Source organism: Actinacidiphila sp. bgisy160 (assembly GCF_965342435.1).
Taxonomy (GTDB): Bacteria; Actinomycetota; Actinomycetes; order Streptomycetales; family Streptomycetaceae; genus Actinacidiphila.
In genome coordinates this window covers 507,880-558,595 of sequence record NZ_CBDRCM010000001.1, presented here as the reverse complement: position 1 = coordinate 558,595, position 50,716 = coordinate 507,880, and the positions used below count along the sequence as shown (strand labels likewise).

The 50,716-nt window shown below is 72.3% G+C and carries 41 protein-coding genes, 5 tRNA genes, 1 pseudogene and 1 riboswitch (1 of these 48 cut by a window edge); of the genes and pseudogenes, 26 read left to right on the top strand and 21 right to left on the bottom strand.

The features are described 5' to 3' along the window. Positions 1-38 precede the first annotated feature (38 nt). Positions 39-1,631 (top strand): hypothetical protein, encoded by a 1,593-nt coding sequence (locus tag ACRWNP_RS02680; RefSeq protein WP_431959214.1) that lies wholly within the window; start codon positions 39-41, stop codon positions 1,629-1,631. Between the two features lie 178 nt (positions 1,632-1,809). Here the strand turns inward: ACRWNP_RS02680 and ACRWNP_RS02675 are convergent, their stop codons facing one another. Together ACRWNP_RS02675 and ACRWNP_RS02670 are read right to left on the bottom strand one after the other, a co-directional pair. Then, positions 1,810-2,028: a DUF2277 domain-containing protein gene (locus ACRWNP_RS02675; protein ID WP_431959213.1), complete on the bottom strand. Its 219-nt coding sequence runs from the start codon at positions 2,026-2,028 to the stop codon at positions 1,810-1,812. A 25-nt stretch (positions 2,029-2,053) separates the two neighbouring features. Further along, complete coding sequence (locus ACRWNP_RS02670) at positions 2,054-2,437, bottom strand: hypothetical protein (RefSeq protein WP_431959212.1); 384 nt, start codon at positions 2,435-2,437, stop codon at positions 2,054-2,056. A gap of 519 nt (positions 2,438-2,956) precedes the next feature. Between ACRWNP_RS02670 and ACRWNP_RS02665 the strand changes: the two genes are divergently transcribed. The 3 genes from ACRWNP_RS02665 to ACRWNP_RS02655 all read left to right on the top strand — a co-directional run bounded on the left by ACRWNP_RS02665 (position 2,957) and on the right by ACRWNP_RS02655 (position 4,082). Beyond that, on the top strand, positions 2,957-3,427 hold the full coding sequence (locus ACRWNP_RS02665; RefSeq protein ID WP_431959210.1) for a hypothetical protein: 471 nt from the start codon (positions 2,957-2,959) through the stop codon (positions 3,425-3,427). A gap of 14 nt (positions 3,428-3,441) precedes the next feature. Continuing rightward, entirely contained in the window at positions 3,442-3,672 is a 231-nt protein-coding gene (locus ACRWNP_RS02660; RefSeq protein WP_431959209.1) for a hypothetical protein, read from the top strand. Positions 3,673-3,857: 185 nt separating this feature from the next. Beyond that, the gene (locus ACRWNP_RS02655) at positions 3,858-4,082 is read left to right on the top strand and encodes a hypothetical protein (protein WP_431959208.1); all 225 of its coding nucleotides are present in this window, start codon (positions 3,858-3,860) and stop codon (positions 4,080-4,082) included. Between the two features lie 17 nt (positions 4,083-4,099). On the opposite strand, the gene ACRWNP_RS02650 is transcribed toward ACRWNP_RS02655, so the two are convergent. Beyond that, positions 4,100-4,969: a PfkB family carbohydrate kinase gene (locus tag ACRWNP_RS02650; protein WP_431959207.1), complete on the bottom strand. Its 870-nt coding sequence runs from the start codon at positions 4,967-4,969 to the stop codon at positions 4,100-4,102. A gap of 161 nt (positions 4,970-5,130) precedes the next feature. Between ACRWNP_RS02650 and ACRWNP_RS02645 the strand changes: the two genes are divergently transcribed. After that, positions 5,131-5,895: a DUF6227 family protein gene (locus tag ACRWNP_RS02645; protein ID WP_431959206.1), complete on the top strand. Its 765-nt coding sequence runs from the start codon at positions 5,131-5,133 to the stop codon at positions 5,893-5,895. A 78-nt stretch (positions 5,896-5,973) separates the two neighbouring features. Then, positions 5,974-6,255 carry a hypothetical protein gene (locus ACRWNP_RS02640; protein WP_431959205.1) on the top strand — a complete coding sequence of 94 codons (282 nt, stop codon included), beginning with the start codon at positions 5,974-5,976 and terminating at the stop codon, positions 6,253-6,255. Between the two features lie 83 nt (positions 6,256-6,338). Here the strand turns inward: ACRWNP_RS02640 and ACRWNP_RS02635 are convergent, their stop codons facing one another. The 4 genes from ACRWNP_RS02635 to ACRWNP_RS02620 form a co-directional block, all read right to left on the bottom strand. Further along, the gene (locus ACRWNP_RS02635; protein WP_431959233.1) at positions 6,339-7,469 is read right to left on the bottom strand and encodes a M23 family metallopeptidase; all 1,131 of its coding nucleotides are present in this window, start codon (positions 7,467-7,469) and stop codon (positions 6,339-6,341) included. A 185-nt stretch (positions 7,470-7,654) separates the two neighbouring features. Next, positions 7,655-7,794: riboswitch (cyclic di-AMP (ydaO/yuaA leader) on the bottom strand. A gap of 217 nt (positions 7,795-8,011) precedes the next feature. Then, entirely contained in the window at positions 8,012-9,418 is a 1,407-nt protein-coding gene (locus ACRWNP_RS02630) for an extracellular solute-binding protein (RefSeq protein WP_431959204.1), read from the bottom strand. Continuing rightward, positions 9,415-11,892 carry a caspase, EACC1-associated type gene (locus ACRWNP_RS02625; protein WP_431959203.1) on the bottom strand — a complete coding sequence of 826 codons (2,478 nt, stop codon included), beginning with the start codon at positions 11,890-11,892 and terminating at the stop codon, positions 9,415-9,417. The genes ACRWNP_RS02630 and ACRWNP_RS02625 overlap by 4 nt, the downstream gene beginning before the upstream one ends. A gap of 37 nt (positions 11,893-11,929) precedes the next feature. Continuing rightward, the gene (locus tag ACRWNP_RS02620; protein ID WP_431959202.1) at positions 11,930-12,298 is read right to left on the bottom strand and encodes an effector-associated constant component EACC1; all 369 of its coding nucleotides are present in this window, start codon (positions 12,296-12,298) and stop codon (positions 11,930-11,932) included. A 187-nt stretch (positions 12,299-12,485) separates the two neighbouring features. On the opposite strand from ACRWNP_RS02620, the gene ACRWNP_RS02615 reads away from it, so the two are divergent. The 3 genes from ACRWNP_RS02615 (at position 12,486) to ACRWNP_RS02605 (ending at position 14,266) form a co-directional block, all read left to right on the top strand. After that, positions 12,486-12,647: a hypothetical protein gene (locus ACRWNP_RS02615; protein WP_431959201.1), complete on the top strand. Its 162-nt coding sequence runs from the start codon at positions 12,486-12,488 to the stop codon at positions 12,645-12,647. Between the two features lie 70 nt (positions 12,648-12,717). Beyond that, positions 12,718-13,167 carry a hypothetical protein gene (locus ACRWNP_RS02610; RefSeq protein ID WP_431959200.1) on the top strand — a complete coding sequence of 150 codons (450 nt, stop codon included), beginning with the start codon at positions 12,718-12,720 and terminating at the stop codon, positions 13,165-13,167. 214 nt (positions 13,168-13,381) lie between these two features. Next, a complete protein-coding gene (locus ACRWNP_RS02605) occupies positions 13,382-14,266 on the top strand; it encodes a helix-turn-helix transcriptional regulator (protein WP_431959199.1) in 885 nt (294 codons plus the stop codon). Between the two features lie 53 nt (positions 14,267-14,319). Here ACRWNP_RS02605 and ACRWNP_RS02600 read toward each other — a convergent pair whose 3' ends face one another. After that, on the bottom strand, positions 14,320-16,698 hold the full coding sequence (locus ACRWNP_RS02600; protein ID WP_431959232.1) for a lamin tail domain-containing protein: 2,379 nt from the start codon (positions 16,696-16,698) through the stop codon (positions 14,320-14,322). A gap of 347 nt (positions 16,699-17,045) precedes the next feature. Between ACRWNP_RS02600 and ACRWNP_RS02595 the strand changes: the two genes are divergently transcribed. Further along, positions 17,046-18,206, top strand: coding sequence for an Ig-like domain-containing protein (locus ACRWNP_RS02595; RefSeq protein WP_431959198.1), 1,161 nt, complete (start codon positions 17,046-17,048; stop codon positions 18,204-18,206). 10 nt (positions 18,207-18,216) lie between these two features. Here ACRWNP_RS02595 and ACRWNP_RS02590 read toward each other — a convergent pair whose 3' ends face one another. Next, complete coding sequence (locus tag ACRWNP_RS02590; RefSeq protein ID WP_431959197.1) at positions 18,217-19,968, bottom strand: hypothetical protein; 1,752 nt, start codon at positions 19,966-19,968, stop codon at positions 18,217-18,219. A gap of 312 nt (positions 19,969-20,280) precedes the next feature. Here ACRWNP_RS02590 and ACRWNP_RS02585 point away from each other — a divergent pair, with 312 nt between their 5' ends. The 3 genes from ACRWNP_RS02585 to ACRWNP_RS02575 all read left to right on the top strand — a co-directional run bounded on the left by ACRWNP_RS02585 (position 20,281) and on the right by ACRWNP_RS02575 (position 23,450). Beyond that, complete coding sequence (locus tag ACRWNP_RS02585; protein ID WP_431959196.1) at positions 20,281-20,961, top strand: class I SAM-dependent DNA methyltransferase; 681 nt, start codon at positions 20,281-20,283, stop codon at positions 20,959-20,961. Between the two features lie 19 nt (positions 20,962-20,980). Next, entirely contained in the window at positions 20,981-22,879 is a 1,899-nt protein-coding gene (locus tag ACRWNP_RS02580) for an ATP-binding SpoIIE family protein phosphatase (protein WP_431959195.1), read from the top strand. A 124-nt stretch (positions 22,880-23,003) separates the two neighbouring features. Continuing rightward, complete coding sequence (locus tag ACRWNP_RS02575; RefSeq protein ID WP_431959194.1) at positions 23,004-23,450, top strand: hypothetical protein; 447 nt, start codon at positions 23,004-23,006, stop codon at positions 23,448-23,450. Positions 23,451-23,615: 165 nt separating this feature from the next. Here ACRWNP_RS02575 and ACRWNP_RS02570 read toward each other — a convergent pair whose 3' ends face one another. From ACRWNP_RS02570 to ACRWNP_RS02560, 3 genes and pseudogenes are all read right to left on the bottom strand, one after another. Continuing rightward, the gene (locus ACRWNP_RS02570; RefSeq protein ID WP_431959193.1) at positions 23,616-23,825 is read right to left on the bottom strand and encodes a GntR family transcriptional regulator; all 210 of its coding nucleotides are present in this window, start codon (positions 23,823-23,825) and stop codon (positions 23,616-23,618) included. A 157-nt stretch (positions 23,826-23,982) separates the two neighbouring features. Then, positions 23,983-24,117, bottom strand: a pseudogene (locus ACRWNP_RS02565) (IS21 family transposase); the annotation flags it as partial. 361 nt (positions 24,118-24,478) lie between these two features. Continuing rightward, positions 24,479-25,141, bottom strand: coding sequence for a TetR/AcrR family transcriptional regulator (locus ACRWNP_RS02560; RefSeq protein ID WP_431959192.1), 663 nt, complete (start codon positions 25,139-25,141; stop codon positions 24,479-24,481). 298 nt (positions 25,142-25,439) lie between these two features. Here ACRWNP_RS02560 and ACRWNP_RS02555 point away from each other — a divergent pair, with 298 nt between their 5' ends. Then, complete coding sequence (locus tag ACRWNP_RS02555) at positions 25,440-26,057, top strand: ester cyclase (protein ID WP_431959190.1); 618 nt, start codon at positions 25,440-25,442, stop codon at positions 26,055-26,057. 153 nt (positions 26,058-26,210) lie between these two features. Beyond that, on the top strand, positions 26,211-26,978 hold the full coding sequence (locus ACRWNP_RS02550) for an SDR family NAD(P)-dependent oxidoreductase (RefSeq protein ID WP_431959189.1): 768 nt from the start codon (positions 26,211-26,213) through the stop codon (positions 26,976-26,978). 941 nt (positions 26,979-27,919) lie between these two features. On the opposite strand, the gene ACRWNP_RS02545 is transcribed toward ACRWNP_RS02550, so the two are convergent. The 4 genes from ACRWNP_RS02545 to ACRWNP_RS02530 all read right to left on the bottom strand — a co-directional run bounded on the left by ACRWNP_RS02545 (position 27,920) and on the right by ACRWNP_RS02530 (position 32,745). Beyond that, positions 27,920-27,992 (bottom strand) — tRNA-Lys (locus ACRWNP_RS02545). A gap of 89 nt (positions 27,993-28,081) precedes the next feature. After that, positions 28,082-29,608: an amino acid permease gene (locus tag ACRWNP_RS02540; RefSeq protein WP_431959188.1), complete on the bottom strand. Its 1,527-nt coding sequence runs from the start codon at positions 29,606-29,608 to the stop codon at positions 28,082-28,084. A gap of 358 nt (positions 29,609-29,966) precedes the next feature. Beyond that, on the bottom strand, positions 29,967-32,048 hold the full coding sequence (locus tag ACRWNP_RS02535; protein WP_431959187.1) for a DEAD/DEAH box helicase: 2,082 nt from the start codon (positions 32,046-32,048) through the stop codon (positions 29,967-29,969). A 208-nt stretch (positions 32,049-32,256) separates the two neighbouring features. After that, on the bottom strand, positions 32,257-32,745 hold the full coding sequence (locus tag ACRWNP_RS02530; protein WP_431959186.1) for a hypothetical protein: 489 nt from the start codon (positions 32,743-32,745) through the stop codon (positions 32,257-32,259). Positions 32,746-33,002: 257 nt separating this feature from the next. Here ACRWNP_RS02530 and ACRWNP_RS02525 point away from each other — a divergent pair, with 257 nt between their 5' ends. From ACRWNP_RS02525 to ACRWNP_RS02485, 9 genes are all read left to right on the top strand, one after another. Then, entirely contained in the window at positions 33,003-33,353 is a 351-nt protein-coding gene (locus ACRWNP_RS02525) for a metallopeptidase family protein (protein ID WP_431959185.1), read from the top strand. A gap of 82 nt (positions 33,354-33,435) precedes the next feature. Continuing rightward, the gene (locus tag ACRWNP_RS02520; RefSeq protein ID WP_431959184.1) at positions 33,436-34,995 is read left to right on the top strand and encodes a metallophosphoesterase; all 1,560 of its coding nucleotides are present in this window, start codon (positions 33,436-33,438) and stop codon (positions 34,993-34,995) included. A gap of 81 nt (positions 34,996-35,076) precedes the next feature. Next, positions 35,077-35,149: transfer RNA gene (locus tag ACRWNP_RS02515), tRNA-Glu, on the top strand. 318 nt (positions 35,150-35,467) lie between these two features. Continuing rightward, positions 35,468-35,542, top strand: a tRNA-Asp gene (locus ACRWNP_RS02510). Positions 35,543-35,546: 4 nt separating this feature from the next. After that, positions 35,547-35,623: transfer RNA gene (locus ACRWNP_RS02505), tRNA-Phe, on the top strand. Positions 35,624-36,223: 600 nt separating this feature from the next. After that, positions 36,224-36,709 (top strand): SigE family RNA polymerase sigma factor, encoded by a 486-nt coding sequence (locus ACRWNP_RS02500; protein WP_431959183.1) that lies wholly within the window; start codon positions 36,224-36,226, stop codon positions 36,707-36,709. Between the two features lie 2 nt (positions 36,710-36,711). Continuing rightward, on the top strand, positions 36,712-37,512 hold the full coding sequence (locus ACRWNP_RS02495) for a hypothetical protein (RefSeq protein ID WP_431959182.1): 801 nt from the start codon (positions 36,712-36,714) through the stop codon (positions 37,510-37,512). Between the two features lie 537 nt (positions 37,513-38,049). Then, positions 38,050-41,994, top strand: coding sequence for an ATP-dependent RNA helicase HrpA (gene hrpA, locus ACRWNP_RS02490; protein ID WP_431959181.1), 3,945 nt, complete (start codon positions 38,050-38,052; stop codon positions 41,992-41,994). 72 nt (positions 41,995-42,066) lie between these two features. Beyond that, a tRNA-Asp gene (locus ACRWNP_RS02485) sits at positions 42,067-42,141 on the top strand. A 640-nt stretch (positions 42,142-42,781) separates the two neighbouring features. Here ACRWNP_RS02485 and bldC read toward each other — a convergent pair. Together bldC and ACRWNP_RS02475 are read right to left on the bottom strand one after the other, a co-directional pair. Continuing rightward, entirely contained in the window at positions 42,782-42,988 is a 207-nt protein-coding gene (gene bldC, locus ACRWNP_RS02480; RefSeq protein WP_003949541.1) for a developmental transcriptional regulator BldC, read from the bottom strand. A gap of 482 nt (positions 42,989-43,470) precedes the next feature. Further along, positions 43,471-44,325 (bottom strand): hypothetical protein, encoded by an 855-nt coding sequence (locus tag ACRWNP_RS02475; protein ID WP_431959179.1) that lies wholly within the window; start codon positions 44,323-44,325, stop codon positions 43,471-43,473. Between the two features lie 173 nt (positions 44,326-44,498). On the opposite strand from ACRWNP_RS02475, the gene ACRWNP_RS02470 reads away from it, so the two are divergent. Both ACRWNP_RS02470 and ACRWNP_RS02465 read left to right on the top strand, forming a co-directional pair. After that, a complete protein-coding gene (locus ACRWNP_RS02470) occupies positions 44,499-45,605 on the top strand; it encodes a Leu/Phe/Val dehydrogenase (protein WP_431959178.1) in 1,107 nt (368 codons plus the stop codon). Positions 45,606-45,933: 328 nt separating this feature from the next. Continuing rightward, the gene (locus ACRWNP_RS02465) at positions 45,934-46,302 is read left to right on the top strand and encodes a DUF3073 domain-containing protein (RefSeq protein ID WP_245938689.1); all 369 of its coding nucleotides are present in this window, start codon (positions 45,934-45,936) and stop codon (positions 46,300-46,302) included. 98 nt (positions 46,303-46,400) lie between these two features. On the opposite strand, the gene purM is transcribed toward ACRWNP_RS02465, so the two are convergent. From purM to ACRWNP_RS02450, 3 genes are all read right to left on the bottom strand, one after another. Beyond that, positions 46,401-47,468, bottom strand: coding sequence for a phosphoribosylformylglycinamidine cyclo-ligase (gene purM, locus ACRWNP_RS02460; protein ID WP_431959177.1), 1,068 nt, complete (start codon positions 47,466-47,468; stop codon positions 46,401-46,403). Positions 47,469-47,496: 28 nt separating this feature from the next. Beyond that, the gene (gene purF / locus ACRWNP_RS02455) at positions 47,497-49,014 is read right to left on the bottom strand and encodes an amidophosphoribosyltransferase (RefSeq protein ID WP_431959176.1); all 1,518 of its coding nucleotides are present in this window, start codon (positions 49,012-49,014) and stop codon (positions 47,497-47,499) included. Between the two features lie 106 nt (positions 49,015-49,120). Then, positions 49,121-50,716, bottom strand: partial view of a PH domain-containing protein gene (locus ACRWNP_RS02450; protein WP_431959175.1) — the 3' portion only. 84 nt of this gene lie beyond the right edge of the window; only the last 1,596 of its 1,680 coding nucleotides appear in the window; the start codon falls outside the window, past its right edge; it ends in the stop codon at positions 49,121-49,123.

The window sequence follows — 50,716 nt, the reverse complement described above, 5'->3', positions numbered from 1 at the left end:
CCCCCCCAGATAGTCCAACGTGACTGGAGTTCAGACGTGTGCTCTTTCCGATCTCGTCCGGCGCACCGCAGGGCGGCACCCCGGACGGCACCCCGCCCCCGGCGGCCCCGCCGGCCGCCCCCGCGGGCGGTACGGAACCGGCACCGCCCACGGCCTCGGGCCCGAGCGGCGATACCGCCTCCACGACGGGGGCCCACCCAGCCGTCCGCGGCCAGGCCGTGCGCGAACGGGCCGTACGCAACCGGGCCGTACGGCTGAGGGCCATCGGCGCCCTCCCCGTCGGCGGGGCACTGCTCGCCGGCGGGCTGCAGTCGACGGCACCGATGGCCATGGCCCACGACGCCGGCGCCGCCAAGGGCGACGGCACCGCGAAGTCCACCGAGGGATACCGCAGCGCGGGCGAAGCCGTGTGCGACGTGCTGGACGGCCTGTACCACGCCCGCAACCCCACCGTGCACGGCACCGGCACCGTCACGGGCACCGGCACCGGCACCGGCACCGGCACCGGCACCGGCAAGGCCAGGAACCGCGCCCCGGACGGGTTCCACGCCAGGGTCGATGCGGAGGCCCCGCTCCCCGTCCGCGGCTCGCTCGACGTCTCGCCGGGCGGCGCCCGGAAGGGCGCCGGCCCGAGCCCCGTACCGTCCCAGCGCGCGGCCCCGCAGCAGTCGTCGGGCGGTTTGCTCGGCGCGGTGGGCGACCTGCTGGGCCTGCGGGGCAAGCAGCCGTCGTCCCAGGCACCGGCACCGCGACGGCCGGGCGCCACCCCGTACGCGCCGCCGGCCCCACGCGCGGGCGGGTCCGCCCGCCGTACGCCGCCCAAGGTCCCCGCGCCGTCTGCCGGCGCACCCCCCACCGGCATCCTGTCCGGCAACAAGATCAGCCCCGACTCGCTGCTCGACCTGGTCCTCCCCCGCCGCCCCTCCGACGGCGGCATGGACGAACCGCTCTCCCTGCTCCCCGCCCGCATCCGCCTGGGCACCCCCGACTCCCCCTGGTGCCTGCCGAAGGTCTCCCTGGAACTGTCCATCGGCGCGGCCCGCTACCGCGACCGCCTGCTCGCCGCCGAGCAGCCGTTTCGGGTGCTCACCCCGCTGCTGATCCTGACCGGGCTGACGTACCACGGCATCGCCGCCGTCCCCACGCACGCCGGCGCCGAACGCGTCCTGGTCTTCACCGTCTGGCGGGCCGACATCGCGAGCCTCCGCCAGACCGCGGGCCTGCTCTCCCCCGCCTGCGCCCGCCGCCACGCCCGCGACTGGACCCCGCCCTTCCACGGCCTGCCCGGGCTCGGCCTGCCGCTGCTGGACATCGGGCTGCCCGGTATCGGCCACGTCTCCCCCGAGCCGCCGCCGTGGGCCCCCTGCCAGGGCGAGCTCGAATCGGACGCCCGGCCCTTGAGCACCACGACCGCCACCGGACGCCCGGTCGTCCTGCTCACCCGCGCCCTCAGCGGCAACCTCCTCGGCCTGCTCCCGGTCACCTTCACCCCGGACATGCCGCCCCCGCTGCCGCCCGGGCTGACGATCCCCATCCCGCTCTTCTTCACGCAGGTCGTGACGTACAACCAGCTGCTTACCGCGCAGCGGCTCACGATCCCCGGCCTGCACCAGCAGACGTCACTCGGCTGACTGGCACACGACGGCGCCGGCCAGCAGCACGGCGGTCAGAGCGGTGACGACGAGGGCCCTACGGACAACGGACATGGCACACCTCAGTGCAGCGACGGACCGGTTCGAGCAGCCCACAACCTACCGTCACCGATCAACCACTCAGTGTCATGCCGTTACGAGGAACCACCCGCAGGGACTACGAGGCCTTCTGGCCCCGCACCTGGATCCCGTCCAGCAGCTCCCGCGTGGCCGCCGCCACCGCATCCACAGCCTCCTCGAACGCCTCCCGGTTGTGCGCCGCCGGCGCCCGGAACCCGGAGATCTTCCGCACGTACTGCAGGGCCGCGGCCCGGATGTCCTCTTCGCCGACCTCAGGCGTCATCGGCGGGCGCAGGGTCTTGATGCTTCGGCACATGGCTCCAGTGTGCCCGCACCCACTGTCACGCCCACCCGGCGCGCGGCCGCCGTCCCCACCACCAGCCGCTCTCACCACCGGGCGCGGCCTCGTCCTCCACGGTCAGCTCGATGTACCGGCCGTCCACCTCCCCCAGCGACTCCCCGAACAGCTCCGCCACCGGCCCCGGCAACCTCCGCACCAGCGAGGCCACCCCGTCCCGGCACACCAGTTCCCCCCGCGCCGTCTCCCGCCCCGCCTCCAGCCCCCGCACCACCCGCTCCCACGCCTCCAAATGCCCCCGCACCTCCCGCAACACGCTCCCCTCCACCTCCCACAACGCCTCGTCCACCGCCCCGTACGGCGCCCTCCGCAACGCCTCCATCGCCTGCTCGAACCCATCCGTGACCGGCGTCTCGCTCTGCCTCATGGCCCCATGCTCCGCCCGCAGGCCGCACCCGTCGCGCACTGCACGCCATACGTGTCAGTGGCTCCTGTTAAAACTGGACCGCGCCGATTCGCCTCAGGGGGGCCTATGTGACGAATCCGAACCACGACCTCGATCCCGTCTCCGGGCTGTACGAAAGGCTCATCACCGGCAGCCTCGAAGAACGCATCAAGGCGCTCAAAGCCGAGGGTTGGAGCGCCGTCAACGAAGCTCCTCGGCCCGGCCGAATACGTCGAACACAAGGGCAGCAAACCGATGGGCGCCGTCTGGCGCCTCCGCCAAGAACTCCCGGCGGATGTCTGGACCTACTCGGCCATCGCCGCAGGCTGACGCCCCAACTCCTGTTACTGAACTGATGCTTTAAGGTTCCTGCGCCACCCCCCCGAGCGACCTTCTGTCACCGGCATGCAACACCACGTATCACCCGAACCCGATCCGCCGTTCCTGGTGCGTCACGACATCACGAGCATCGGAGGGTTCCCAATGGGTCGAGTCAACGCGGTGACGCGCTACGTGTCGCAGGTCGCCCTGGCCACGTCCACGGCAGTCGCAACGGTGATCAGCTTCTCGACTCCCTCATCGGCAAGTGCGGTGGGATTTGCGAAAGTGGTCGGCTTCTGCCTGGACGCGAAGGGCCAGGCGGTTTGCCTCCCCACCACCACGCTTGGCCACTTCGTGCGCGGATCGGGCAGGAATGTGAACCGCCAGGAGGCGTCCGTGCAGGACAGCTTCGGGATGGACAGCGCCGGCGGGAACTGGTGCAACTGGCGTATCGACTGGCGCTACTCGGACACGAATGGCCGTACTTACCTCATCAGCCGGGGCGAAACGCACCGCAAGTGCACGCTGCACAGCTCAATCGGCCGTGTCGACACGACGCACCACACGTTGAAGCACTACGGCAAGGCGTGCGCGGACTTCTTCGTCGCTGGCACCAGGCGCGCATCGCAATGCCACTTCATCACCGAGTGACAGCCGGAGCGACCATGCCCTCACGTATGCACCCCTCGCTGGCTTCCCGCGCGCTGCGCGTACTCCTGGGCGCGGGAGTGAGCTATGCACTCGCGACCGGGCTGGTCCTGCTCGTCTTCGCCTTGCTTCCCCAGGACGCCCTGCGTTCTCTCCAAGAATCGGGATTCTTCTGGACAGTGCTGGCCACCACTGTCGTCATCTTCGTGGCGGGGGCCCTCGCCCTTCGGAGTCGGCGCGAGCGGTGAGGCCACGGCACCACGCCGGCTGTCGGTAGCCCATTCACACCAGCCCCGTGCACAACACCCGTGAATTCGTGACTGCGTACACCCGTGTCGGGGACCGTGGGCGAGCGTTGAAGCACTGCGGAGGGGGCGGGCGTGACCGGCCCCCCAGGTGTCGCGACATCGTCGAGGAACAGGGCGGGATCCCCATGGTCAACAAGTCGCCGAACGTGCGGTCGGGCCGGTTGATGCGGTGGGTGCTGACGGCGGGGCTCAGTTACCTGGGGGCGATGTTCGTCGTGCTCGGATGCCTCTCGCTGCTGCCGAAGCGGACGCAGACGTCCTTGTCGGAGACCGCCGTGGGGTGGGCCGTGCTCGGGGTGAGCATCGTGCTGTTCACGCTGTTCGCCGGGCGGAGCCGCGGGCGGTCGTGAGCCACCCGCCCCGCCCGTCACGCCCGCATCCACGTGCGCGTGCCGAATGAACCGCAGGCGCGGGAGGCTATGTCCGCGGCGAAGGCGAGGGCGGCGTCGAAGACGGCTGGGGTGAGGCGGGTCGTGAGGTGGGCGGCGAGGTGGTGGGCGAGGGCGCCGTGGAGGACGTCGCCGGCGCCGAGGGTGTCGACGACGGGGGTCACGGCCGGGACGGGGATCTGCCCGCCGGGCCGCAGGATGGGGGACGGGCCCTGGGTGACCGCGGTCCAGCGGACGCCGGCGTCGTGGAGGAAGGCGAGGACGTCGGCCGGGGTGGAGGTGCCCGGGGGGTGGAAGTCGGCGGAGCAGACGGCGACGTCGACGTAGGGGAGCAGGGTGGGCGTGGCGGGACGCCAGCTGCCCGCGTCCAGGAGGGTGGGGACCCCGGCGGCGCGGGCGAGGCGGACGGCGGGGACGGCGAGGGCGGGGTGGTGGGCGTCGACGAGGACGATGTCGGCGTCGCCGACGAGGACCGAGAGGTCTCCGGGCGGGGACACGGAGGTCCCTGAGGCCGCGTTGGTCGAGGCGACGGCGCGGTCGCCGGTGGCGGCGGTGACCAGGATGGTGGAGACCGCGGGCGGTTCGGGGGAGTCCGCGGTGAGGTTGATGACGTCGACGCCGAGGGCCGCGAGGTCGGCGTCGATCGCGCCGGCGAGGACGTGGCCGCCGAAGGCGGTGAGCAGCACGGCCTCGCCGCCGAGGTGGGCGAAGGTGGCGGCGGCGCCCGTGGCGGGGCCGCCGGCGGCGATGGTCTGGGCGCGGGCGGTGAGTTTCTCGTTCGGGGCCGGGACGTGGTCGACGAGCGTGATGACATCGAGAGTGCAGAGGCCTACGAAGAGTGCGCGCATGGGCGCATAGTGGCAGCAGGGGGCGTGCGTTTCCCGTCTTACGCGCCTCCTACGGGTGGGGGTGCACCATTTTTCCGGGAGTCCTGACGCGCAGCGCGTCGGTGCCACTACGCTGAGTGCTCGCAATGGTGCGCGGGGAATGCCGTGAGCAGGAGGGCCGCATGGGGAACGCGCGACCAGGTGGGGCGGGTCCGGCGGACGTCGAGGTGGTGCTGGCCAGGGCACAGAACGCCTTCGACGTCGACGACCGCGTGCTGGGGCGGCTGTCGACCGCGCTGATGGGCTGCACGGAGCTTGCGTCCTTCCGCCAGCGCAAGGGTCCGCCGCGCAGGCTGAGCCGCAGAACGTTGCGGCACACGTTCCTGCTGGCCGACGGCAGCACACAGCTGCTGTGGGAGATCGAGCACAACACCGGCCCCGGCGCCGACGAACCGCTGTACGAGGTGTACTCCGACCCGGACGCGCTGGCCGTCGCCCAGCACGCGATCGACGCGCGCTTCGGGGAGCCCTCGCCGGAGGAGCTGGAGGCGGAGGCGGCGGACTGGCTGGCACGGTTGCCGCAGCTGGCGATGGACCTGACGCCCGGACCTCGGCAGTACACGGAGGAGCACTCCGCGGAGCACGCGTGGCGGGTGCTGCGGCGTGCCGAGAACACGGACGTACCGGGCGAGGAGCTGCGCAGCCGGCTGGGCGCGGCGGTGGGCCACGACATCGCGTACGTCACCGGGCGGCACACCCGGATCGGCACCGGCCGGGTCGCCGGCTGGACGCTGTACGAGCATGCCTTCCTGCTGGCGACCGGCGAGGAGATCAGCCTCTGGGAGGTCGAGCACACGATGACCCCCGACGGGCGGCCGGTCTGCGAGGTGTACGCCGACGAGACGGCGGCCTGCGACTCCGCGGACGTACGGCTGGAGGCTCTCTAGCCGCGTTCCGGATTGCGGCCGGGGTGCGGCCGGAGGAAATTGGGGCGTAGGCGTGTCGGTGGGAGGCGGGAGGTTCCCATGCCGGTCCTGACGGAGGTCGAGTTCCCCGGTGTGACGGCCCTGCAGTACGAGGAGGCGAACCACCGCGCGGGCTTCGGGCCCGAACACCCTCCCGCGGGGCTGCTCTCGCACGCCGCCGTGATCACCAACGAGGGCCTGCGGCTGGTGAACGTCTGGCAGTCCGCGCAGGCGCTCGAGGCCTTCATGGAGATCATGATGCCCGCCGCCAAGGAGTCCGGCTTCCCGGAGCCGAGCGGGCCGCCGAGGATCTCGGAGCTCTACAACTTCGTCGTCCCGTAGACACGGACCGGCGGCCCTGGGTGACGGGGGGTGTCGCCAAGGCCGCCGGAGTCCGTGTGGTCGTGCGTGGCCGGTCGCTCGTCTCAGACGGACAGGCCCTTGCTGCGCAGCCAGCCCATCGGGCCGATCGGGTCGCCGCCGCCGGGGCGCACCTCGAGGTGCAGGTGCGGGCCGGTGACGTTGCCCGTGGCGCCGACGCGGCCGATGGTGTCACCGGTGGTGACCTTGCCGGAGGTGACGATCATCGAGGAGAGGTGGCAGTACCAGAGCTCGGTGCCGTCGTCGAGGGTCAGGATGATGCGGTAGCCGTACGAACCGGCCCAGCCCGCCTCGGTGATGGTGCCGCTGTGGATGGCCTTGACCGGGGTGCCGGTCGGGGCGGCGAAGTCCTGGCCGGTGTGGGTGTTGGCCCACAGCGAGCTGGACTCGCCGAAGCCCGCGGTCAGGGTGTACGAGGTGACCGGCTTGACGAAGCTCTTGGCGAGCTCGGCCAGGCGGGCGGCCTCGAGCTTCTTCGCGGCCTCCTCCGCGGCCTTCTTCTTGGCGGCGGCCTCAGCGCGGACCCGCTCCGCCGCCGCGGACTTGGCTGCCTTGGCCGAGGCCTCCTGCTGCGCGGCGGTCCTGGCGGCCCGGTCGGCGGCGTTCCGCTGCTGCTGGGCCTGGTCGAGGATGCGGTTGCGCAGCGCCTCACCCGCGTCGGGGCTCAGGGCCTCGGCGACGGGCTTGGCCTCGGGGGCGCTGTCGTCGTCGACGAGCGCGCCGATGCCGGGCAGTTCGGACGCCTCGGGCAGATGGGGAAGGGAGACGGGGAGGGGGTTCTTGCCCTCGGCGGCGGCGACCCCTCCGACACCCAGCACGGCCACGGCCGCGACTCCGAAGACCGCCGAACCGCGGCCCAGGGAGCGCTGCTTGGCGACGCGGTGCCGGCCGCGCACGGGCCCGGCGGACTCCTCGGTGGGGTTCCACGGCTCGGCCGGCGGGCCCTCGTGGGGCGCGCCCTCGAAGGCCTCGAAGGCCTCGATGTCCTCGGCGTCCTCGCTGTGCCGGGCGTCCGCGAAGGCCTCGATGTCCTCGGGGAGCGGGTGGGTGGCGACGGTGGCGGTGGTGGCGGCGGCCTCGTACGCCTCGTGCCCGGCGGCCTCGTGCTCCGCGACGGTGGCGTCCTGGGAGGTCGTCTCCGCGGCGGCGGCCGCGTCGAGCCAGCCGGCGGCCATGTTCCACTGGCCGGTGTCCCAGCCGTCGATCGCGTTCTTCGTCGGCGGTGCCTGCTCGGCTGCCGGGGGGTTCCAGCCGGCGGCGATGTTCCACTCGGCGGTGTCCCACTCGGGGTATGCGCTGACGGACCCCTGTTGCTGTCCGGGTATCAGGGCAGGCTCGTTCGACGCCACGCGGGCGCACTCCTTTCCTTCCTTCTCGCCTACCGGGTTAGCTGACGGGTTCGGAGCAGGAAGGTCTCCTACGAGGACCGCGGAGGGCCCCCGATTCACCCCAGGAAGTGGTTCCCCGGTTCCCGCGGACGGGATTCGGCAAGCGCACGGCGCCGCCCTGTCGGCGGTGGGACGACCGCGCTGCGTTATCGAACGTTAATAGAGGCGCCCGCCAATTCCAAGCCACTCAAGCGAGTTCATGACGGGAATCTATGGGGATGGACGGGACAGAAGCGGACATTGGGTCGTGACTGCCGTGACCTATGGGAAATGTGAGTGTGCATCAGTCGTTATGCGGAAGGGAGTGTCGCGCTCACGAGGAGTGATGGTCACCCCGGACCCCGGCCGCCGAGCGCGCGCCCCAGACGGCCGTCCAGGCGCTCCGCCGAGGCGTCGGCGCCGCGGTGCGCCGCGAGCATTCCGTGCACTTCACGCTGCAGGACCCGGGTGAAGGTGACGTAATGCGCGGTCGCCGGACGGGCCCTGGCGGCCTGCAGCGCGCACCACAGCAGGGTCGTGTAAGCGGGGGTCGCGGCGGACGGCGAGGGCGGGGGCTCCGAGCCGCGTCCCGTGGGGCGGTCGTAGAACCAGGCGCGGGGGTCGTGAGGATCGTCACAGTTGACATTCCCGGCTCCGTATGCCGACCGCCGTGCCGGGGCGAAGCCGGCCCGGAGCAGGGCATGTTGGGCGTCGCGTCCGGTCAGGAAGCGGATCAGGTCCGCGGCGTCGTCCGGGCGGTCGCTGTTCGCCGCCACGCCGAGGCTCTGACCGCCGAGCGCCGCGATGCCGGGGAGCCGGGCCACGCCGAAGCGGACGCCTGGGGCGAGGGCGGCGTCCAGCCGGTTGTAGGCGTAAGGCCAGTTGCGCATCAGCACGCTCTGCCCCTCGGTGAACTGGGCGAGGGTGACCGACTCGTCGGCCTCCAGGGACACCGGGTTGAGGTTGTTGGCGGCGCCCAGCCGGCCGAGCTCGTCCAGGCCCTCGCGCAGCCCGTCCTCGGTGCCGATGTAGCGGCCGTCGCCGTCGACGAGTTCGACGCCCGCGGTCCAGAAGGTCTCCAGGGTGTTGACGGTCAGGCCCTCGTACGCGCGCAGCTGGGTGGTGTAGGCGGCGTGGCCGAGCGGGCGGACGTCGGCGAGCAGGTCGCCGATCTTGGCGTATCCGCGCAGGTCGGCGGGGCGGCGCCCGGCCTTGGCGAGGTCGTCGGTGCGGTAGTAGAGCAGGCCGACGTCGGTGTTGAAGGGCACCGCGTACGTGCGGCCCTTCCAGCGCCCGGCGTCCGCGGCCTGGCGCAGGAAGTCCCCGTCGACGAGGGCGGGGGCGAGCGGGCGCAGCAGCCCGCTGTCGGCGAACTCGGGGATCCAGCTGATGTCGAGGTTGACCACGTCGTACGCGGCGGTGCCCGACTGGAAGGCGCCGATCAGCTCGCTGCGCTGCTCGTCGGAGGCGGAGGGGAGCTCGACGAGCCGGGCGGGCCGGGACGGGTTGCGCCGGTTCCACTCCTCGATCAGGGCGCGGCGGACGCCGGGTCGGCCGCCGGCGGTGAGGTCGGCGTCGCTGGCGACGATCAGCGGCCGGGAGCGGTCGGGCTCCGGCGCCGGGGCGGCGGCGGGGCCGCTGCAGGCCGCCCCGGCCAGCAGGAGCAGGGCGCCCAGCGCGCGGCGCGCGCGCCGGCGGCGGACGGGGCGCGGAGGGCGGAGGGTGCCGTCCACGCCTCGGGGCCCGGTGGCTGTCATGACCCTCCCGAGGTGAGGCGGGTGATGGTCTCCGCGACCCGGTTGGGCAGGTCCTGCGTGGCCGTGAGGCAGGCGCCGCCGCCCTCCGTCACGGCCTTGTTGAAGCGCAGCGAGCAGCCGTAGCCCTCCAGGGACACCACCAGCACGGGGACGTCCACGTCCGGCGGGTCGACGCGGGCGCTGTCCTCGTCGTCGGTGATGAGGACGATCAGGGCGCCGGGGGAATCGGCGAGGGCCCGGGACCACTGCCGCAGGGCGGCGGCCACGGGGGCGTCCCGCTCGACCGGTGCCAGCGCGCGGATCGCGGCGTCCCGCGCGGCCGCGTCGTTCGGCCCGGGACGCAGGAGGGTGCGGCCGGGCACGGCGGCGATGCCGTACCGGTAGCCGGAGGCTCGGGCCAGCACGGAACGCACGACGGGGACGTTGGCCCCGGAGTAGGAGGAGCTGGAGACGTCGACGGCGAACAGGACGTCGCGCCGGGTGCCGGCGGCCTCACCGTGGTCCCGCAGCGCGGCCTCGATGTCCTGCCGGGTGGGCGGTTCGCCGCCAGCCGGGGGGTCGGCGACGAAGACGGCGCTGTCCAGCGGGGTGTCCCCGGCCGCGGTCGTCCCGCTGACGTCCGTACGGAAACCCTGCGCGGCCAGCGCCCACTGCCCCGGGCGGGAGCGGAGCCATTCCCCGAGGCGGTGCACAGCCTCGGCGCGTTCGACGCGGTCGGCCCGGCCGGTCTCCCAGGTCACCGGTACGAGGGTGAGGTCGAGGGGCGGCACGTCGGCGGGGTAGTAGGCGGTGTAGGGGTCGGACTGGTTGCCCAGGCAGGGGGGACGGGACTCCAGGGCCGGGGTGACGAGGCCGGCGAGAGTGGACTCGGTGGTGAGCAGGGCCTGTTGGGTGCCGCGTCGTTCGACCAGCCAGGTCCGGGCGGAACAGGCCAGGGCCCGGTCGTCCGGTGGGGGCACGGCGTCGGTGGTGACCCGGGTGCCCGGCGCCAGGTGCAGCAGCTGGTCCAGGGCGGCGTCCGAGGAGTGCGGTTCGGCGCTGCGGACGACCACGCCCTGGGCGCGGGCGGCGTCGACCAGTTGCTGCGCGGTGCTGCCGGTGCGTGCCACGCCGTCCAGCGAGGTCGTGGTGGCGAGGACCGCGGGCGAGTGCGCGAGGGTGACCGGCCGGCCGAGGACGACGACGCTCTCCGGCCGCCGGGTCTCGGCCAGGACCTGGGTGCGGGCGGTGCCGGCCGCCGGTATCCACACGTCCGGGTGCGGCCCGACGTCCCGCAGTGGCATCGCGCAGTCCCCGCCGTCCTGGCAGGCGCGTTCCGGTTCGGCCCAGGCGGCGGAGGCGCGGAAGGCGGCGATGGTGCGGTCGGTGGGGGCCGCGTAGACGGTGGTGTTGATCTGGCCGCAGCCCTCGGGCCGGCCGCCGAGGGAGGCGCTGGTGGCGGCGGCTTCGCTGTCCTGGAAGGTGTCGAGCACGGAGGTGAGCGCGGCGCGCGTCTCCGGTGAGGTGAGCACCCGCAGTTCGAGCGGGGCGGGGCACAGCGGTGCCGGGCGGTGCGCCCATGTCCAGCCGGTGACGCCGCCCGCGACCAGGGCCAGGGCGGTGCCGGCGCCGACCACGCGGTGCCAGAGCGGCTGGTGGGGGCCCGCCGTCCACGTCCAGGCGAAGCCGGCGTACTGGGCGAGCCGGCGCAGCGGTGCCAGCCAGCGGGTCCCGCGGGCGGGGCGCGGGGTGAGCCGGGCCTGGGACAGGACGGTGTCGCCGGCGCTGTTGCTGGAGCGTTCGGTCGGGAACCAGGGGTCGTAGTCCGCGCGCTCGTCGAGCGTGGCGGCGTACTCGCCGGCCAGTTCGTGCAGCCGGACCCCGAGGCGCTGCACGGTGACCGGCTCGTACGGGTCGGTGCCCTCGGCCAGCACCCGGACCAGGGCGCCGGTGAAGGGCGTCGGGTCGATGCCGTCGCCCTTGTGGATGCGCGAGCCGACGGCCGAGGAGGTGATCAGGGAGAACGGCCGCTCGGGCAGCGGCACCAGGCCGGCGTTGCCGGAGTAGCAGCAGTCCAGGACGAGGACGACGCGCTCGGCGCGCGAGGAGGCGAGCAGCCTCAGCAGGTCCCGGTACGGGATGCCGTCGAGGCGGGCGCCGTCCTTGGTGGACTCCCGGGTCATCAGGTACAGCTCGGGCTCCCCAGTGGCCAGGTCGACGTAGCCGTGCCCGGTGAAGTGGACCAGCAGCAGGTCCTGGGCCTGGGCGGCGGCGGTGCCGATCAGCCGCAGCGCGCGGTCGCGGGTGCGCGCCTCGGCGAGGGTCTCCACGGTGCGCGGGATGAACCGGCCGAGTCCGCCGGAGACGAGCACGGCGCGCAACCGCGCGACATTGGCCCTGGCCGAGGGGATGTTGGAGAAGTCACGGGAGTGCTCGTACTGGGACACCCCGATCAGGACCGCCCGCGACCGGGACGCGAACGGTTCGTACGGCATGCCCGCCGGACCTCCCCAGGGCCGTCTTCCTCCGGATCTAGTTCTCCAGCGTCTGGCGGATGCGGGCCGCCATCGCCTCCAGCTCGCCGCGGGTCAGGGCGTCCCGGCCGGTGAGGACGCACTCCACGTCCCCGGCGCGGACGGTGACGCTGAGCGAGTCGCCGGGCTGGTTGCGCAGGTGGTTGCGCAGGGCGCGGAGCAGCGTGAGCGCGGTGGCCTGCAGGGTCTCCTGAAGGATCATGAGGAGCAGGTCGTAGGCGACGCCCATGCTCTCGTCGGCGGGCCGCTCCCGGCGGACGACCAGCGGCGCCAGCTCCTCGTCGGCCCGTAGCCAGACCTCCAGTCTGCGCAGGTCCTCCGCCGCGTCCGTGCCGCCTTCCAGCTCGATGGTCACGTACGTTTCCATGACGCCTCCCCTCGTTCCCAGCCTACGCTGACGTGTCGTCATTCACAGGCCCTGTGCGGAGAGTTGTGTGTACCGAGCAGGAAATCGCGGCGGCCCGGAGCGAGGCGCCCCACCCCGCCGGCGACCCTGTGCGGCAGGATGCCCGAGTACCCCGGAACGAGGGATTCGCCCGACCCCGGAGGCCGCGATGAAGCTGGGCAGGGCACTGGCGAACGGCTGCGCACAGGAGACGGACGAGGAGCTCACAGGCCGGGAGCCGCTCGTGGACGAGGAGAAGGCCCTCACCGGCCGGACCCCGGGCACCGTGCCGGCCCCCGCGGCGGAGCCCGCCGAGGCCGCGGCACGGTGAGGTTCGGCCGCCGGTTGCCCGAGGAACGGCCGGCGGTGCCCCCCCCACGGGGTACAAGCCGGCCTTCCCGATGCCGGCGTACGACGGCGCCCGCGTGGGCCTCCGGGGCGTCTGCCGGGGCGGGCGGATCGTGTACGGCGCCCTCGACGCCGTCTGCGGCCACCGCCAGCGGCACCGCAGCCCGGCGCCGGGCTGCGACTGCGGCTTCCACTGCCTGCACACGGCTGCCGAGGCACAGGCCCTGACCTGCGCGACGGACCGCCGCGACGCGCTGGTGCTCCAGGTGAGCGTGCTGGGCGCGTACACCCGCTACGAGCGCGGGACGCGCTACGCCCGGCAGCGGGTGCGCACCGTGCGCATGGGGCGCCTGCCGCTGCGGGCGGGCCGCCCGGGTCTTTCGTGCGCGACGGCACCGGACTGCCGGGCCGGCGCGCCTCGACGGCGTCCTGCCGCCGCTGCGCGGCGGGACTGTGCGTGCCGCGGCCGGCGGAGTTCGCGCGGCCGGCCGGGCCCTGGGTGAACATGACCGGGGAGCCTCCGGGACCCGGCACCGCCGAGGAGCCGCACCATGAGCGACTGCCGGCGGAGGCGGAACGGCTCAGGGAGATGCCGGACCGCTTCCAGGAGCGGCTGGAACGGCTGGACCGCCTGGAGGAGAGCCCTCCGCCCGGGTGGCCGCCGGCGGGTCCGGCCGTGCCGGGCCGCCTCATGATCGGCCGCCCATACTGGAACACATGGAGCACAACGCCGAGCTCAGGGACTTCCTGCGGGCCCGCAGGAACCGGCTGAGACCGCAGGACGCCGGCATCACCGTCAGCGGTGCGCCGCGCCGTGTGCCGGGGTTGCGGCGGGAGGAACTGGCGCGGCTGGCCGGGGTGAGCACCGATTACTACACCCGTTTGGAGCAGGGCAGGCACCAGAATGTCTCGGAGGCGGTGCTGGACGCCGTCGCCCGCGCCCTGCGGCTGGACGCGGCCGAACGCGCGTTCCTCTTCGAGCTGGCGCGGCAGCGCACCCCGCCCCGCCGCAGGCCGCAGCGGCCGCAACGGGTGCGCCCCGAGGTGCACCGCGTACTGGACCTGCTGGGCGACCGCACCCCCGTGTTCGTCATCGGCCGCCGCACGGACGTGCTGGCCGCGAACCGGCTGGCCCGCACACTGATCACCGACTTCGAGGCGCTGCCGCACCGCGACCGCAACCTCGCCCGCTTCATGTTCCTCGACGACGCGGCGCGCGACCTGTACCGGGAGTGGGACAAGCATGCCGCCGAGACGGTCGCCGCCCTGCGGCTGGACGCGGCGCGCCACCCGGACGACCCGGGGCTGACCGAGCTGGTCGGCGAACTGACCATCAAGAGCGCCGAGTTCCGCGCCTGGTGGGCCGACCACAACGTGCGGCAGAAGTCGCACGGGGTGAAGCTCTACCACCATCCCGTCGTCGGTGACCTCACCCTGTCGTACGAGCACGCGCTCTTCCCCGGCGACAGCGACCAGCTCGTGTGCATCCACACGGCCGAGCCCGGCTCGACCTCCGAGGCGGCCCTGCAGCTGCTGGCCGCGTGGACCGGCTCCGACACGTCGACCGGCAGCTTCCCCGACCCGGAGCCCGACCCCCGGTGACGCCGTGAGGGCGGCACCGGCGTCACGCCGGTGCCGCCCTCACCACGGACGCGTCAGCAGCCGTCCGGCTTGACGCGGACGATCTGCGGGTCGTGGTCGCTCGCCTGGTCGGCGAACTCCGCGTTGATGTGCACCACGTCGTAGTCGAAGTCGCGCAGCGCCGGACTGAGCAGGATGTGGTCCAGCGACTGCGAGTTGCCCTCGTAGACGTAGGTGTAGCGCTCGAACTTCGGCAGCGTGGTCAGCAGGTCCTTCAGCACGCCGCCCGAGGTGAGGGTGGACACCGTGTCGGAGAACTCGTAGTCGTTGAGGTCGCCGAGGACCACGACGTTGGCCTGCCGGTCGGCCGCGAGCAGCGACTTCACGAAGGTGTTGACCTCGGTGGCCTGCAGCTTCCGCTGGGTCTCGGAGCCGCGCACCGGCTGCTGGTTGACACTGTGCAGGGGCTGGTCGCCGCCCTTGGAGTTGAAGTGGTTGGCGATGACGAAGACCGGCTTCCCGTGGAAGCGGAACTCGCCGACCAGCGGCTTGCGGCTGGCCTTCCATGCCTCGCTGCCGGGGTTGATCCGGCCGGGCGAGACCGACAGCTCCGCGCCCTTGCGGGTCTTGACCGCCTCGACCGCGGTGGTGGCGTCGCCGCCGGCGCGGTCGGTGAACTGCACGCGGTGCGGGTTGAAGAGGAACACCTGGCGGATGTTGCCGCCGGGCTCACCGCCGTCGGTGTCGTTCGCGGGGTCGACCGACCGCCAGCTGTAGCGGGGGCCGCCGGCGGCGACGATCGCGTCGGTGAACTTCCGCACGGTCTGGTCGGCGGTGACGGTGCCGTCGTCGGTGGCGCCGTTGTCGTCCTGGATCTCCTCCAGCGCCACGATGTCGGGTGAGGAGAGGTTGGTGACGACGCCGTCGGCGAGCCGCGCGAACTTGTCCGCGGGGTCGGCCGGGTCGAGGTTCTCCACGTTGTACGTGGCGACCGCGAGCTCGCCGCCCTTCTGCTTGCGGGTCACCTCGCGCCCCAGGCCGTTGTCGACCAGGGTGCCGAGCTGCGTGGCCTGGAGGCTGTAGCCGCCGAAACCGTCGTAGTCGATCGGGCCGGTGGTGGTGCCGGCCAGCTCGTCACCGACGTCGGCGGTCGGGACGTCGGCGCCCGCGCCGATCGACATGACCTTGATGCGCCCGGTGTTGGGCCGGTCGTACGAGCCGTACACCGTGCCACCGCGGCGGGTGCGGTTCTCCTCCGGCTTCACCGTCACCCAGACCTCGTGGTACCGGGTGGTGCCGCCGACGACGCGGGCGTCGGAGAACCGGGCCAGCTCGCCCTCGTGGGCCTCGTAGAAGTCCAGCGCGTACCGGGCCGGGTCGAGCGGCAGGCCCTCGATGCTGCCGCCGCCGGCGTCGGGCGCGTACGCCGCCGGGACGGTGGACGCGTCCAGCGTGACGGGCGCGGGCAGGGCGTTGCCGGCCGACAGGACGGTGGTGGCCGGGCCGGTGACCTCGGTGACGGACTGGCTGCCGGTGCTCGGGTAGTACTCGGAGACCTTGCCGGTCACCAGAACCTTGTCGCCCACGGCGACGGTGGGCGTGACGGAGCCGGTGTAGACGAACACGGCCTCGCTGGTGCGGGCGTCGGCGTCGGCCTCCGGATCCTGGATCCAGTAGCCCTTGGAGCCGGCGGTGCGGACGCCGGTGACGATGCCGGGGACCCGGGTGACGGTCTGGCCCTTGAGCGGGGAGACCCGGGTGGTGCCCTGGATGTCGTGGATCCGGGTGGTGCCGGGCTCGCTCGGCTCGGGGGTGGGCGTCGGGTCCGGGGTGCCGCCGCCCGGGGTCTGCCCGGCGGCGTTGACCGGGGTCGGCGCGCCGGCGGTGAGGTCGGCGGCGTTGTCGTCGGTGTCGGCCAGGGACGCGCCGCGGGCGACGGAGGCGGTGTTGCTCGCCCCGCTCGCGGGGCCGCTGCCCTCGCGCACGACCGCGGTGCCGAAGCCGACGAGGTCGACCACGCGCGGGTCGGCGGTGCAGTCGGCGGCGGTGATGCAGGTCAGCGGGGTGGTGCCGTTGACCAGGGCGATGGTGCCGCTGGTGCCGCTCATCGCGATCGAGCCGCCGGCGTCGGCGGTCGGCAGGGGCGTCGTGCCGCCGGTGCCGGCGGACTCCGACACCAGGTAGCGGCCGCCGGGGGCGATCGACCCGGTCAGCGCGGTCGCCTGCCACTTGGAGGAGGCGGACGGCGTACCGGGCAGGTACTGCACGCTGTAGCCGGACAGGTCGTACGCGGCCGAGCCGGCGTTCGCCAGCTCCACGAAGTCGTTGGTCAGCGTCGCGCCGGAGTTGCCACCACCGCCGTAGACCTCAGCGACGACCGCCTCGCCGGAGGGGGTCGCATGGGCCGCGGGCAGCCCGGTCAGTACGACGGACGCGGCGATTCCGGTCGATATGAGCGCGAGCGCCGCGACGCGGCTGCGGTGTCGGCTCGGTCTGGCGATCGGCACGAGGGTTTCTCCAATCGGGGTCCAACAGCCCGTCAAACACGGGCGGCGCACGGCGGACCGGCTCAAGTTACGCGCGTAGAAACTGACATGACAAGGGCGATGAGGTTAATTCTGCGAGTTCGCCGTGGCGCAACCGCGACACCGGACCCGCCGCCGGACGCCCCCGGATCGGACGCGTCACCGATCGGGCGACCCCCCGATGGGTCACCCGGCGCGCCGGGACCGGCGGAGATTGCCACATTGGTGACGTCCCGTCAGTACCGGTCGACCATCTCACCCTCGCGGAGCCCGACGTGCGCCCATCCCCCGGACGGCCCGGCCGCCGCCGCCTCGCCCTCGCCCCCGCCCTGCTGGCGGCCGCCACCGTCCTGCTCACCCCGGCCCCGGGCGCGGCCGCCCCGGTCCCCGCCGCCGGCTGCGCCCCGGTCGCCTACGCCGGCACCGGCGCGGCCGGCCGGGGCGGGGACGGCGCCGCCGCCGTCGCGGCCGGCCTGCACGGCCCGGCCGGACTCGCCACCGACACCGCGGGCCGCCTCTACATCGCCGACTCCGCCAACCACGCCGTCCGCCGCGTCACCGCGGGCGCGGAGGGCGCCGCGCCCGTCATCACGACCTTCGCGACCACCGACTTCGCACCGTACGGCCTGGCCGTCGGCCCGGACGGCACGGTCTACGTCTCCGGCGAGGGCAAGGTCGTCTCCGTGGGCGCCGACGGCCGCGGCACGACCACCCTGCTCGCCGAGGCCGGCCGGCACGACGCCGTCGCCGTGGGCGGCGACCGCTCCGTGTACGTCTCGGGCGGCACGGCCGGCGGACTGCGGCGGATCCCACCCGGCGGCAAGGCCCCGGTCCGCTTCTTCCCCGGCGCCACCGTCGGCGCCCTCGCCACCGACCGGGCAGGCAACGTCTACGCCGTCGTGGACGGCCGCGTCCGGCGCATCGACGACGACGGCCGGGTCACCCCCGTACCGGGCGCCGCCCGGGTCGCCACGGGCGACGTCCGCGGACTGGCGGTCACCGAGGACGGCTCCCTCTTCTACCCCTCCCCGCTCGCCCGCACCCCGGGGACGGGCCCCCTGAAGCGCCCCTGGGGCACCGCCCTGGCGCCGGTCGGGCGGCTCTACGTCTCCGACCACGCCGCCCACCGCGTCTACGTCGTCGCCCGGCCCGTCCTCGTACCGGGCCGGCTGCGCGTCACCTCGGGCCCGCACGGCCACGCCACCGGCGACGTCCTCAAGGGCGTCAGGGGCAGCGGGACGACCGTCACCGCCCACAGCGAACCCGAGCGGGGCGTCCTCGTCCAGCAGGCCAACGGCCTCTTCTCCTACACCCCGCGCGAGAACTTCTCCGGCACCGACGCGTTCACCGCGACCATCACCGACGCCTGCGGCAACGCGACGACCCGCACCGTCCTGGTGCGGGTCGTCGCCAAACCACTGCCGCGCGCCGGATGACGCGCGGCCCTCAGCCGCGCGCCTCGGCCACGGCGGCCCCGAGGGCCTCCTTGATGCGCGGGCCCAGCCGGGCGAAGCCCAGCTCCTTCATCGCGGCACGCAGCAGTTCGTCGTCCGACCGCTCCTGGCCGTCGCCGTCGATCCACCGGACCAGCGCGGTCAGTTCCTCCGCCGAGTACGCCGTCACGGCCTTCCCCGGCGTGATCGCCGGCTTCACCGCGGCGGGCTTCGCCTCCCGGGCCTCGGCCACCGGCTCCGGCTCGGCCACCGGCTCCTCAGCGACCGGCTCCACGACCGCCTCAGGCTCCTCGGCAGGAGCCTCCTCAACCACCACAGCCTCAGCCACCGGCTCCGGCTCGGCCACCGGCTCCGGCTCCGGCTCCGGCTCGGCCACCGGCTCCGGCTCCTCAGCGACCGGCTCCACGACCGCCTCAGGCTCCTCGGCAGGAGCCTCCTCAACCACCACAGCCTCGGCCACCGGCTCCGGCTCGGCCACCGGCTCCTCAGCGACCGGCTCCACGACCGCCTCAGGCTCCTCGGCAGGAGCACCCTCAACCACCACAGCCTCAGCCACCGGCTCCGGCTCCTCAGCGACCGGCTCCACGACCGCCTCAGGCTCAACCTCGGCAGGCGCGGCCTCGGGCTCGGGCTCGGGCTCCGCAGCAGCGGCCTCCTCGGCGACCGGCTCCGCCACGACCTCGACGGGCGCGGCCTCGGCGACCGCCTCCGCCTCTGCCTCCGTAGTCGCAAGTGCCTCGACCACCGCGGCCTCGGCAACGGCCTCCGCGGGCGCGGCCTCCGCCTCCGCCTCCGCCTCCGCCTCCGCGGGAACCCCCTCCGTCGCTTCCGACGTGGTGCGCGGTTCGGGGACGACGGGGGTCTCCGGCTCGCCCAGCAGAGCGACGACCTCGGCCGTGTCCGCCCGGCGCTCCGTCAGCTCCGCGAGCACCCCGGCGAGGCCCTGCGCCTCCAGGCGGTCTCGGGTGGCCTTGAGGTTGGGCAGCCGGTACAGCGTGCCCTCGTCCGCGGCAAGGCGGTCGAGGAGCTCCGCGAGCTCCTCGAAGGGCAGGGTGTCCAGCGCGGCCTCGGGACGCAGGAGGCGGCCCAGTTCGGTGAGCCCGGTGACGGCGGCCTCGGCGGCGCGGGAGGCGTCGTCGAGGAAGTCCGCGTCCGCCGGGACGGCCGGGCGGCCGGCGCCGCCGAGGGCGGCCCAGTCGGTGCGCTCGGAGGCCGCGGAGGCCAGGGCGGTGTGCACGGCGTCGCGCCGCGGCCGCCCGGTGGCCAGCCCGCGGATGCGTCCCCGCAGCGACCGGCGGCGCAGCCAGGCGACCTTCACACCGCGGTCCCGGCGCCAGGCGCCGCTCGCGGTGGCGGCGACGAGCTCGTCCAGCTCGGTCTCGGCCACGTCGTAGACGTCGGCGCTCAGCGTGCGCAGCGTCAGCCGGACCCGCAGCAGCAGCGCCATGGCCCGGCCGGCCTCGGCCACCGTGCGGGGGGCGTCGATGCCCAGGGCCTCGGCCTCCTCCAGGCGGAGCGCGGCGGAGCGCAGCGCGGGCAGGTCACGGCCGCGCAGCTCCGCGAGGAGGGTGGAGGCGGCGCGGGCCTCCTCCGGGCCGGCGACGGTGTCCACGGCGGCGTACCAGGCGTGGGTTTCGGTCGTCAGCGTGAAGCCGCCGAGCTCCGCGTAGGCGCGCAGGTCGTCGCGCGCCTCCGCGGGGAGGGAGGCGATGTCGGCGGTGCTGTGCAAGGAGGGTGCGGTCATATGAGGTCCGGTTCCTGGCAAGTGCGGTGGGCGTCGGCGGCGTACGCGCGGCGGATCGGCCCCGGGCCGGGCCGGGGTGCTCGCGGTGGCCCCACGATACGGGCGCGGCACAGCCCGGCGCACGTGCCCCGTCCGTAACGGTGGGCACGGCAGTCCCACACCTGCACACAGAGAGATGGGCCGGATGCCCCATGTGACCCCGGTGTCGTTCCGGGACTCCTGCGACTCCCGCGCGCAGTGGGACAGATTCCATCAAGAGGCGACAAAAGAACGCTATGGGATAATTGGAAGTGGACACGAAAGGGATTTTTCGTGATCGACAAGACCGTGTGGGGCGGTTACCAGAGTGGCCGGCCTGACCGGAGCGGCCAGGCCGAGGCATTCGACGCCATCGGCGACCGGTACGACGAGGCCTTCCCGCACAAGGAGGGGCAGTCCTCCGCCGGCCTGTGGCTCGTGGACACCCTGCCGCGCGGGTCCCGCGTGCTGGACCTCGGCTGCGGCACCGGACTCCCCACCGCCCGGCAGTTGAGCGACGCGGCATTCGACGTCGTCGGGATCGACCTGTCCGAGGGCATGCTCGAACTGGCCCGGACCTACGTCCCCGACGCCACCTTCCACCAGCTCGACATCGCCGACCTGCGTCCCGGCGGCCCGGTCTCGCTGGGCCGCTTCGACGCCGTCGCGGCCTTCTTCTCGCTGCTGATGCTGCCGCGCGCCGAGATCCCGCACGCCCTCCGCACGATTCACCATCTGCTGGTCCCGGGCGGGCTGTTCGCCCTGTCGATGGTGGAGGCCGACGTGGACGACTTCGCCATCCCGTTCCTCGGCTGCACCATCCGCGTCTCCGGCTACCTCCGGGAGGATTTGCTGCACGTCATCGAGTCGGGCGGCTTCGAGATCGTCAAGGAGTTCTCGTACACCTACGCCCCGGCCTTCAGCGACGTACCGCCGGAGGAACAGGTCTTCCTCTGCTGCCGGCGACTCGACTGAGGCGGGACGGGACCAGGACGTGGCGCGGCACCGCACCCCAGACGAAGACCCCGGCGGGACCGGGGGCATCGCGGAACCGCAGGCGCGACAGCCCCTGTGGCCCCGTGATGCCGAGGCGCCCCGCGGGCCCGGGCAGCCGCAGACCGACCGGCTCCGCTACCTCGACGCGGCGACCCGGCGCATCGCCGCCGGCATGGACCTGGACGAGACCCTGCGCGAGCTGGACACGGCGGCCGTCCCCGCCTTCGCCGACGCGATCTTCGTCCATCTGCACGACCCGCTGCTGACCGGGGAGGAGACGGAGGACCGGGACACCGTGGATCCCGTCGTCCTGCACCTGCACCCCACGCGGCGGCGCGCCACGGAGCGGCCACCCCCGGGGCTGCCGTCGCCGGACGCGGAGGCCACCGCGCCCGAGCCGCCGCAGATCGCGCTGCGGTGCGTCAACCGCCCCGGGCCGCAGGGGGTGTCGGAATGCGTACGGCTCAGCACCACGGGCCGGCTCACCCGGTTGCTGCGGGAGGGCCGCCCGGTCTTCGGCGACGCCCCCGGCATCGCCCCCGCCACCAGGGAGCTGCTCGGCCCGGTGGCCGGCCCGCCCGGCACGCTGCCGCCCGGCCGCCGCCTGATCATCGCCCCGCTGCACGGCCGCAACCGCCTGATGGGCACCCTCTCCCTGTTGCGCCACCCCGAACGCGCGCCCTTCACCGCCGACGACCTCCTCGTCGCCTCGCAACTCGCGACGCACACCGCGCTCGGCGCCCACAAGGCCCTGATGTACGGCCACGAGGCCTCCGTCGCCGACGCGCTGCAGCGCACCATGCTCCCGGCCTCCCTCCCCGAGCCCACCGGCGTCCGGCTGGCCAGCCGCTACCTGCCCGCCTCCGAGACCGCGCGGGTGGGTGGCGACTGGTACGACGCCATCCCGCTGCCCGGCAGCCGCGTCGCGCTCGTCGTGGGCGACGTGATGGGCCACTCGATGACCTCCGCCGCGATCATGGGCCAGTTGCGCACCAGCGTGCAGGCCCTCGCCGGGCTCGACCTGCCCCCGGACGAGGTCCTGCACCACCTCGACGAACAGGCCCAGCGGCTCGGCATCGAGCACATCGCCACCTGCCTGTACGCGGTCTACGACCCCATATCGCACCGGCTGCTGATCGCCAACGCCGGCCATCTGCCGCCGGTCGTCCTGCTCCCCGGCGGCAAGGGCGAGGTGCTGCCCGTGCCGGCGGGCGCGCCGATCGGCGTCGGCGACGTCGACTTCGAGACCGTCGAGATGCCCGCCCCCATCGGGGCCACGCTGTTCCTCTACACCGACGGGCTGGTCGAATCCCGCGGCCACGACATCTGGACCGGGATCGAGAACCTGCTCGCCCGCGTCCAGACCCCCGGCCATGACCTCCTCCCGCCGCCCCTGGAGGCCTTGTGCGACCAGGCGCTCGGCGACCTCGGCCCCGGCGGCTCCCGGGACGACGACATCGCGCTGCTCGCCGCCCGCTGCGAGGGCTTCCCGACGCACAGCGTCGCCTACTGGTACCTCGCCCCGCAGCCCGAGACGGCCTGCCACGCCCGTCGCCTCACCCGCCGCGCCCTGCACCGCTGGGGCCTCGACCCGATGCTGGAGACGACCGAACTGCTCGTCAGCGAGGTCGTCACCAACGCCGTCCGCTTCGCCTCGCGCCCCATCACCCTGCGCCTGCTGTGCACCGACGTACTGCGCTGCGAGGTCGGCGACGACTCCCCCCTGGTCCCGCGGGTACGCCGGGCCGGAGCGGAGGACGAGAACGGCCGCGGCCTGTACGTCGTCGACCGCCTCGCCGCCCACTGGGGCGCCCGCCGTCTGGGCACGGGCAAGGTCGTCTGGTTCGAACTCCCCATCCCCGACGAGGCCCGCCGTTGCGGCGCGACCCCGGCGTAGCGGCCCCCGGGACCCTGCCCGTCCGTCACCACCACCCCGGGGGCGAGGGCTTGCCCGGCATGTCACACCCCTGCCGCAGGCCGCCTCCACCACCCAAGGCGGGGCATATGGCCATAATCCCGACATGCGCACACACATCGCCGCAAGCACTCTGCTGCTCGCTGTCACGGGCGTGACCCTCAGCGGCTGCAGCTCCTCCAAGGACACCGCCGCCACGGCACCCGAGACCGCCGTGTCGTCCGCGTCCGCGGTGTCCCAGGACGACCCCGAGAAGGCCCTGACCGACGCGGGGATCCCGTCCTCGGTCCCGTCCTCGCTCCCGGCCTCCCCCACGGGGGCCGAGCGGGCCGCACTCATCGCGGCCCTGCAGGCCGTCAACCCCGACTTCGCCAAGGACCCCGACAAGGCCATCGACGCCGCCCGCAAGCTGTGCGGCGCCATCAACAGCAACAGCCCCCAGGCGGACGCGGAGGCAGCCAGGAGCTTCACGTACCACGGCAACGAACTCACCGAAGCCCAGGGCAAGGCCATCAACGACGCCCTGAAGCGCCTCAAGTTCTGCGACGGCTGACGCCACCGTCCGCCCCCCGAACGCCGCGGGCCCCCGTCCGGATGCACTCCGCCGGAGGCCCGCGGCAGGAACCGTCCATCTGTCGCCGCCGCGCTGTCGCTGGACATGACGAAGGTCTTCGGCGACCCGAGCAGCACGTGTCGGGCAGGGGGCGCTTTCGCGCATTCAGGCCCCGGACGGCTTGGGCAGCTCGGTCACGAAGGTGCCCAGCCCCGGGTACATGACGGCGAGGCCGTCGTCGCGCAGTTGGCGCAGCACCTTCTGCCCCGTCGCCACCGCGATCCCGAACTCCTGTTGCAGCTCCATCAGAGACGGCAGCCGGCCGCCGGGCGGGTATGTGCCGTCCGCGATGCGCTCCTCCATGAGCGCGTACACCTGCCGCCACCCCGCCGAACCGCTGATCGTCCTGACGCCCCGCTGCGGCTGCTCCTGCCACGGGGGTGCCCGATGACAGCCGGAAGCAGCGGAGAGCGCGTCACAGGCACGTGTGCGCGCTGCCAGAAGCACACCGAGGACGGCCGGTCCTGCCTGGTGGCGGTTCGTCGCTCGCCACAGCCCGCCGCATGGTGTTCCGGACGATCCCCAGATGCCGCGCGATCCCCTTGATCGACATGCCCTCCGCGCGGTGGAGCCGACGGGTCTCAACCCAGTCCTCCACACCGATCACCTCTTCCACCTGACCCCCATGGAGCCAGACTGATCACTCGATCACGGGAGGGGTCACTTTTCATCGACCGATAGGGGTCACGGTTCACGGAACGGTGACAGGCGCTCTGTGCGTCGCCGTTTCATCGACCACCTCGAGGGCTTGGGCCTCAAGGCGCGGGCCGCGGCAATGCAAAGGATCTCCTCGTAACGCCGAGGACATCGGTGCGTGATCATTGTCCGCCTGGGGCCAGCAAGCCCTCAGGCGGTCGGCCAGCTCCCAGGCCATGCGCGCGGGCCGAGATGACGGCGTGCGGGTGGGATACACCGGCTGGTGCCGACGGGCGCGTCGCACCTCCGCCGGGGCGAGCGAGAGGTGATGGTCATTGGCGTGGTGGAAGCAAGCCGTGCAGGACGACTGCAGAGAGCGCGTCGGCCATGGCGTCCCTGTCGTGCTCCGCTGTCGGCAGGTTGTCGGGGCTGAGCCGGTCGGCGACCGGATCTTGTGCAAGGGCGAGAGCGGGGCCCGTGACGGCGAAGTAAAGGATGTGGGCTGGGACGCCGGGAATGCGGCCAGCCTCGATGAGGCTGGCGACGGTCGGTTCGATGCTGTCCCAGAACGGCTTGATGAACTGCTGATGCAGGTAGTCCAAGCGGCTTGAGTCCCGGGACGATTCGTCGGTCAGCAACCGGTTCATGGCGGAGTCGTTGGCGGCGAGCCGGTAGAGGTGGACGATGACGCTCCTCAGGCGTTCGTCGTCGTCGCGGCACCCTGCCAGGAGCCGGTCGAGCGCCGGCTGGGCGTCGCGCAGCGCAAAGTCCACGACCGCGCGCCAGAAATCGTGCTTCGACCCGTATCGCTCGTGGATGAAGTTGTGGCTCACGCCGAGCCGCCGGGCCAGTTCCCGCATCGTGGTGCCGGCGTAGCCGAGCTCGGCGAAGGTGTCCAAGCCTCGCCGGAGGATCTCGCTCTCGTGCATCTGGACGGGGGCATACTTGCCGCGGGCCGTCGCCGCCAAAGTCTGTCGCGGTGTTCCGTCGGTCACTCTGGCATCGCTCCGTTCGGCGCCGGCTGGCCTGACGTCGTCGGCGCCTCCTCGCCGGTCAAGGTGCTCACGCCCTCCAGGACTGGCGCATCGTTGCAGGTCACTGGAATGTCGACGTCGAATCACCGGGTTGCGCGGCGAAGCGGTCGCTGACGTTCCCAGTCTTCCATGCGGTGCTCTCCCGTTTCGCCCCAGGGCTTGCCTGCCCGAAGTTGCTTGACGGTTGTCAAGCTTCGAAGGATGCTTGACGTGTCAATCATTCCGCGTCGGGCACCGATGCTTACCTGAGGAGTGCTCCATGTTCTTCAGCAAGGCCCCTGAGACCGCGAACGTCCCCACCGCTTCCACCTTCATGCGGCGCAGGAAGGCGATCGGCACCATGACCGGCCTCGCGGTGGCCGCCGCCGTGGCCTCCGCGGCCGTCCCGGCCGCCGCGCAGAGCCAGGCACCGCACGCCGCCTCGACCGGCCATGCGGCCCATCACCACTACCTGTCGCCACTGCAGGTCACCTCGGCCTACTACGCCAGCTACAACGGCGACCTGGCCGCCGGCTTCGACCGCTACATCTCCAAGGACCTGGTCCTGCACGGCTTCAACGGGCCAGAGCGGCGCGAGGATTGGATCAAGGGCGACCTCGACATCAAGGCCGGCCTCACCGGCTTCAAGATGACCGTCCTGGACCAGATCGTCGAGGGCGACAAGGTGGTCACCCGCTGGAGCTTCGGCGGCCGGCACACCGGGACCATCTTCGGCATCCCCGCCTCAGGTCGTGAGGTCCAGCTCAGCGGCATCTCCATCGACCGCGTCATACACGGCCAGTCCGTCGAGCACTGGTCCGAGGGCAACTTCGGCGTGTTCCTTGACGAACTGCGCGGCGAGACCCCTCCCGGCACCGTGCACCCCAGCACCAACTAGCGCCGCCGCGCCCCGGCTCCGTCGAAGGGCGCCGACCGAGGCGCATTCACGGCACCCCGGGTGCACCGCTCACCCGGTGCACCCGGGGACCGCCCGGCGGACACCACCGCAACACAACCCGTTCACCGCATTCATCTGGCAGGAGAGAGTCCCATGGCACCCCTTCTCGACGGCAAAGTCGTACTGATCACCGGCACCGGCGGCGGCATGGGCCGCGTCGCGGCGCAGGTATTCGCAAGAGAGGGCGCGAAGGTCGTGGGTGCGGACATCCACACAGACGCCAACGAGGAAACCGCCGAACTCGTACGCCGCATCGGAGGCGAGATGACGGGCATCGCACCCATCGACCTCACCGACCCCGAGCAGGCGCGCCACCTCGTCGAAGACGCCGCACGCGCCTACGGCGGGCTCGACGTCATCTACAACAACGCCGCCTCACTGCGCTTCGGCCCACTGCCCGACTTCTCGGTCGAGGACTGGCACACCACCATCACCGGCGAGCTCGACATCCCCTTCTTCGTATCCGAGTTCGCCTGGCCGCACCTGGTCCGCCGCGGCGGCGGCGTCATCATCAACGTCGCCTCCATGGCCGGCATGATCGCCGGAGCGAACCCCCCGATGGTCGGGCACACCGCCGCCAACGCCGGCGTCATCGGCATGACACGGCAACTCGCCCTCGAGGGCGCACCGCACGGCATCCGTGCAGTGGCGATCAGCCCCGGCCCCGTCCTGACCCCCGCCAGCGACCGCGACCTCGGAAACGACCAGGCAGCCCGCGACGCGATCACCAGCAAGACCCTCCTCAAGCGCTTCGCCCGGCCGGAGGAGATCGTCGAACTGGCCGCCTTCCTCGCCTCCGACCGGGCCTCGTACATCACCGGCGCGAACTACGCGGTCGACGGCGGCGCCAGCGCCTGGTGACAAAAACCACCCCGCCCGGCAAACGGAAAGTCCGGGGGAGAACTGGGTGCCCGCTGCTGAGGATGGCACGCGTAGTTCGCGGCGCGGCGTTCACACCGATGCGACCTGAGCAGATGAAGTCGTGGGGGCCGGGGTGTGCGGCTGGCTGGGCGGGGGCCCGCGGCTGACAGCGCCGGGCAGTAGGGGGCCCCGCCGCGGCAGACAGGCCAGCGCGTTCGGCGGGGCCGGATTGGGGTTCGTTCAGCCTTTCATCCTGCCAGCAGGTCGGCCGCTGCGCTGGGCCTCTGGCTCCCCGGTGCTGTCCGGGCGGGTCGGCGGGCAGCAGGGGCGCCCGCGCAGGTTCCAGCCAGTGCCGGTGCAGTCCTCTGGGACCGGCTAGGGCCCTCCTCGTCTGTGACGCTGAACTGGTGGCCCTGGCCGCAGTCGCATTCGTGGATGCCGCCGACCGGTACTTTCTCGCCGGGGCGATGCATGCGGGTCTTCTCGTCCGTGATGTCCTCCTCGCCGAGCCATTGGGGAGGGGCCCCGATCTGTGCTCATGATCTGTGAACGTGGCGCCGTGGCGAGCCGGGGCCCGTCGAGGGCGGTGGCCACTCGAAGGAGTGAGCGCGCCCGGCCGGGGTGGGCTGCTCCCTCCCGCCCGCCCTACAGTCGAACACGTGCGCGGTTGCCGCGATGCGGGGGAGGTGCCACCCCGGCGACCCGGGGATGGCGCCGAGCCGGTCGCTGTCACCGAGACCCGGCCCGTGCGTGCTCGAAGAGAAGACGCCAGCGACGCGCTGACAGGCGCCCACGGACGGCCGTCCCCGGGCCGCGCGCGGTACCCGAGCGCTCCGCGTGGCACCTGACGAACCGCGCAATTCGGGGGAGCACGGGGGGAGCTAGCGATCCCCGAACGCCTGAGGCCCAGGTCGGAACGTGTCTGACCTGGGCCTCTTCCGTAGGCCGTGTGGGACTCGAACCCACAACCAATGGATTAAAAGTCCACTGCTCTGCCAATTGAGCTAACGGCCCGCACCCCGCAGCATAGCCGGACGGCGGCCGTGGCTCCGAGCGCATTCGGCCCGTGCGGCGCGGCCGCCGCCGGCGAAGGGGCGGGGCGGTCAGCCCGGAGTGTCGGCCGGGGCGGGGGCGGGGAGGTCGGCGGAGGCGGGGCCCCGGTCGCGGAGGAACCAGTGGCGGGCGGAGACGAACCACCATGTCGCGGCGAAACCCAGGACGACCAGGACGGCGATCGGCGCGTAGTTGAAGGTGTTCACCGTGACCGGGCTGACCTGCGGCAGCATGAAGAGCACCGTGATGAAGACGACCCAGGAAACGGCGATGACGCCGATCGGACGGGACCAGCGGCCGAGGTGCCAGGGGCCGCGCTCGAAGTCCTCGCCCTTCCCGAGGCGCAGGAAGGTCGGTATGACGTACGCGATGTAGAGGCCGATGACCGCGATGGAGGTCACGGCGGCGTACGCCGTCAGGTTGATCAGGTACGGCAGGCCCAGGACGAGCGCGCCGAGCGCGGCCAGCCAGACGGCGTTGGTGGGCGTCCTGGTTCGCGGGTTGATGCGGTGCCAGACCGCGGAGAAGGGCAGCGCCCCGTCGCGCGAGAAGGCGTAGATCATGCGGCTGTTGGCGGTGACGGAGGCCATCCCGCAGAAGAGCTGGGCGCCGATGACGACGAGCAGCAGGAGCTTGCCGCCGACGTCGCCGAGGCCGTCGATGAGGATCTGCGCCGGGGGCACGCCGGTCGGCGTGCCGAGGACGTCGTCGTAGGACCGGATCGCGTACGTGAAGCCGAGCAGCAGCACGAAGCCCGCGATCCAGGAGATCCAGATGGACCGGACGATGCCGCGCGGCCCTGCGGTGGCGGCGTCGTGGGTCTCCTCGGTCATGTGCGCGGACGCGTCGTAGCCGGTGAAGGTGTACTGCGCCATCAGCAGGCCGAGCAGGACCACGTAGAAGCTGCTGCCCCAGCCGGTGTTGTTGACGAAGTGGGTGAAGACGAACGACGTCGACTGGTGCCGGTCCGGCACGAAGGCGAGCGCGCCGACGATCAGGCCGACGCCGAGCACGTGCCACCAGACGCTGATGTCGTTGAGGAGCGCGACGATGCGCACGCCGAAGGTGTTGAGCAGCCCGTGCAGCACCAGGATCGCGGCGAACAGGACGATCGTGTGGCCCGGGGTGCTGCTGAAGCCGAACTGCAGGTCCAGGTAGGCGTTGAGGAAACTCGCGGCGCCGAAGTCGATGCCGGCGGTGACGGCGACCTGGCCGAGCACGTTGAACCAGCCCGCGAACCAGGCCCACGCGGCGGCGCCGCGCGGCGGGGCGAGCCGGTGGGCCCAGTAGTACAGCCCGGCGGAGGTGGGGTACGCGGAGCAGATCTCGGCCATCGCCAGGCCGACGACCAGCGTCATGAGCCCGACGGCCAGCCAGCCCCAGGTGATCACGGCGGGGCCGCCGGTGTTCATGCCGAAGGCGTAGAGGGTCAGGCAGCCGGAGAGGACCGAGATGATGGTGAAGGAGACCGCGAAGTTGGAGAACGCGGACATCCGGCGGGCCAGCACCTGGGTGTAGCCGAGCTGGCGGAGGCGTTCCTCGTCGGAGACGCTGGGCACGGACGGCGGATTTGTCATGCCCCCAGCGATTCCCCGGCAGAGGGCACGGCATGCGTCACGTCCTGTCCGGAAGTGGACGGAAACTCCCGTGACCGGGATCACAAGCGCCGTACGGCTGCTGGGCCGCGCCGCGATCACCCGGCGTGATCACCGTGCCCGACGCGGTGGACGCCACGGGCCGCCACGGCGTGGCGGTCGCGCGGGCGCACGACGGCGAGCGCGCCCTCCTGCTGGAGGACGGTTTCTTCGCAGACGGCATCGTCGACCGCGGCCGCCGAGGCTCCCCCCGGCCAGGTGCCAGGCGAGCCGAACGAACGCCGAGAGCCCGGCAGCGAAGTGCTGCCGGGCTCTCGTTCGTTCAGCTGTTCAGCGGGCGTCAGCCGTTGCGCTTCCAGCGCGGCTTGTCCGTGCGGCGGTCGAAGCCGCCGGGGCGGTGGTGGTCGTCACGACGGCCGTACGGGCGGCGGTCGTTGGCGTCACGGTCGCGGTTGAACCCCGGGCGGTCGTCGCGGCGGTCCCGGTTGAAGGGGCGGTCGCCACCGAAGTGGCGGTCACGGGACTCGTGCGGGCGCGCCGGGCGCTCGTCACGCCGGTCGTACGAACGCGCCGGGCGCTCGTCACGGCGGTCGAAACCGCGGTCACGGTCACGGTCGCGGTTGAACGAGGGGCGGTCGTCACGACGGTCCCGGTTGTACGACGGGCGGTCGTCACGACGGTCCCGGTTGTACGACGGGCGGTCGTCACGACGGTCCCGGTTGAACGAGGGGCGGTCGTCACGGCGGTCCCGGTTGTACGACGGGCGGTCGTCACGGCGCTCGTATCCGCGGTCACCGCGATCACCCCGGTCACCCCGGTCACCGCGGTCCCGGTTGTACGACGGGCGGTCGTCACGGCGGCGCTCGTAGTTGCCCCGGTCGTCGCGGCGCTGGAACGTGCGCTGCTCCGGTGCGGACGCCTCCGCGGCCGGGGCGGGGACGGTCGCCGCGGCGGCGGCCTCGGCGGCCTCGGCCTGGGCGGCGGCCACGGCGGCCTCCGGGTCCTCGCCGCGCTCACGGGCGGCACGGGCGGTGAGGCGGTCGGCCTCCTCGCGCAGTTCGGCGGCCCGCCGCTGCGCGCGCTCCAGGGACTTGGTGAGGTCGGCGACCTCGCGCTCGGCCTGCTGGGCGGCGTTGCCCGCCGCGTCCGCCTGCACCTCCGTCAGCGACCGGGCTCCGGTGATCTTGGCGACGTCCTCGTCGAACGCCCCGGCCCCGCCGACGACGTGACGCGAGGCGTCGACGCCCGCGTCCTCCATCAGCCGGAAGATCTGCTTGCGCTGGTGCGGCAGGGCGAGCGAGACGACCGTGCCGGACTGGCCGGCGCGGGCGGTGCGGCCCGAGCGGTGCAGGTAGTCCTTGTGGTCGCCGGCCGGGTCCACGTTGAGGACGAGGTCGATGCCGTCCACGTGGATGCCGCGGGCCGCGACGTCGGTGGCGACGAGGACGTTGACGTAACCGTCCTTGAAGTCCGCCAGGGTGCGGGTGCGGGCGCCCTGGGTCATGCCGCCGTGCAGGGCGTCGGCCTTGACGCCCGCGTCACGCAGCTGCTCGGCGACCCGGTCGGCACCCATCTGGGTGCGGACGAAGATGATCGTGCGGCCCTTGCGGGCGGCGATGGCGGCGGTGACCGGGGCCTTGTCCTTCGGCTTCACGACCAGGACGTGGTGGGTCATCGTGGTGACCGCGCCCGCCGAGGGGTCGACCTCGTGCGTGATCGGGTCCTTCAGGTACCGCTTGACCAGGGTGTCGATCTCGTTCTCCAGCGTGGCGGAGAACAGCAGCCGCTGACCGCCGGCCGGGACCAGGTCGAGGATCTCGGTGACCTCGGGCAGGAAGCCCATGTCGGCCATCTGGTCGGCCTCGTCGAGGACGGCGATCTGCACCTGGTCCAGCGCGCAGGCGCCGCGCTCGATCAGGTCGCGCAGCCGGCCCGGGGTGGCGACGAGGATGTCGACACCGCGCTCCAGGGCGTAGATCTGGTTCTGCATGGAGGTGCCGCCGCAGACGACCTTCATCTTCAGGCCGAGCACGTCGCCGTACGGCTGCAGGGCGTCCGCGACCTGCATCGCCAGCTCGCGGGTCGGGGTGAGGATCACGCCCCGCGGGCGCTTGCGCTCGGTGCGGCCCTCGGCCAGGGAGGTGAGCAGCGGCAGACCGAAGGAGAGGGTCTTGCCGGAGCCGGTGCGGCCGCGGCCGAGGATGTCGCTGCCGGCCAGGGCGTCGGGGATCGTCGCCGCCTGGATCGGGAAGGGGGTGGTGACCCCGTTCTGCGCCAGCTTGCGGACGATCGCCTCGGGAAGGCCGAGGTCGCCGAAGGTCACGGTGGGGGTCTCGGGAGCGGTGTGCTCCTCGGTGACGGTCTCGTCGGTGCCGTCGGTGTCGATGGGCATGGCGGAACGGTCGGCAGTGTCAATAGACATGCTGAAGCTAAAACCTCTCGGAGATTTCGGCACGCGCCAGCTCCGGAGGTTGCTTACAACCGCCTCGATGCGGTCAGCCACAGGAGAAAAGGAACGCGCCAACGCGGCGCGTCTCGGTTCGGCGCCGGGCAGTGGGATCAAACGATCTACCAGCATACGCATACGAGACCGCTTTGGCCAATTCGGTCCTCTCGGTCCCCCGTGCCCCTCACGCGGCACCGTTCACCGAGGGCGCGCTGGACGGCGAGGGCTCGGGCGACTCCCCGCCCCCGGACGGCGACGGCGAACCGTCACCGGGCGAGGACGTCGTCGACGGCCGGTCGGACGGCGGCGCGGACTGCGAGGGCCGTCCCGAGGACGAAGGGCGCCCGGACGGCTTCTGGCTGTGGGAGCGGCCCGGGCCCTGCGTCGGCCCCGGGACCGACTCCTGCGCCGACGCCGAGGGCGAGCCGGCGCCGGGCGCGGGCGCCCCGGGCCGCCCCTCCACCCCGCCGGGGCCGCCGGGCATCACCATCCCGCCGTCCTCCCAGGTCCCCCCGGCGTCGCCGGCCTCCCCGGCGACGCCCGAGGACGCGCCCTTCGGCTGGGCGTCGCCGCCCGCGCCGCCCACGCTCATGCAGCCGGACGCGGAGCCCAGGGCGAGCACGGGCAGGAGCAGCACGGCCGCCGTACGCGCGCGGGCGGTGGCAGGGGTCACGGGGGCACCTCTGGTGGATCTGGCGGGACCGGTGGGTCCGGCGGGGGGCGTCGCGGGATCGGGCTCCGCGCTGCCCAACGGGCCCACGGCCCTCGGGGACACGCCCGTACGGGCGGGAGCGCGGCCGCGCGGCGGCCGGACCGCCCCCGGCGCGGGTCACCGAACGCCTCCCGCCCGGCGACCCCTTGGCCCGCGCCCGGCACCGGAATCCGCGTCGGACGCTGCCCGAACGGCCTTCCGTCCCGGACAATGGCGGTGTGCTGGAGATGTCACGCGAAGCGTTCGAGGAACTGGTCAGCGACGCGCTGGACCGGATCCCGCCCGAGCTGACCCGCGTCATGGACAACGTGGCGGTGTTCGTCGAGGACGAGCCCGACCCCGCCGATCCGGAGCTGCTGGGCCTGTACGAGGGGACGCCGCTGACCGAGCGCGGTGAGTGGTACGCGGGCGTCCTGCCGGACCGGATCACGATCTACCGCGGCCCGACCCTGCGGATGTGCGCCACGAAGGAGGAGATCGTGGACGAGGTCGCCACGACCGTCGTCCACGAGGTGGCGCACCACTTCGGCATCGAGGACGAGCGGCTGCACGAACTCGGCTGGGGCTGAGCCCCGATGACCCCCCGCGGGCGCGCGGGGGCACTCCGCCCTGCGGCGCATGGCCCGCGACGGCCCAGGGCATACGTCGGCAATGGTCCGCGTTCGATCTCGTGTGCCCCGTATCCGTGACCTTTGGCGCCGCCGCACCGCCGCACCGCCCGCCCCCTCGCTCCCCGTCTCCCCCGCCGGCCCGTACCTGGGCGCGCTCGGGCTGCTCGTGGTGACGCTGGTGGGCGGCTGGCTCGGCCTGGTGGTGCTGGGCGGCATCGAGGAACCGGTCGGCCCGATGAACACCCGGATGTCGCTGCACCCGTCCTGGACCGGGGACACCAAGGTCAACGTCTCCCCGCTGGGCTCCCTCCAACTGGACAGCCACGACGGCCCGTTGCGTCTGGTCGTGGACGTCGACACCCTCGACCCCGACCGGGCCCGGACCCTCGTGCGGCACCCGGAGCGGATCAGCGGACTGCAGAGCCAGGTCGCCGCCGACGTCCAGCACAGCACGGCCGAGCTCGCGCTGCGGTCCTCGGTGGCCGCGCTGACCGGCGCCACCGCCCTGGGCCTGGCCGTCTACCGCAGGCCCCGCCGCGCCCTCGCCGCGGGCGGGCTGTCCCTCGCGGTGCTGGTGGCCTGCGCGGGCACCGCGTACGGCACCTGGAACCCGCGCAGCGTCCTGGAGCCCAGGTTCTCCGGGCTGCTGAGCAGCGCCCCCTCGGTGGTCGGCAACGCGCGCAGCATCGTCAGCGACTTCGACATCTACCAGCAGGAACTCGCCCGCCTGGTGACCAACATGACCCGGCTGTACGACGCGACGTCCACGCTGCCCGCGTACCACCCGGATCCGACCACGCTGCGCGTGCTGCACGTCTCGGACATCCACCTCAACCCGGCGGCCTGGCAGATCATCGAGTCCGTGGTCGCCGAGTACAAGATCGACGTGATCGTCGACACCGGCGACCTGATGGACCACGGCACCACCGCGGAGAACGGCTTCACCTCCGCCATCCCCGACCTGGGCGCGCCCTACGTCTTCGTCCGCGGGAACCACGACTCCATGGACAGCCAGCGCGCCGTCGCGGGCCGGGCCAACGCCTACGTGGTCGACGACGGCCGGTCCGTGGTCGTCAGGGGGCTGCGCATCGCCGGCATCGGCGACCCGCAGTTCACCCCGGACCGCTCGGTCGAGGCGGCCGGCGACCCGTCGGAACGGCTGGCGGGGCGGAAGCTGGCCGAGGCCGTCCGGCGGCAGAACGCCACGGGCGCCAAGGTCGACATCGCCGTCGCCCACAACCCGATCGCCGCCGCCCAGACCGACGGTGTCGCCCCGCTGATCCTGGCCGGGCACACGCACACCCGGGACGTCAGCGTCCTGGGGGAGGGCAGCCGGCTGATGGTGCAGGGCACGACCGGCGGCGGCGGACTGCGCGCCGTCGAGGGCGACACCCCGCAGAAGGTGGAGGCCTCCGTCCTCTATCTGGACCAGGACACCCACGCGCTGCAGGCCTGGGACGAGATCACCCTCGGCGGGCTCGGGCTGTCCACCGCCGAGGTCTCCCGTCACCTCCCGGAGGAGGTGGAGCCGGGCCGCCCCGGGGCCTCCTCTCCCACCTCCTCGGGGACACCCTCCGCCACGGCGACGAGCAGCCCGTAAACCGTTTTGGCGATCCCCCCTCGCATCCCATATGCTGCTGACGCGTCCCGACGGCCGAAGATCCGCCCGGCGGGTCATTCAGCCCTCATCGTCTAGTGGCCCAGGACGCCGCCCTTTCAAGGCGGTAGCACGGGTTCGAATCCCGTTGGGGGCACATACGTCTGCGTCATCCCGCAGACCATGCGCGTTGGCAGTGCGGCCGGTCACCGGCGGCGCTGCCTTCTGTGTTTCCGGGCCCCGGCCGGTGCCCTCCCTGGCGCAGGCCCGCAGGTCACGCGTGCGTGGCAGCACCCCGGGTCTGATACGCTGGTCCAGCGAGATCGGCCCGCCAGCGCGTGTCCGACCGGTCACCGAGAATCACCGACCGGAAGCCCCGTACCCGGCGATCCGTCCCTCGCGCAGCGCGGCGGAATCCCGTTGGGAGCACGCACGAACGTGTGGGAGACTGTCTCTCGCACGGAGCGCAGAGCAAGGTCCTGTGGAGCAGTTTGGAGTGCTCGCCACCCTGTCAAGGTGGAGGCCGCGGGTTCAAATCCCGTCAGGACCGCGCTGGCTGGGTAGCTCAGTTGGTACGAGCGATCGCCTGAAAAGCGATAGGTCGCCGGTTCGACCCCGGCCCCAGCCACCAGCGCCCATCAGGGCAAGAGCCCCTCTCCACGATCTTTGGAGAGGGGCTCTTTCGTGCCCCTTACGCCAATGATCCGGATCGGGAACGGGGCTTGAATCCCGGCGGCTGTCTCCTGGCCGCCGGGCTCAAGTTCTCACCCGCCGCCGACGGCGGGGGTTTCGCGTTGGCGCAAGAGTCGCCCGTACGCAGCTTCCTCCCGAGACGCCGACCGTGCAACGCCTGCGATCGCTCCGGCCCCAGGACCCAGCCGGCTGATCGCACCACCTACGCAACGGAGACCGGGCAGTGCTCATCGCGACCGGACGACGTGACGCACCCGTGGTCCTGGGCGCAGCCGTCACCACATCCACAGACACGCGAACCGAGAGCGGGAATCCCTTGTCTCAGCCGGCGGGAGGTACCTGAGACGCTTCGAGCCCGTGTCGAGGGCGCGCACGGAAGAGTTCCGCACCGGCCATGTCGCACACCGACACCGACACCGACACCCACCCGACCCCGACAGTGCCGTCAGGTTCTTTCCGGCGACCGCAACCCGGTGACCGCCCCACCGCACTGGAGTGGTGTGACGGTCCGCGCCGCGCGGACCGGGAAAGGGGCGGAATGGTGACCGGCGACGACGCGCTGCGCGCCTTCGTCGAGGGCCGGCGTACGGCGCTCTTCCGCAGCGCCTATCTGCTCTGCGGCAACCGCGACGAGGCCGAGGATCTGGTCCAGACGACCCTGGTGAAGGTGGTGCTCGGCGGCAGGCGCCTGGGCCGCCTCGACAGCATCGAGGCATACGCGCGCAAAACCCTGCTCAACACCTTCATCGCCGCCCGGCGCCGCTTCTGGCGGCGCGAGCACGTATACGGCGAACTGCCTGAGTCGGCCTCACCGCCGGCCGACTCGGACACCGGGCTGATGGTCCGGGCGGCCCTCGCCCGCCTCACCCCCAAACAGCGCGCCGTGCTGGTGCTGCGCTACTGGGAGGACCTGAGCGTCGAGGCCACGGCGGAGTTGCTCGGTATGCGCGTGAACACGGTCAAGAGCCATACGGCTCGGGGGTTGGCGGCGCTGCGCGCCGAGATGCAGGAGGAGCTGGTATGAGCATGGACACCACAGAAGTGCGGACGCTGCTGGGACGCGCCGTGGAAGAGGCGGGGCAGCCCTCCTTCAGCACGGACGCTGTATACGCGAAGGCATCGCGCATCCGGTGGCGGCGACGGGCCGTGGTGAGCGGTGCGGCACTCGCCGTCGTCGCGGCGGGAGCGGTGGTCGTTCCGGGAATGGCGGGGGGGCGGGAATCCGGCGGGACGTCGGTGGCCGCTCCGGTCGAGCTGACGGGCGGCAGCGGCCAGGCAAAGAAGCTGGCAAAGCTGCTGCCTCCGGCAGTGGGAGAGATCGAGCAGGTCTCCTGGGCGGTGCTGGTCAAGCAGGCGGACGCCAAGCACGCCGAGGAGCCGCATGTGGGGCCGCTGGACGGCCAGTACGCGGTTCGCCGTGACGGAGGCGTCGGCTACCTGCACATCAGGATCATGACCGGCGAGTACATCGACGCCAAGACCGGCGGCAAGGGAATGCCCGACGACCTCTGCCAACCGGACAGCGGCCACAGCGACTGCGTGCGCGAGCAGCTGCCGGACGGGCGCGTGCTCACCATCTGGCAGGAAGGCGCCACGGCAGGCCCCGGCCTCGTCTCCCCGAGCATGAGCCCCATCGGGGCCTCCCAGACCTGGGGCCCGGAGCTCGTGGGCCGGCTGACGCTGCCGGACGGCCAGGTCCTGGCGGCAAGGGACAGCACCGGATTCGAGGGGAAGAACGAGCTGGGACCGCTGCTGAAGACGCCGCCGCTGAGTCGTGAGCAGCTGCGTGAGCTGATGCTGAGGCCGGAGCTGCTGCCGAGGAAGTAGCCTCCCGACCCGTTCCGCCACCGGCCACCGGCGCCCCTGACCAGGGCGTGAGCCCCTCTCCACGATCACTGGACCAGTGGCTCCTGGCGCTGGTACGACGCGGGCGGCTCCACCACCAGCGCGAGCACGGCCGGGCGACGGCGTCGTCGTCAAGCGGGCGACCTGCAATCCCCAGCGCCGGGCCCCTCCACGGGGGCCCGGCGCCTCGCGCTTTCCCTGGCCGCGGGCCGAGCCCCAACGACGACGCCTACGCCGTACCGCGTCGACGTGCGGAGGAGTCAGGACGGCCGCTCCAGGGGCCTGCCGATCCACCTCGAGGAGGAAACCGCACAGCCGGCTGCCGAGGAAGGACTCGCTCCGACCCGCCGAGGGCTCCGGAGCACCGTGTCGATGAAGGACATCCCCGCCGCCCGAAGGGAGGGGAGGGGCGAGTGATCGTGCTGGACATCTCCGTCCTGGTCGCCGCCCTGGTGGACCGGGGTGCCACCGGTAATCGGTTCGCCCTGCGCGCACGGCGGATGCGATGCTGGGACGCGTATGTCTACGCAGCCCCCCTCCCCCGTATTCGGTGAGCTCGCCGCACGATTGGCCGAGCTCACCCTGCGCGACGCGCAGCGCCTCGGCCGTCGCCTGGACGGTGCACGCCGCATCCGCAAGCCCGAGGCCCGCTCGGCCGTGCTCGCCGAGATCCGGGCGGAGATCGACAAGGCCGCGCTGAAGGTCGAGGCGCGGCGCACGGCCATACCCGCGATCAGTTACCCCGCGCAGCTGCCGGTCAGCCGGAAGAGGAACGAGATCCTCGAGGCGATCCGCGACCACCAGGTCGTGATCGTCGCGGGCGAGACCGGCTCCGGCAAGACGACGCAGATCCCCAAGATCTGCCTGGAGCTGGGCCGCGGCGTCCGCGGCCTGATCGGCCACACCCAGCCCCGCCGGATCGCCGCCCGCACGGTCGCCGAACGCGTGGCGGAGGAGCTGCGCACCCCGCTGGGCGGCGCGGTCGGCTGGAAGGTCCGGTTCACCGACCAGGTCGGCGACGGCACGCTGGTCAAGCTGATGACGGACGGCATCATGCTGGCCGAGATCCAGACCGACCGGGAGCTGCGCCAGTACGACACGATCATCATCGACGAGGCCCACGAACGCAGCCTCAACATCGACTTCATCCTGGGCTACCTCGCCCAGCTGCTCCCCCGCCGCCCCGACCTCAAGGTCGTGATCACCTCCGCGACGATCGACCCGGAGCGCTTCTCCCGGCACTTCGGCGACGCCCCGATCGTCGAGGTCAGCGGGCGTACGTATCCGGTGGAGGTGCGCTACCGCCCGCTGCTCGCCGAAGATGCCGATGACGACGACCGCGACCAGATCACCGCGATCTGCGACGCGGTCGACGAGCTCCAGGCCGAGGGCCCGGGCGACATCCTGGTCTTCCTCTCCGGCGAGCGGGAGATCCGCGACACCGCCGACGCCCTGAACAAGAGACAGCTGCGCCTCACCGAGGTCCTGCCGCTGTACGCGCGGCTGTCCTCGGCCGAGCAGCACAAGGTGTTCCAGCGCGGCACGGGCCGCCGTATCGTGCTGGCCACCAACGTCGCGGAGACCTCGCTCACCGTCCCCGGCATCCGGTACGTGATCGACACGGGCTTCGCCCGCATCTCCCGCTACAGCCACCGCACCAAGGTGCAGCGGCTGCCCATCGAGCCGATCAGCCAGGCCAGCGCCAACCAGCGCAAGGGCCGCTGCGGCCGGGTTGCGGACGGCATCTGCATCCGGCTGTACTCCGAGGACGACTTCGAGTCCCGCCCGGAGTTCACCGACGCCGAGATCCTCCGCACGAACCTGGCCTCCGTCATCCTGCAGATGACCGCGGCCGGTCTCGGCGACATCTCCCGCTTCCCCTTCATCGACCCGCCGGACGCCCGCAACATCAAGGACGGTGTCCAGCTGCTGCAGGAGCTCGGCGCGCTCGACGGGCAGAAGCTCACGCAGACCGGCCGCAAGCTCTCCCAGCTGCCGGTGGACCCGCGACTGGCCCGCATGGTGCTGGAGGCGGAGCGCAACGGCGTGGTCCGCGAGGTCATGGTCATCGCGGCCGCCCTGTCGATCCAGGACCCGCGGGAACGCCCCCAGGACAAGCAGCAGCAGGCCGACGAGAAGCACCGCCGCTTCGCCGACGAGACCAGCGACTTCATGGCGCTGCTCAACCTGTGGCGGTACGTGCGCGAGCAGCAGAAGGCGCTGTCCTCCTCCGCCTTCCGCCGGATGTGCCGCACCGAGTACCTCAACTACCTCCGCATCCGCGAGTGGCAGGACATCTACAGCCAGCTGCGCACGGTCGCCAAGACGATGGGCATCCACCTCGCCGAGGGCGACCACGAGGTCAACCTCCAGCATGTGCACCAGTCCCTGCTGGCCGGTCTGCTGTCGCACGTCGGCCTGAAGGACACCGACAGCAAGAACGAGTACCTGGGCGCCCGCAACGCCAAGTTCGCGGTGTTCCCCGGCTCCTCGCTCTTCAAGAAGCCGCCGCGGTGGATCATGTCGGCCGAGCTGGTGGAGACCTCGCGGCTGTGGGCCCGGGTCAACGCCCGCATCGAGCCGGACTGGATCGAGCCGCTCGCCCAGCACCTGGTGAAACGGTCCTACAGCGAACCGCACTGGGAGAAGGACCAGGCCGCGGTCATGGCCTTCGAGAAAGTGACGCTGTACGGCGTGCCGATCGTGGCCGACCGCAAGGTCAACTACGGGAAGATCGACCCGGAGACCAGCCGCGAGCTGTTCATCCGCAACGCGCTCGTCGAGGGCGACTGGCGCACCCACCACCAGTTCTTCCTCGACAACCGCAAGCTGCTGGCCGAGGTGGAGGAGCTGGAGCACCGGGCGCGGCGCCGCGACATCCTCGTCGACGACGAGACGCTCTTCGACTTCTACGACCGCCTGGTCCCCGAACACGTCGTGTCGGGCGCGCACTTCGACTCGTGGTGGAAGCACAAGCGCCGCGAGGAGCCGGAGCTGCTCAATTTCGAGCACTCCATGCTCATCAACGAGAACGCCGAGGCCGTCACCAAGGACGACTACCCCGACTCGTGGCGGCAGGGGAAGCTCAAGTTCCGTGTGACGTACCAGTTCGAGCCGGGTACGGACGCGGACGGCGTGACCGTCCACATCCCGCTGCAGGTGCTCAACCAGGTCACGCCGGACGGCTTCGACTGGCAGATCCCGGGCCTGCGCGAGGAGGTCGTCACCGAGCTGATCCGCTCGCTGCCCAAGGCCATCCGCCGCCACTACGTGCCGGCGCCGAACTACGCGAAGGCCTTCCTCGACCGTGTCGTCCCCGTGCAGGACCCTCCCCTGACCTTCGGTATGGGGGACCCCATGCCCGAGACGCTGGCGAGGGAGCTGCAGCGGATGGTGGGCGTGCCCGTCACCGCCGAGGACTTCGACCTCGCCAAGGTCCCGGACCATCTGAAGATCACCTTCCGGGTGACCGACGAGCGCCGCCGCAAGCTGGCCGAGGACAAGGACCTGGAGGCGCTGAAGCTGCGGTTGCGGCCGAAGACCAAGGCCGCGATCAGCAAGGCCTTCGACGCCTCGGGCTCCATCGGCATCGAGCGGCGCACGGGGCTGAAGCAGTGGACGGTGGGCACCCTGCCGCGCACCTTCGAGACGCGGCGGTCCGGGCAGCCGGTCAAGGCGTACCCGGCGCTGGTCGACGAGGGCGAGAGCGTGGGCGTGCAGCTCTTCGACACCGAGGCCGAGCAGGCCGCGGCGATGTGGCGCGGCACACGCCGGCTGATCCTGCTGAACGTGCCGGCGAACCCGGCGAAGTTCGCCGCGGACCGGCTGTCCAACCAGGACAAGCTCGCCCTGTCGCGCAGCCCGCACGGCTCGGTGACCGCCCTGTTCGACGACTGCGTCACCGCGGCCGCCGACCGGCTCATGTCGGAGCACGGCGGCCCTGTCTGGGACGAGGAGTCCTTCCGGAAGCTGTACGACTCGGTGCGCGCCGACCTCGTCGAGCTGACGGTCAGGACGGTCGCCCAGGTGCGCCAGGTGCTGGCCGCCTGGCAGGCCTGTGAGCGCCGCGTGAAGGCCACCCAGAGCCTTGCCCTGGTGGCGAACCTCGCGGACGTCAAGGAGCAGCTGGGAGCCCTCGTGGGGCCCGGTTTCGTGACCGCCGCGGGGGTGCGCCGGCTGCCGGACCTGCTCCGCTACCTGGTGGCCGTCGACCGGCGGCTGCAGCAGATGCCCACGGGCGTCCAGCGCGACACCACGCGCATGGAGAAGGTGCGGGAGATCCAGACCGAGTACGCCGAGCTCCTGGCCGCCCAGCCGGCCGGACGCCCGGTCCCCGAACGGGTGCGCGACATCCGGTGGATGATCGAGGAACTGCGGGTCAGCTACTTCGCGCACGCCCTGGGGACGGCGTTCCCCGTCTCGGACAAACGCATCTTCAAGGCCCTCGACGAAGCCTGGGGCTGATCGGGTTCGCAATCACCCTCTGACCTGCTGTACAGTCTTCCTCGCGGCCAGGGAACGACGGCCGCGAAGCCTGGTCCTGTGGAGCAGTTTGGAGTGCTCGCCACCCTGTCAAGGTGGAGGCCGCGGGTTCAAATCCCGTCAGGACCGCAAGTGAAGCAAGGCCCGCGTCCAGCGAAGGACGCGGGCCTTTTTGTTGCGTGCGCGGCGGCCGGCGTGGCCGGGATGCGACGGCGGAGGGAGCCGGTCCCCTGGTTCCCGCCGTTCCCGCGTGGTACGCCTGGCACATGAGCGCGACGCCGAGGGACCCGGGCACTCCCCCGGGACGTGACGCGGGAACTGCCGCGCGCGCACCTGGCGGTCGCGGCGGGAGACGGACGGCGGGGGGCGGGGGCGGACGGCGGGGCCTCACCCGGCGCTGTCCGGTGTGCCACCGGCCTGATGCGGCTGACCCCGCGGCGCACGGCCGCCCCGCTACCCCACGAGACGGCGGAGGAACAAGACTCCGACATGTGACGGGAGTCACGCGAAAAGTTCGCTCTCTGGGGGAACTTGGGGCCTCCTGTGGGACCGTCAATTTAATATGTGCAATTGCACTCACGACAGAGGGCCCAGTCCTGGCCCAGCCCTCACAAGACGGACACATCACACGCACAAAAAAGATCGCACCGGAGCCGGCGGACTCCGGTGCGATCGACGTTCCTATGGGTGTCCCTGATGGGGGCAGGGACCCATCGGAGCGGACGTCATGGCGAGTTGGGGGCCTCGCGTGGACGCCCGTTTGATCAGGTCAGGCCTCGCTGCGCTGCTGCGGAATGCCCGCGAGCAGTGCACGGACCTCCGCCTCGCGGTAGCGGCGGTGCCCGCCGAGCGTGCGGATGGACGTGAGCTTGCCAGCCTTGGCCCAGCGCGTGACCGTCTTCGGGTCCACGCGGAACATCGTGGCGACCTCAGCGGGGGTCAGCAGCGGCTCGGCATCAGGGGTGCGAGCGGTCATGAGCGGCCTCCTCGAGAGAACCGAACCAACACGGTTCTTTCCTCTAAATTCTGCACCTTGACCCGCGTTGCCCGAAATGGCGGACGCGGGCCGAGTCGGTAATAGGACGAACGGCTTGTCCTTGGCACTACAACTACACCATCTGTCCAGCCGTGTCGGCCAAACCGATGGATTTGCCCTCTGAGGTGTCTAAGCTCGACGGAAGCCGATGGACCGGGCCATAACGGACAGTCACACCTGAGTGACGATCAGTCACAGCCAACCCACGAGCCACAGCCCCACCTCAAGGGCATGCAATCCCGGACATTCCACCCAGAGCGAGTGGAAAGAGGTCCTTCTGGACCCGATGTCCCATATTGTCATGGGGGGTGGGGATGAGGGCAAGACCCCTAAACGTGCTTTAGGTCACGCTTAGGCCAAAGGTACCGGTCAGCCGGACTCAGGACCAAAGTCCCTCCCCGGCGACCGCTCCCGACGGACCCTCAACTCGCGTACTGCAGCTCCCTGACGGCCCGCCACCGGTCGGTGAGCCGCTCGTACGCCTCGCCGGCCCGGGTGCCGTCCTCGTCCCGCAGCGCGGCCAGCGCCTCCGCCACGTCGGCGGCCGACCGGTCCTCCGCGAGGGAGTCGTGGGCGATGGCGTGGACGAGCCCGCCGTAGTCGAGTTCGACCAGGGAGCGCGGGTGGAACTCCTCGAGCCAACGCCCTACATCTACCAGGCCGTCGATCAGGGGTCCCTCTTCGAGTGAATCCTTGAGCACCCGCAGCGCCCGGGCCGTCCGCCGGCGGGCCTGCACCATGGGCGTCCGGTAACGCATCACCGGCTGCTTGGACTCGCCCGCGCCCGCTGGTTCGTACTCACGCTCGGAGTCGTCGAACAGCACGAACCAGCGCACCGGGACGTGCCACGTCGCCCCGCGGATCCACGGCCGGGCGTCGGCGTTCTCGGGCTTCTCCGCCCGCCACGCCGCGAAGTCCGCCTCCGCCTGCTCGCGCACGACCGGCGGCAGCACCGCGTCCACCACGGGGGCGGGGAACTCCTCGACCAGTTCGGACAGGGCCAGCCAGCCGCGCAACCGGGTACGCCAGGGGCAGACGTGCGTCACACCGTCCACGACGGCGACGAACGCGTCCCCGCTCTCGCGCACCGGGACGGCGACGGGCGGGACGGACAGCAGACCGGCCAGCGACTGGCGCAGCTCGTCCTGTGCGGTCCGCTGCGCACCCTGGGCGGCGTACCGGTACCAGTACCCCCGGTCGGGCTCCGGAAAGGCCGCCAGCGGCTCGTACACCCGCAGATAGGCCGCGTACGGGACCAGCACCGATGACAAGCCCACACCCGCTCCCTCGTGACGGCTTCCGCCCTGGCATCGTCCCACGTCGCTTCCAGCACGGGGAGTGATCCACGACACTGGGAAGATGTTCACGGCCGGGTGGTTCTAGTCTTCTGCCAACCGGCCCTCCCCCACCCACCCGGAGGGCGACCTCTGGACATTCGGGAGTCACCACAGTGACCGACGTACGTCAGACACCAGGCATCGTCTCCACGCTGTTCCGATCGGAGCAGGGTGGTCACGAGCAGGTCGTCTTGTGCCAGGACCGCGCCAGTGGCCTCAAGGCCGTCATCGCGATCCACTCCACCGCCCTGGGCCCGGCCCTCGGCGGCACCCGCTTCCACGCGTACTCCTCCGACGAGGCGGCGGTCGAGGACGCGCTCAACCTCGCCCGCGGGATGTCGTACAAGAACGCGCTCGCCGGGCTCGACCTCGGCGGCGGCAAGGCCGTCATCATCGGCGACCCGGACATGGACAAGTCCGAGGAGCTGCTGCTCGCCTACGGGCGCTTCGTGGCCTCGCTCGGCGGCCGCTACGTCACGGCCTGCGACGTCGGCACCTATGTGGCCGACATGGACGTGGTCTCCCGCACCGCCCCGCGGTGGACCACCGGCCGCTCGCCCGAGAACGGCGGCGCCGGCGACTCCTCCGTGCTGACCGCCTGGGGCGTCTTCCAGGGCATGCGCGCCTCCGCCCAGGCCAAGTGGGGCGACCCCACGCTGCGCGGCCGCAGGGTCGGCGTGGCCGGTGTCGGCAAGGTCGGCCACCACCTGGTCGAGCACCTGCTCAAGGACGGCGCCGAGGTCGTGATCACCGATGTCCGCGGTGAGGCCGTCGACCGGATCATCGCCCGTCATCCGCAGGTGACCGCGGTCTCCGACGCTGACGTCCTGGTCCGTACCCCGCTGGACGTGTACGCACCCTGCGCGCTCGGCGGCGCCCTGAACGACGACTCGGTGCCGGCCCTCACCGCCTCGATCGTGTGCGGCGCGGCCAACAACCAACTGGCGCACCCGGGCGTCGAGAAGGACCTGGCCGACCGCGGCATCCTTTACGCGCCCGACTACGTCGTGAACGCGGGCGGCGTCATCCAGGTCGCGGACGAGCTGCACGGCTTCGACTTCGAACGGGCCCGCGCCAAGGCGACGAAGATCTTCGACACCACGCTCGCGATCTTCGAGCGCGCCGCCGCCGACGGTATCCCGCCGGCCGCCGCCGCCGACCGACTGGCCGAGCAGCGCATGGCCGAGCGCACCCCGGCGGAGAGCTGGCTGCGCCCGTGACCCGCGGGGCCGCGGCCGGGCCGCGGTCCCACCGGCACGCCCCTGTCCGCACGCGGGCGGGGGCGTGTCTTCCGTCACAAAGCGGACACCCACGGGGTGCCGCCGACGTACGGTGTGCGCGCGTCCTCGCGAGTCGGGGCGGCCCCCGGCGGGCCTCCGCGACGAGGACGGCGGGCCGGACATCCGACCGTTACCACGCCCCGGCAGCCAGACGGTGGCGGAAGAAGGTAAAATCGCGACTGACCAGCCAGGACGGGGCCATCGCGGGCCCCTGCTCCGACGCGCGTCGTGCGGGCGACGTACCGTGCGGCCTCGGAAGCAGGTACCGTTGAAGTCCTACGGACCGGGACTCTCATCCGAGGGCCCGTTCCACATCGTGAACGCGTGTCAAGACTCGGGGCCGTCGAGCCCCACCGTTGAGGGGGTCGAGCCAATGGGGCGCGGCCGGGCCAAGGCCAAGCAGACGAAGGTCGCCCGCCAGCTGAAGTACAACAGCGGCGGTACGGACCTGTCACGTCTGGCCGAAGAGCTGGGCGCATCGTCGACACTGCCGGTCAATCCGGAGGTACAGGAAGACGACGATGACGACGAGCTGGAAGACGACCCGTACGCACGGTACGCGGATCTCTACGGCGACGACGAGGACGACGACGAGGACGACGAGTCCCAGTCCTCATCACAACGCCGTCGCGCTTGACGCAACACATTCCGTTCCAGCTTGACCACTGACCCGGTCCGGGCATCGTCCGGACCGGGCTTTGTGCTGCCCGGCGGCTTCGTGCTGCCCCCCACCGGTCAGCCCGCGTAGTCCCCGGTCAGCCCGACGGCCTCGGCGTGCTCGCCGCGCTCCACGACCTCGCCGGCCACCCAGGCGTCCAGGCCCCGGTCGGCCAGCGTGGTCAGGGCCACGTCCACCGATTCCTGGGGCACGACGGCGACCATGCCGACGCCCATGTTCAGGGTCTTCTCCAGCTCCAGCCGCTGCACGCCGCCGAGCTCGCCGACGGTGGCGAACACCGCGCCCGGCGTCCACGTCGAGCGGTCCACCGTGGCGTGCAGGTGGTCCGGGACGACCCGGGCCAGGTTGTTGGCCAGGCCGCCGCCGGTGACGTGCGAGAAGCCGTGCACCTCGGTCGTACGGGTCAGCGCCAGGCAGTCCAGCGAGTAGATCCGGGTGGGCTCCAGCAGCTCCTCACCAAGGGTGCGGCCGAACTCCGGGACCTCCCGGTCCAGCGCCCAGCCGGCCCGCTCGAACAGCACGTGCCGGACGAGCGAGTACCCGTTGGAGTGAAGACCCGAGGACGCCATGGCGATCACGACGTCACCCTTACGGATGCGATCCGCGCCCAGCAGCCGGTCGGCCTCGACCACGCCCGTACCGGCGCCGGCGACGTCGAACTCGTCCTCGCCCAGCAGGCCCGGGTGCTCCGCCGTCTCGCCGCCGACCAGGGCGCAGCCGGCGAGCACACAGCCCTCGGCGATCCCCTTGACGATGGCGGCCACCCGGTCCGGGAAGACCTTGCCGACGCAGATGTAGTCGGTCATGAAGAGCGGCTCGGCGCCGCAGACGACCAGGTCGTCGACGACCATGCCGACCAGGTCGTGGCCGATGGTGTCGTAGACGCCCATGCGGCGGGCGATGTCCACCTTGGTGCCCACGCCGTCGGTGGCGGAGGCCAGCAGGGGCCGCTCGTAGCGCTTGAGCGCGGAGGCGTCGAAGAGCCCGGCGAAGCCGCCGAGACCGCCCACGACCTCCGGGCGGGTGGCCTTCTTCACCCATTCCTTCATCAGCTCGACCGCGCGGTCGCCCGCTTCGATGTCGACTCCCGCCGCGGCGTAGCTGGCACCGGTGTTCTCGGACATGGCTGTGTTGTGTCCTTGCGTCGAATGCTTACGGGCGACGGAGCGCGTCGGCCGCGTCGGGGCCGCCGGCCAGCTCGGTCTCCAGCAGCTGCTTGCCCAGCAACTCCGGGTCCGGCAGCGCCATCGGGTACTCGCCGTCGAAGCAGGCCCGGCAGAGGTTCGGCTTGGCGATCGTGGTCGCCTCGACCATCGCGTCGATGGAGATGTACGCGAGCGAGTCCGCGCCCAGCGACTTGCCGATCTCCTCGACGGTCATGCCGTTGGCGATCAGCTCGGCGCGGGTGGCGAAGTCGATGCCGAAGAAGCACGGCCACTTCACCGGCGGCGAGGAGATCCGGATGTGGACCTCGGCCGCGCCCGCCTCGCGGAGCATCCGGACCAGCGCGCGCTGGGTGTTGCCGCGGACGATCGAGTCGTCCACGACCACCAGGCGCTTGCCCTGGATGACCTCCTTGAGGGGGTTGAGCTTCAGGCGGATGCCGAGCTGCCGGATGGTCTGCGAGGGCTGGATGAAGGTCCGGCCCACGTACGAGTTCTTCACCAGGCCCGAGCCGTACGGGATGCCGCTCGCCTCGGCGTAGCCGACCGCGGCCGGGGTGCCGGACTCCGGGGTCGGTATCACCAGATCGGCCTCGACCGGGGCCTCCTTGGCCAGCCGTCGGCCCATCTCGACCCGCGAGAGGTAGACGTTGCGGCCCGCGATGTCGGTGTCGGGGCGGGCGAGGTAGACGTACTCGAAGACGCAGCCCTTGGGCTTGGCCTCGGCGAAGCGGGAGGCGCGCAGCCCGTTCTCGTCGATGGCGATCATCTCGCCGGGCTCGATCTCGCGGACGAAGCTGGCGCCGACGATGTCGAGGGCGGCGGTCTCGGAGGCCACCACCCAGCCGCGCTCGGTGCGGCCGAGGACCAGCGGGCGGATGCCCTGGGGGTCGCGGGCCGCATAGAGCGTGTGCTCGTCCATGAAGACCAGGCTGAAGGCGCCCTGGACCTGGGGCAGCACCTGGCGAGCGGCCGCCTCGACGGAGAGCGGCTTGCCGTCCTCGTCCGCCTGGCCGGCCAACAGCGCCGTCACCAGGTCGGTGTCGTTGGTCGCGGCGACCTTGGTGGCCCGGCCGTTGCCCTGGGGCAGGGCGGCGACCATCTCGGCCAGTTCGGCGGTGTTGACCAGGTTGCCGTTGTGGCCGAGCGCGATGGAGCCGCTGGCCGTGGCGCGGAAGGTGGGCTGGGCGTTCTCCCAGACCGAGGCGCCGGTGGTCGAGTAACGGGCATGCCCGACCGCGATGTGGCCCTGGAGGGAGCCGAGGGAGGTCTCGTCGAAGACCTGGGACACCAGGCCCATGTCCTTGAAGACCAGGATCTGGGAGCCGTTGCTCACTGCGATGCCCGCGGACTCCTGTCCGCGGTGCTGCAGGGCGTACAGCCCGAAATAGGTGAGTTTGGCGACCTCTTCGCCGGGGGCCCAGACACCGAAGACGCCGCAAGCGTCCTGGGGGCCCTTCTCGCCGGGGAGCAGGTCGTGGTTGAGTCGTCCGTCACCACGTGGCACGGCACCGAGTCTAGGGCAGGTTCCGCCGTCGTCCGAACGAGGGAACCCGACAAAAGCGCGTTCTATGCGCGTAAACCCATGGGGCACTTGGCCGTGTGACCTTGGTCTAGGGACGCAGTCCGGGGTCGCGGACCATGGCCGTCAGCTCGGCCGCGGCGCGTGTCGCGGGGCCCGGGCGGCGCCGCCTCCGCTCCCACCACGGGAGGGCGACGGCCCCCAGCGAGAGGTCCTCGAGGCCCCTCACGCGGCGCACGAACAGCCGGCCGTCCGGGGTGCGGACGACCCGGGTCACGTCGGCCCACGGGACGTGCCGGGTACGCAGGTACCGGCGGACCGCGAGGCCGTCGGGACCGGCGGTGATCCGCCAGGTGATCATGGACACCGCCTTCTCGACGAGCCACAGGCTGCCCAGGACCGACAGCGCCGAGCGCCACCAGTCCTCGCCGGAGAACGCCGAGGCCGCGTTGGAGCCCACCTGGAAGACGAGAACGCCCAGCAGGAGCAGCGCGCCCAGGGTGCGGCCGGCCGCACCGCCGTGCCAGCCGACGGGGGCGGTGGCGGGCTTCATGGCGGCCGCCGCCTCGGCGACCCGTGCCTCCGCCTCCCGGCGGTGCTCTCCGGGCCCCTGCGGTTCGTCGTCGGGGGCCGGCTCCGTCCACCGCCGCGCGGGTGAGTCCGTCGTGGCGAACAGCACGTCACCTGAGGCCGTGGTGCCCACCAGCACCAGTTCCGCCCCCTCGGCCGGCAGGCCGAAGAGCACGCACTCGCCGCGGGCCCACGCGCCGGGCCCGGCCGCGCGGTACGTCAGGACCGGCGGACCCGCGGCGCCGTCCACCGGGCGGATCACGGTGCGACCGTCCTCGCGGCCGCACAGCACCCGGAGCGCGGGTGCGGGCCGACGGCGCAGCGACCGGACCCGGAACGCGGCGACCGCCCCCGACAGCAGCAGCGTGGCACCGGCGCCGCCCGCCGTGAGCGTCAGCAACTGCAGCCCCGTGCGGTCCTCGTAGGGCTCCGCGGCGAAGCGCCGCCATTCCCCGTCGACGAGCACGGGCAGCCCGGAGCCTCGCTCGTGGTCCTCCGGCCACATCACCGCGACGCGGTGCCGGCTGCCGTCGCCGAAGCGGGCGACGACGTGGTCCTCGGCGCCGTTGGCGACGACGACCGCCTCCACGCGGGCGGCCGCGGCCGCGTGGAGGCGGTCCGCCCGGTCACCGGACACCGCGATGCCCGCGGTCACCACCGCGACCACCAGGCCCGCCAGGCCTGCGGCGATCCGGACCACGCCCCGCCGCACCGGCGCGACCCGCTCCGGTACCGGGAGCAGCACGCCTCCCGCGGCCTCCAGGGCCAGCGCGCGCTGCCGGCGGCGCACCCGCAGCCGTACGAAGGCCGCGGCCCAGCCCCAGCAGAGCGCGGCCACCACCAGCGCGTCCGCGGCCCGTCCGGCTCCGCCGTCGGCCCGGAAGGCGGGATCGGTCAGCCAGAACAGCAGCAGTGGAGCGGACAGCAGCGCCGCCTCGGGCAGCAGGAACAGCCATGCCACGTGGACGAAGAAGCCGATCGCGCCGATCGCGTACAGCCACATCGGTCCGCAGGGCGCCGCCACCGTGCACACCGGGTCCCACCCGACGGGGACGACCGCCGCGAGCACCGCCACCACCAGCGTCGCGGCGGCCCAGACCGGCCGTGCCCACCCGGG

Bases quoted from the DNA above. Each gene is read 5' to 3' on its own strand.
- ACRWNP_RS02660 (WP_431959209.1), top strand. From the start codon at position 3,442: ATGCCCTCACGTATGCACCCCTCGCTGGCTTCCCGCGCGCTGCGCGTA.
- ACRWNP_RS02500 (WP_431959183.1), top strand. From the start codon at position 36,224: ATGGTGACCGGCGACGACGCGCTGCGCGCCTTCGTCGAGGGCCGGCGT.
- ACRWNP_RS02615 (WP_431959201.1), top strand. From the start codon at position 12,486: ATGAAGCTGGGCAGGGCACTGGCGAACGGCTGCGCACAGGAGACGGAC.
- ACRWNP_RS02495 (WP_431959182.1), top strand. From the start codon at position 36,712: ATGGACACCACAGAAGTGCGGACGCTGCTGGGACGCGCCGTGGAAGAG.
- ACRWNP_RS02550 (WP_431959189.1), top strand. From the start codon at position 26,211: ATGGCACCCCTTCTCGACGGCAAAGTCGTACTGATCACCGGCACCGGC.
- bldC (WP_003949541.1), bottom strand. From the start codon at position 42,988: ATGACCGCTCGCACCCCTGATGCCGAGCCGCTGCTGACCCCCGCTGAG.
- ACRWNP_RS02535 (WP_431959187.1), bottom strand. From the start codon at position 32,048: ATGTCTATTGACACTGCCGACCGTTCCGCCATGCCCATCGACACCGAC.
- ACRWNP_RS02650 (WP_431959207.1), bottom strand. From the start codon at position 4,969: ATGCGCGCACTCTTCGTAGGCCTCTGCACTCTCGATGTCATCACGCTC.
- ACRWNP_RS02605 (WP_431959199.1), top strand. From the start codon at position 13,382: ATGGAGCACAACGCCGAGCTCAGGGACTTCCTGCGGGCCCGCAGGAAC.
- ACRWNP_RS02675 (WP_431959213.1), bottom strand. From the start codon at position 2,028: ATGTGCCGAAGCATCAAGACCCTGCGCCCGCCGATGACGCCTGAGGTC.
- ACRWNP_RS02540 (WP_431959188.1), bottom strand. From the start codon at position 29,608: ATGACAAATCCGCCGTCCGTGCCCAGCGTCTCCGACGAGGAACGCCTC.
- ACRWNP_RS02630 (WP_431959204.1), bottom strand. From the start codon at position 9,418: ATGACAGCCACCGGGCCCCGAGGCGTGGACGGCACCCTCCGCCCTCCG.
- ACRWNP_RS02640 (WP_431959205.1), top strand. From the start codon at position 5,974: ATGCCGGTCCTGACGGAGGTCGAGTTCCCCGGTGTGACGGCCCTGCAG.
- ACRWNP_RS02575 (WP_431959194.1), top strand. From the start codon at position 23,004: ATGCGCACACACATCGCCGCAAGCACTCTGCTGCTCGCTGTCACGGGC.
- ACRWNP_RS02590 (WP_431959197.1), bottom strand. From the start codon at position 19,968: ATGACCGCACCCTCCTTGCACAGCACCGCCGACATCGCCTCCCTCCCC.
- ACRWNP_RS02520 (WP_431959184.1), top strand. From the start codon at position 33,436: ATGGTCCGCGTTCGATCTCGTGTGCCCCGTATCCGTGACCTTTGGCGC.
- ACRWNP_RS02620 (WP_431959202.1), bottom strand. From the start codon at position 12,298: ATGGAAACGTACGTGACCATCGAGCTGGAAGGCGGCACGGACGCGGCG.
- ACRWNP_RS02555 (WP_431959190.1), top strand. From the start codon at position 25,440: ATGTTCTTCAGCAAGGCCCCTGAGACCGCGAACGTCCCCACCGCTTCC.
- ACRWNP_RS02670 (WP_431959212.1), bottom strand. From the start codon at position 2,437: ATGAGGCAGAGCGAGACGCCGGTCACGGATGGGTTCGAGCAGGCGATG.
- purM (WP_431959177.1), bottom strand. From the start codon at position 47,468: ATGTCCGAGAACACCGGTGCCAGCTACGCCGCGGCGGGAGTCGACATC.
- ACRWNP_RS02625 (WP_431959203.1), bottom strand. From the start codon at position 11,892: ATGCCGTACGAACCGTTCGCGTCCCGGTCGCGGGCGGTCCTGATCGGG.
- ACRWNP_RS02655 (WP_431959208.1), top strand. From the start codon at position 3,858: ATGGTCAACAAGTCGCCGAACGTGCGGTCGGGCCGGTTGATGCGGTGG.
- hrpA (WP_431959181.1), top strand. From the start codon at position 38,050: ATGTCTACGCAGCCCCCCTCCCCCGTATTCGGTGAGCTCGCCGCACGA.
- ACRWNP_RS02610 (WP_431959200.1), top strand. From the start codon at position 12,718: ATGCCGGCGTACGACGGCGCCCGCGTGGGCCTCCGGGGCGTCTGCCGG.
- ACRWNP_RS02635 (WP_431959233.1), bottom strand. From the start codon at position 7,469: ATGGCCGCCGGCTGGCTCGACGCGGCCGCCGCCGCGGAGACGACCTCC.
- ACRWNP_RS02645 (WP_431959206.1), top strand. From the start codon at position 5,131: ATGGGGAACGCGCGACCAGGTGGGGCGGGTCCGGCGGACGTCGAGGTG.